Annotated in this window: 59 protein-coding genes (2 of these 59 cut by a window edge); 35 read left to right on the forward strand and 24 right to left on the reverse strand. The window is 60.6% G+C overall.

What is annotated here, in order from left to right; genetic code table 11:
- On the forward strand, window positions 1–1427 hold the 3' portion of the coding sequence (locus ABC383_RS20150; RefSeq protein ID WP_413016591.1) for a xanthine dehydrogenase family protein molybdopterin-binding subunit. It extends 811 nt beyond the left edge of the window; 1427 of the gene's 2238 nt are visible here — the last part of the coding sequence; the start codon falls outside the window, past its left edge; its stop codon occupies window positions 1425–1427.
- Window positions 1428–1479: 52 nt separating this feature from the next.
- On the opposite strand, the gene ABC383_RS20155 is transcribed toward ABC383_RS20150, so the two are convergent.
- Window positions 1480–1644 carry a hypothetical protein gene (locus ABC383_RS20155; RefSeq protein ID WP_413016593.1) on the reverse strand — a complete coding sequence of 55 codons (165 nt, stop codon included), beginning with the start codon at window positions 1642–1644 and terminating at the stop codon, window positions 1480–1482.
- Window positions 1645–1915: 271 nt separating this feature from the next.
- Between ABC383_RS20155 and ABC383_RS20160 the strand changes: the two genes are divergently transcribed.
- Complete coding sequence (locus ABC383_RS20160; RefSeq protein ID WP_194711786.1) at window positions 1916–2104, forward strand: CsbD family protein; 189 nt, start codon at window positions 1916–1918, stop codon at window positions 2102–2104.
- Window positions 2105–2166: 62 nt separating this feature from the next.
- On the opposite strand, the gene ABC383_RS20165 is transcribed toward ABC383_RS20160, so the two are convergent.
- From ABC383_RS20165 to ABC383_RS20200, 8 genes are read right to left on the reverse strand one after another with little or no spacing between them, the layout of a single operon-like run.
- Window positions 2167–3441 (reverse strand): FCSD flavin-binding domain-containing protein, encoded by a 1275-nt coding sequence (locus ABC383_RS20165; protein WP_413016595.1) that lies wholly within the window; start codon window positions 3439–3441, stop codon window positions 2167–2169.
- A gap of 13 nt (window positions 3442–3454) precedes the next feature.
- On the reverse strand, window positions 3455–3787 hold the full coding sequence (locus tag ABC383_RS20170; RefSeq protein WP_413016597.1) for a c-type cytochrome: 333 nt from the start codon (window positions 3785–3787) through the stop codon (window positions 3455–3457).
- 56 nt (window positions 3788–3843) lie between these two features.
- A complete protein-coding gene (gene soxA / locus ABC383_RS20175) occupies window positions 3844–4596 on the reverse strand; it encodes a sulfur oxidation c-type cytochrome SoxA (RefSeq protein ID WP_413016599.1) in 753 nt (250 codons plus the stop codon).
- 7 nt (window positions 4597–4603) lie between these two features.
- The gene (locus tag ABC383_RS20180; protein ID WP_413016601.1) at window positions 4604–4927 is read right to left on the reverse strand and encodes a thiosulfate oxidation carrier complex protein SoxZ; all 324 of its coding nucleotides are present in this window, start codon (window positions 4925–4927) and stop codon (window positions 4604–4606) included.
- Between the two features lie 2 nt (window positions 4928–4929).
- A complete protein-coding gene (locus ABC383_RS20185; RefSeq protein WP_413016602.1) occupies window positions 4930–5400 on the reverse strand; it encodes a SoxY-related AACIE arm protein in 471 nt (156 codons plus the stop codon).
- Window positions 5400–5882, reverse strand: a complete 483-nt coding sequence (gene soxX / locus ABC383_RS20190) for a sulfur oxidation c-type cytochrome SoxX (RefSeq protein ID WP_413016604.1) — start codon at window positions 5880–5882, stop codon at window positions 5400–5402. The genes ABC383_RS20185 and soxX overlap by 1 nt, the downstream gene beginning before the upstream one ends.
- 12 nt (window positions 5883–5894) lie before the next feature.
- Window positions 5895–8102: a xanthine dehydrogenase family protein molybdopterin-binding subunit gene (locus ABC383_RS20195; RefSeq protein WP_413016605.1), complete on the reverse strand. Its 2208-nt coding sequence runs from the start codon at window positions 8100–8102 to the stop codon at window positions 5895–5897.
- The gene (locus ABC383_RS20200; protein ID WP_413016606.1) at window positions 8099–8602 is read right to left on the reverse strand and encodes a (2Fe-2S)-binding protein; all 504 of its coding nucleotides are present in this window, start codon (window positions 8600–8602) and stop codon (window positions 8099–8101) included. Before ABC383_RS20200 ends, ABC383_RS20195 begins: the two co-directional genes overlap by 4 nt.
- Window positions 8603–8675: 73 nt before the next feature.
- On the opposite strand from ABC383_RS20200, the gene ABC383_RS20205 reads away from it, so the two are divergent.
- Together ABC383_RS20205 and ABC383_RS20210 are read left to right on the forward strand one after the other, a co-directional pair.
- The gene (locus ABC383_RS20205; protein WP_413016608.1) at window positions 8676–9299 is read left to right on the forward strand and encodes a hypothetical protein; all 624 of its coding nucleotides are present in this window, start codon (window positions 8676–8678) and stop codon (window positions 9297–9299) included.
- A 1320-nt stretch (window positions 9300–10619) separates the two neighbouring features.
- Window positions 10620–12077 carry a replication initiation protein gene (locus ABC383_RS20210; RefSeq protein WP_413016610.1) on the forward strand — a complete coding sequence of 486 codons (1458 nt, stop codon included), beginning with the start codon at window positions 10620–10622 and terminating at the stop codon, window positions 12075–12077.
- A 115-nt stretch (window positions 12078–12192) separates the two neighbouring features.
- On the opposite strand, the gene ABC383_RS20215 is transcribed toward ABC383_RS20210, so the two are convergent.
- The 6 genes from ABC383_RS20215 to ABC383_RS20240 form a co-directional block, all read right to left on the reverse strand.
- Window positions 12193–13296, reverse strand: coding sequence for a ParB/RepB/Spo0J family partition protein (locus tag ABC383_RS20215; protein WP_413016612.1), 1104 nt, complete (start codon window positions 13294–13296; stop codon window positions 12193–12195).
- Window positions 13293–13985 carry an AAA family ATPase gene (locus ABC383_RS20220; protein ID WP_413016614.1) on the reverse strand — a complete coding sequence of 231 codons (693 nt, stop codon included), beginning with the start codon at window positions 13983–13985 and terminating at the stop codon, window positions 13293–13295. Before ABC383_RS20220 ends, ABC383_RS20215 begins: the two co-directional genes overlap by 4 nt.
- Window positions 13986–15002: 1017 nt before the next feature.
- Window positions 15003–16814 carry a phage integrase family protein gene (locus tag ABC383_RS20225; RefSeq protein ID WP_413016616.1) on the reverse strand — a complete coding sequence of 604 codons (1812 nt, stop codon included), beginning with the start codon at window positions 16812–16814 and terminating at the stop codon, window positions 15003–15005.
- A gap of 751 nt (window positions 16815–17565) precedes the next feature.
- Window positions 17566–18495 carry a Bug family tripartite tricarboxylate transporter substrate binding protein gene (locus ABC383_RS20230; RefSeq protein ID WP_413017379.1) on the reverse strand — a complete coding sequence of 310 codons (930 nt, stop codon included), beginning with the start codon at window positions 18493–18495 and terminating at the stop codon, window positions 17566–17568.
- A gap of 107 nt (window positions 18496–18602) precedes the next feature.
- On the reverse strand, window positions 18603–18950 hold the full coding sequence (locus ABC383_RS20235) for an AtuA-related protein (RefSeq protein ID WP_413016618.1): 348 nt from the start codon (window positions 18948–18950) through the stop codon (window positions 18603–18605).
- Window position 18951: 1 nt separating this feature from the next.
- A complete protein-coding gene (locus tag ABC383_RS20240; RefSeq protein WP_413016619.1) occupies window positions 18952–20289 on the reverse strand; it encodes an acyclic terpene utilization AtuA family protein in 1338 nt (445 codons plus the stop codon).
- A 125-nt stretch (window positions 20290–20414) separates the two neighbouring features.
- On the opposite strand from ABC383_RS20240, the gene ABC383_RS20245 reads away from it, so the two are divergent.
- Together ABC383_RS20245 and ABC383_RS20250 are read left to right on the forward strand one after the other, a co-directional pair.
- Complete coding sequence (locus ABC383_RS20245; RefSeq protein ID WP_413016621.1) at window positions 20415–21338, forward strand: LysR family transcriptional regulator; 924 nt, start codon at window positions 20415–20417, stop codon at window positions 21336–21338.
- A gap of 136 nt (window positions 21339–21474) precedes the next feature.
- Window positions 21475–22596, forward strand: a complete 1122-nt coding sequence (locus ABC383_RS20250) for a hypothetical protein (protein ID WP_413016623.1) — start codon at window positions 21475–21477, stop codon at window positions 22594–22596.
- Here the strand turns inward: ABC383_RS20250 and ABC383_RS20255 are convergent.
- Window positions 22593–23468: a LysR family transcriptional regulator gene (locus tag ABC383_RS20255; RefSeq protein ID WP_413016624.1), complete on the reverse strand. Its 876-nt coding sequence runs from the start codon at window positions 23466–23468 to the stop codon at window positions 22593–22595. The genes ABC383_RS20250 and ABC383_RS20255 overlap by 4 nt on opposite strands.
- A gap of 138 nt (window positions 23469–23606) precedes the next feature.
- Here ABC383_RS20255 and ABC383_RS20260 point away from each other — a divergent pair, with 138 nt between their 5' ends.
- From ABC383_RS20260 to ABC383_RS20270, 3 genes are read left to right on the forward strand one after another with little or no spacing between them, the layout of a single operon-like run.
- The gene (locus ABC383_RS20260; protein ID WP_413016626.1) at window positions 23607–24029 is read left to right on the forward strand and encodes a VOC family protein; all 423 of its coding nucleotides are present in this window, start codon (window positions 23607–23609) and stop codon (window positions 24027–24029) included.
- A 40-nt stretch (window positions 24030–24069) separates the two neighbouring features.
- A complete protein-coding gene (locus tag ABC383_RS20265) occupies window positions 24070–25005 on the forward strand; it encodes a dihydrodipicolinate synthase family protein (protein WP_413016628.1) in 936 nt (311 codons plus the stop codon).
- A 16-nt stretch (window positions 25006–25021) separates the two neighbouring features.
- Window positions 25022–25813: a 2-keto-4-pentenoate hydratase gene (locus ABC383_RS20270; RefSeq protein WP_413016629.1), complete on the forward strand. Its 792-nt coding sequence runs from the start codon at window positions 25022–25024 to the stop codon at window positions 25811–25813.
- Here ABC383_RS20270 and ABC383_RS20275 read toward each other — a convergent pair.
- The 8 genes from ABC383_RS20275 to fliQ all read right to left on the reverse strand — a co-directional run bounded on the left by ABC383_RS20275 (window position 25810) and on the right by fliQ (window position 34643).
- Complete coding sequence (locus ABC383_RS20275) at window positions 25810–27231, reverse strand: alanine/glycine:cation symporter family protein (RefSeq protein WP_413016631.1); 1422 nt, start codon at window positions 27229–27231, stop codon at window positions 25810–25812. The genes ABC383_RS20270 and ABC383_RS20275 overlap by 4 nt on opposite strands.
- 505 nt (window positions 27232–27736) lie before the next feature.
- Complete coding sequence (locus ABC383_RS20280) at window positions 27737–28684, reverse strand: Bug family tripartite tricarboxylate transporter substrate binding protein (protein ID WP_413016632.1); 948 nt, start codon at window positions 28682–28684, stop codon at window positions 27737–27739.
- A gap of 275 nt (window positions 28685–28959) precedes the next feature.
- Complete coding sequence (locus ABC383_RS20285) at window positions 28960–29277, reverse strand: hypothetical protein (protein ID WP_413016634.1); 318 nt, start codon at window positions 29275–29277, stop codon at window positions 28960–28962.
- Window position 29278: 1 nt separating this feature from the next.
- On the reverse strand, window positions 29279–30454 hold the full coding sequence (gene fliK / locus ABC383_RS20290) for a flagellar hook-length control protein FliK (protein WP_413016636.1): 1176 nt from the start codon (window positions 30452–30454) through the stop codon (window positions 29279–29281).
- Between the two features lie 35 nt (window positions 30455–30489).
- Window positions 30490–32532 (reverse strand): flagellar biosynthesis protein FlhA, encoded by a 2043-nt coding sequence (locus ABC383_RS20295; RefSeq protein WP_413016638.1) that lies wholly within the window; start codon window positions 32530–32532, stop codon window positions 30490–30492.
- Window positions 32529–33608: an EscU/YscU/HrcU family type III secretion system export apparatus switch protein gene (locus ABC383_RS20300; RefSeq protein ID WP_413016639.1), complete on the reverse strand. Its 1080-nt coding sequence runs from the start codon at window positions 33606–33608 to the stop codon at window positions 32529–32531. Before ABC383_RS20300 ends, ABC383_RS20295 begins: the two co-directional genes overlap by 4 nt.
- A gap of 1 nt (window position 33609) precedes the next feature.
- Window positions 33610–34380: a flagellar biosynthetic protein FliR gene (locus tag ABC383_RS20305; protein WP_413016641.1), complete on the reverse strand. Its 771-nt coding sequence runs from the start codon at window positions 34378–34380 to the stop codon at window positions 33610–33612.
- Entirely contained in the window at window positions 34377–34643 is a 267-nt protein-coding gene (fliQ, locus tag ABC383_RS20310) for a flagellar biosynthesis protein FliQ (protein ID WP_413016643.1), read from the reverse strand. Before fliQ ends, ABC383_RS20305 begins: the two co-directional genes overlap by 4 nt.
- A 357-nt stretch (window positions 34644–35000) precedes the next feature.
- On the opposite strand from fliQ, the gene ABC383_RS20315 reads away from it, so the two are divergent.
- From ABC383_RS20315 to ABC383_RS20440, 26 genes are all read left to right on the forward strand, one after another.
- On the forward strand, window positions 35001–36179 hold the full coding sequence (locus tag ABC383_RS20315) for a tetratricopeptide repeat protein (protein ID WP_413016645.1): 1179 nt from the start codon (window positions 35001–35003) through the stop codon (window positions 36177–36179).
- Window positions 36176–36730, forward strand: a complete 555-nt coding sequence (locus ABC383_RS20320) for a tetratricopeptide repeat protein (protein ID WP_413016646.1) — start codon at window positions 36176–36178, stop codon at window positions 36728–36730. The genes ABC383_RS20315 and ABC383_RS20320 overlap by 4 nt, the downstream gene beginning before the upstream one ends.
- 156 nt (window positions 36731–36886) lie before the next feature.
- Window positions 36887–37129 (forward strand): hypothetical protein, encoded by a 243-nt coding sequence (locus tag ABC383_RS20325; protein ID WP_413016648.1) that lies wholly within the window; start codon window positions 36887–36889, stop codon window positions 37127–37129.
- An 82-nt stretch (window positions 37130–37211) separates the two neighbouring features.
- On the forward strand, window positions 37212–37760 hold the full coding sequence (locus tag ABC383_RS20330; protein WP_413016650.1) for a hypothetical protein: 549 nt from the start codon (window positions 37212–37214) through the stop codon (window positions 37758–37760).
- Window positions 37761–38002: 242 nt separating this feature from the next.
- Entirely contained in the window at window positions 38003–38500 is a 498-nt protein-coding gene (locus tag ABC383_RS20335; protein ID WP_413016652.1) for a tetratricopeptide repeat protein, read from the forward strand.
- A gap of 72 nt (window positions 38501–38572) precedes the next feature.
- Window positions 38573–39532, forward strand: a complete 960-nt coding sequence (locus tag ABC383_RS20340) for a flagellar hook-basal body protein (protein ID WP_413016653.1) — start codon at window positions 38573–38575, stop codon at window positions 39530–39532.
- Between the two features lie 586 nt (window positions 39533–40118).
- Window positions 40119–40895, forward strand: a complete 777-nt coding sequence (locus ABC383_RS20345) for a flagellar hook-basal body protein (protein ID WP_413016654.1) — start codon at window positions 40119–40121, stop codon at window positions 40893–40895.
- A gap of 2 nt (window positions 40896–40897) precedes the next feature.
- Window positions 40898–41860, forward strand: a complete 963-nt coding sequence (locus tag ABC383_RS20350; protein WP_413016656.1) for a flagella basal body P-ring formation protein FlgA — start codon at window positions 40898–40900, stop codon at window positions 41858–41860.
- Window positions 41861–41870: 10 nt separating this feature from the next.
- Window positions 41871–42512, forward strand: coding sequence for a flagellar basal body L-ring protein FlgH (locus ABC383_RS20355; protein WP_413016657.1), 642 nt, complete (start codon window positions 41871–41873; stop codon window positions 42510–42512).
- Between the two features lie 38 nt (window positions 42513–42550).
- Window positions 42551–43648 carry a flagellar basal body P-ring protein FlgI gene (locus ABC383_RS20360; RefSeq protein ID WP_413016659.1) on the forward strand — a complete coding sequence of 366 codons (1098 nt, stop codon included), beginning with the start codon at window positions 42551–42553 and terminating at the stop codon, window positions 43646–43648.
- A gap of 167 nt (window positions 43649–43815) precedes the next feature.
- Complete coding sequence (locus tag ABC383_RS20365) at window positions 43816–44181, forward strand: flagellar basal body rod protein FlgB (RefSeq protein ID WP_413016660.1); 366 nt, start codon at window positions 43816–43818, stop codon at window positions 44179–44181.
- 2 nt (window positions 44182–44183) lie between these two features.
- Entirely contained in the window at window positions 44184–44627 is a 444-nt protein-coding gene (gene flgC / locus ABC383_RS20370; protein ID WP_413016661.1) for a flagellar basal body rod protein FlgC, read from the forward strand.
- Complete coding sequence (fliE, locus tag ABC383_RS20375) at window positions 44624–44932, forward strand: flagellar hook-basal body complex protein FliE (protein ID WP_413016663.1); 309 nt, start codon at window positions 44624–44626, stop codon at window positions 44930–44932. The genes flgC and fliE overlap by 4 nt, the downstream gene beginning before the upstream one ends.
- Window positions 44933–44942: 10 nt before the next feature.
- The gene (gene fliF, locus ABC383_RS20380; RefSeq protein ID WP_413016665.1) at window positions 44943–46511 is read left to right on the forward strand and encodes a flagellar basal-body MS-ring/collar protein FliF; all 1569 of its coding nucleotides are present in this window, start codon (window positions 44943–44945) and stop codon (window positions 46509–46511) included.
- A gap of 44 nt (window positions 46512–46555) precedes the next feature.
- Window positions 46556–47014 carry a hypothetical protein gene (locus ABC383_RS20385; RefSeq protein ID WP_413016666.1) on the forward strand — a complete coding sequence of 153 codons (459 nt, stop codon included), beginning with the start codon at window positions 46556–46558 and terminating at the stop codon, window positions 47012–47014.
- Entirely contained in the window at window positions 47011–47898 is an 888-nt protein-coding gene (locus ABC383_RS20390) for a FliH/SctL family protein (RefSeq protein WP_413016667.1), read from the forward strand. The genes ABC383_RS20385 and ABC383_RS20390 overlap by 4 nt, the downstream gene beginning before the upstream one ends.
- Window positions 47895–49223 (forward strand): FliI/YscN family ATPase, encoded by a 1329-nt coding sequence (locus ABC383_RS20395; RefSeq protein ID WP_413016668.1) that lies wholly within the window; start codon window positions 47895–47897, stop codon window positions 49221–49223. Before ABC383_RS20390 ends, ABC383_RS20395 begins: the two co-directional genes overlap by 4 nt.
- A gap of 1 nt (window position 49224) precedes the next feature.
- Window positions 49225–49683, forward strand: coding sequence for a hypothetical protein (locus ABC383_RS20400; protein WP_413016670.1), 459 nt, complete (start codon window positions 49225–49227; stop codon window positions 49681–49683).
- A complete protein-coding gene (locus ABC383_RS20405; protein WP_413016672.1) occupies window positions 49680–50360 on the forward strand; it encodes a hypothetical protein in 681 nt (226 codons plus the stop codon). Before ABC383_RS20400 ends, ABC383_RS20405 begins: the two co-directional genes overlap by 4 nt.
- 12 nt (window positions 50361–50372) lie before the next feature.
- Window positions 50373–50783: a flagellar hook capping FlgD N-terminal domain-containing protein gene (locus tag ABC383_RS20410; protein ID WP_413016674.1), complete on the forward strand. Its 411-nt coding sequence runs from the start codon at window positions 50373–50375 to the stop codon at window positions 50781–50783.
- Window positions 50784–50795: 12 nt separating this feature from the next.
- On the forward strand, window positions 50796–51998 hold the full coding sequence (locus tag ABC383_RS20415; protein ID WP_413016675.1) for a flagellar hook-basal body complex protein: 1203 nt from the start codon (window positions 50796–50798) through the stop codon (window positions 51996–51998).
- A complete protein-coding gene (locus tag ABC383_RS20420; protein WP_413016676.1) occupies window positions 51995–52750 on the forward strand; it encodes a FliM/FliN family flagellar motor switch protein in 756 nt (251 codons plus the stop codon). Before ABC383_RS20415 ends, ABC383_RS20420 begins: the two co-directional genes overlap by 4 nt.
- 18 nt (window positions 52751–52768) lie before the next feature.
- The gene (locus ABC383_RS20425) at window positions 52769–53137 is read left to right on the forward strand and encodes a FliM/FliN family flagellar motor switch protein (protein WP_413016678.1); all 369 of its coding nucleotides are present in this window, start codon (window positions 52769–52771) and stop codon (window positions 53135–53137) included.
- Between the two features lie 55 nt (window positions 53138–53192).
- Window positions 53193–53531: a hypothetical protein gene (locus tag ABC383_RS20430; protein ID WP_413016680.1), complete on the forward strand. Its 339-nt coding sequence runs from the start codon at window positions 53193–53195 to the stop codon at window positions 53529–53531.
- Window positions 53531–54319 carry a flagellar type III secretion system pore protein FliP gene (gene fliP, locus ABC383_RS20435; RefSeq protein WP_413016682.1) on the forward strand — a complete coding sequence of 263 codons (789 nt, stop codon included), beginning with the start codon at window positions 53531–53533 and terminating at the stop codon, window positions 54317–54319. Before ABC383_RS20430 ends, fliP begins: the two co-directional genes overlap by 1 nt.
- 8 nt (window positions 54320–54327) lie before the next feature.
- Window positions 54328–54935, forward strand: the 5' portion of a protein-coding gene (locus ABC383_RS20440) for a sigma-70 family RNA polymerase sigma factor (RefSeq protein ID WP_413016683.1). Its footprint extends 115 nt past the window's final position; the window shows 608 of its 723 coding nt (coding positions 1–608); it begins with the start codon at window positions 54328–54330; its stop codon lies beyond the right edge, outside the window.

The following is a 54935-nucleotide window of genomic DNA, read 5'->3' on the forward strand; positions in this document are numbered from 1 at the left end:
CGGTCAAGGGCGTGCGCCAGGTGCTCAAGCTCGACAATGCGGTGGCGGTGGTGGGCGAACACATGTGGGCCGCCAAGCAGGGCCTGGCCGCGGCGAAGCCGCAATGGTCGGACGGCGCGCATGCCGGGATGACCACCGCGTCCATCGTTGCCGACATGAAGGCCGCGGCCGAAAGCGGCAAGGGCGCGGCGGTGGCGCGCAAGGACGGCGATGTCGGCAAGGAGCCGCCCAAGGGCGGACAGGTGCTGGAAGCGGTGTACGAGATGCCTTTCCTTGCCCATGCGACGATGGAGCCGATGAACTGCACGGTCGACCTGCGGGAAGACGGCTGCGACCTCTACGTCGGCACCCAGGTGCCGACTTTCGCGCAGGGCGCCGCCGCCAAGATCACCGGTCTGCCGCCGGAGAAGGTGAAGGTCCACAATCATTTCCTGGGCGGCGGCTTCGGACGGCGGCTGGAGGTGGACTTCATTGCGCAGGCGGTCGCTTTCGCCAAGCAGATGAAGCAGCCGGTCAAGTTCGTCTGGACCCGCGAGGAAGACGTTCAGCACGACATGTACCGTCCCTACTACTACGACCGCCTGGCCGCCACGCTGGATGACAAGGGCAAGCCGCTGTCCTGGTCGCACCGGATCACCGGCTCGTCCATCATGGCGCGCTTTGCGCCGCCGGCGGTGAAGAACGGCGTCGATCCGGACGCGGTGGAAGGCGCCAAGGATATGCCCTACGCGATTCCCAACGTGCTGGTCGACTATGTGCGGCATGAGCCGCCGGTGCCGACCGCATTCTGGCGCGGCGTCGGCCCAACCCACAATATCTTCGTCGTGGAAAGCTTCATCGACGAGCTGGCGGCCGCGGCCAAGCAGGATCCGCTGGTCTATCGGCGCGACCTGCTGGATAAATCGCCGCGCATGCGGGCGGTGCTGAACCTGGCCGCCGAAAAAGCCGGATGGAGCCAGCCGCTGGCGCCGGTCGCCGGGCGTCGCGTCGGACGCGGCCTGTCGACCCAGTTCGCCTTCGGCAGCTACATGGCGCAGGTGGCTGAAATCTCGGTGGGCGCGGATGGCGAAGTGCGGGTGCACCGGGTGGTGTGCGCGGTCGATTGCGGACAGGTGGTCAATCCCGACACCGTGGTGGCGCAGATCGAGAGCGGGGTGATCTTCGGCTTGACGGCGGCGCTGTGGAACGAGATCACGTTCGACAAGGGCCGGGTGCAGCAGTCCAACTTCCATGACTACCGGATGATGCGCATCAACGAGGCGCCGCGCATCGAGGTGTTCATCGCGCAGAGCAGCGACGCCCCGGGCGGCATCGGCGAGCCGGGCACCTCGGCCACCGCGCCCGCCCTGGCCAATGCGATCTTCGCCGCCACAGGCAAGCGGCTGCGCAAGCTGCCGGTGGCAAGCGACGCGCTCAAGACAGCGTAAAAAAGCCCCGGCCTGACGGCCGGGGCTTTCGGGATGCAGATGGACAGCCTGGTCAGGCGCTTGCGGTCAGCGGCTGGCCCTTCACCGCATTGCGGTACTTGGCGCGTGCTTCTGCGCGCTTGGTCGCTTCGCGGGCACGGTTGGCTTCCTTGGTTTCCTTGCGTTCCTGCTTGCCGCGCAGCTGGGCGACGTTCTTGTTTCCTATGCGGTTGGTCATTGCCTATTCCTCCTGCTTGTTGATGTCGCGTTTATCGTAGAGCCATTTGGCGGAGCGACCTATAGGACGGCAGGAGAAAACCATGTAGGAATCGACGCACTGCGTCGCAGGGCAACTGCCGAGAGCCCTGGCGAGCATGGCCACTGCAACTGCCGACATAGTCCTACCGCATCATCAGCGCTTGTCCTACCTTGCCAAATCCCTCTTTCGGTCTATGCTCCAAGCACAAGCCGCATGGGCGGTTTGATATTTCAAGATAAAGGAGATCGCCATGAACAAGGACCAGGTAAAGGGCGCAGTCAAGGACGCCGCCGGCAAGGTGCAGCGCAAGGCAGGCGAGGCCATGGGCAGCAACAAGCAGCAGGCCAAGGGCATGGCGAAACAGGCCGAGGGCAAGATGCAGAAGGCTGCCGGCGACATGAAGGATAGCGCCGTCAAGAGCAGCAGCAAAAACCGCTAGGCGGCGCTGCTGCAAACGGAAACGGCGGCTTCAGGCCGCCGTTCTTGCGTCCCGGGCGGCAATCACGACAGCGTGTCAGCCCAGATATTGCGGGCCCAGTCCATCGCATAGCGTCCTTCCAGCGCATTGGGCGCCGCCGACAGTCCGCCGCTGCCCGGCACGGCGATCAGGGTCTTGCGTTGCGCGTCATAGCTGTGCACCGACGCTACATGGATCACGTCCTGGTCGGAGACGAAGCTGTAGCAGGTATTGGTCAGCAGCGGATGGGCCGGCGGCGGACGGTCGGCAAGCAGTTCGATGATGGCTGCCGCGCAGACCTTGGCATGCTGGTTGGCCATGTGGGCCGACTTGGGCATCAGCGGCGCGACCTGGATCGCATCGCCCAGCACGTGGACATGGCTGGCCTGGGTCGACTCGAAGCTCAGGAAGTCAACCTTGCACCAGCGCCGGTTTGCATTGGCCAGGCCGGCGCCGGCGGCAATAGCGCCGGCAGCCTGCGGCGGCAGCAGATTGACTACCGCGCCGCTGACTTCCTCGCCCAGTTCGGACACCACGGTCAGCGTCTTCGCATCCACGTCCACCGTATTGAAGCTGGGCCGGTAATCCACGATGCCGGGATAGCGTTCGGCCCACACCTTCTTGAACAGCGCGCCCTTCGATACCACGTCCTCGTTGCCATCGAGCAGGATGACGCGCGATTTCGGCTTGGCCTGCCTGAAGTAGTGCGCCACCTGGCAGGCGCGTTCATAGGGGCCAGGCGGACAGCGGTAAGGCGCCTGCGGAATCGATATCAGGAAGGACTGGCCGTCTTCCATCGCCTCCAGTTGCCTGCGCAGCGCCGCCGTCTGCTCGCCTGCCTTCCAAGCATGCAGGACGCGTTCCCTGGCGCCGGGCTGGCGCATGCCGGGCAGCCTGTCATACAGGAAGTCGACGCCGGGCGACAGGATCAGGCGGTCGTAGCGCAAGGTCTTGCCATTGCCCAGCGTGACCGTGCGCTTGTCCGGATCGATGCCGGTGGCAAGCTCTCGCACCATGGTGATACCGCTGCGGCTGGCCAGGCGGTCGTAGCTGGTTGTCAGGTCTTCCAGGCGGCGCGAGCCGCCCAGCACCAGGTTGGACAGCGGACACGAGATGAAGGCCGGATTCGGCTCGACCAGGGTGATGTCGATGCTGCCTTCGCTCCACAGCGACAGATAGCGGGCAGCGGTGGCGCCGCCGTAACCGGCGCCGACCACCACTACTTTTGGCCGCGCCTGGCTGGCGCCGCTGGCGCGGGTGGCAATGGCGCCGAGCGCTGCCCCCATGCCCAGCGCCTGGAGAAACTGGCGACGTTTCATGGTCTTGCCTCCCCTATTTCTTCCGCTGCGCCAGATAGGCCGCGATCAGGTCGATCTGCTCGCTGGTATAGCCTTTGGCCAGTTGCTGCATGATGGTCGAGGGCCGGCTGCCTTCCTGGAAGGCCTTCATGCTGGCCACCAGCGCATCCTGGCTCTGTCCTGCCAGCGGCGGCAGGCTGCTGCCGGGTGCGGGCTTCCCCTCGGTGCCGTGGCAGCCGGCGCAGCTGGCGTAGAGCCTGCGGCCGGCGTCGTCCGCCGTCTTGGGTTGGGCCGCGGCCGGGCACTGCGCTGCGATCGCGGCAAGCCCGATCGCAAGGCATGCATTTGCAAGGCGCGTTGATGGCATTGTTCTCCTTCCATGAACCATTGAATTTCCGGTAACCGGCCCCGCCATGGCGCCGCCTACGGCCGCACCGCCGGCGCTTCCATCTCCATTCCCCTGTCACGCTGAGCCAGGTAGAGCTCCAGCTCCACCAGCTCCAGCGAACCCGCCGGGTACAGCGCCGCCCGCACGCCGCTCAGGCAGTTGCGCAGACGCCGCTGCAGCGATCCCATCGCCTGCCATTCGAGCCGGTAGATCGGATAGCCGGTGGCATGCGCCTGCGGAATGATGCTGCTGCCCAGGCGCTGCCCCCAGCGCTGGTCGTGGCACTGCGCGCAGGACAGATTGAGTTGGCCCATGCGCTGCTGCCAGCGCGCCTGGCCACGTTCCAGGAATGGCTGCAGCCGCGCATCGTCCGGCGCTGCCGCCGGCATGCCGCGCGACTGCAGCGCCACATAGCTTTCCAGGCCAAGCAGCGCATCGCTCTCGGCCGGCAGCGCCGCGGCGGACTGCTGGCGGACGCGGCACTGGTTGATGCGCTGTCCCAGGTTGACCGGACGTCCTGCCTGCGCATCGAAGGCCGGATAGCGGGCCGCCACGCCGCGCATCGCGCTTTCTGCGTCGCCGTGGCAGGAAGCACAGGACTTGCCATTGCCCTCGTCGCTGCGGCGCCAGGCGGTTTCGCCTTCCTTGACCCACAGCATGGCCGGATTCAGGCTGTCGTCGCGCTGCATCGCCTGGGTTGACGGGCCCATGAATGCCGTGCCCGACATCCGTTGCGCCGCCGCCGCGAGACTCAGCAGCGCGCACAGCATGAAGAGGACGATGCGCATGGCGTTCTCAGCCAGTCACCGTGATCTCGGCCGATTCGGTCTGGCTGAAGTTGTTGTCGCCTTCCCAGGTAAAGGTCAGCTTGCCGCTTTCGGTGGCCACGGTAAAAAAAATCAGGTTGGGATTGGCGGCGATCGCCGGGAACAGCTCGGCGCTGAAGACGATCTCGCCGTTGTAGCGGCAACTGAAGCGGCGGATGATGTTGCGCGGCAAAACCTGGCCGTCCGCGCCGGGCCGGTAGCCGGTTTCCATCGGATGGCTGATCAGGGTGCGGATCTCGATTACCTCGCCGCGCCTGGCCGTGGCCGGCAGCTTGATCAGTGTGCGTGCCATGGCTAGCTCTCCCCTTCTATGCAGGCGGCCAGCGTCACCACCACATCCACCGTATCCGACCAGTAACTGCCATCGGACATCTTCGCCACGGCGGTCAGCTTTTGCGAGGTGGCCAAGCGTATACGGGTCGATACTTTGGCCCGGCCGGCGCGCGGACCGAGCGCAAACCGGGCAACGTCGCGCTGCGGATTGCGTTCATTGAAAATGGCAATGGCTGCCACGTGGTCCGCCGCGGTCATGGCGCTGTCGACGCTGACCGTGATGGGCACGGCATTGCCGTTGTCGACCAGGCTGGCAATGTCGAACTTGACGCGGCCCGGCGTCGGCTTGATGCCGCCGGTCCAGGCCTGTACCGCTGCCGCCAGTTCGTCGGGCGCAGCGGCGGCGGGCCGCACCAGGATCGTCGCGCCCAACGCGGCACTGCCTGCCAGCAGGCGGCGCCGTTTCAGGTTGGGGCCGGTTTTTGCAAGCATCACTCGCCTTCCTTTTCCTTCAGGGACCGCAGATAGGCCACCACGTCCTCGACCTGCTGCGCATCCAGTATCGGTTTGCCGCGCACTGCCGGCGCGACATTGTTCAAGCCGTCGATCCGATAGTAAGCCGGCATGATGGTGTCCGGATTGATGCGGCCGGCGTCGACGATGCGCAGCCGCAGCTGCGCCTGGCTCCAGCGCGCGCCGCTGCCCGCCAGGTCCGGCGCCAGGTTGCCCTGGAACCGTTCCTCCGGCAGCGGCCCGGCATGGCACAGCAGGCATAAGCCGACCTGGCGGTTGGCGACGATGGCCCGGCCACGGGCAATGTCTCCCGCTACCGTTGTCAGCGGCTGCGGTATGCCATCGCCTTCTACCCTGTACGGCACCAGTCGTGCTTCCTGCTGCGCCGCCTGCGCCAGGCCGGGCCAGGGCAATGCCCACAGTAGTGCCCATATTGCGATCCAGCCCGGCCCGCCACGCATTGCCGCCTCCGGTCAAGCCCGCTTCAGGCTGTGGTTCTTTAGCGGCAGGTCGCGTATGCGCTTGCCGGTGGCGGCGAAGATCGCATTGAGCACCGCCGGCGCGGCCACCGCGATGGTCGGCTCGCCCACCCCGCCCCAGAAGCCGCCGGACGGCACGATGACGGTTTCCACCGCCGGCATTTCGTCCATGCGCATCACCTGGTAGGTGTTGAAGTTCTCCTGCTCCATGCGGCCTTCCTTGACGGTGCATTCGCCATACAGCGCGGCCGACAGGCCATAGACGAAGGAGCCTTCCACCTGGGCTTCGATCTGCTGCGGATTGAGCGCATGGCCGGGGTCGGTTGCGGCAACGATGCGGTGGATCTTCAGGGCGCCCTCATCGCTGACCGAGACCTCGGCCACCGCCGCCACATAGCTGCCGAAGCCCATGGTCTGCGCCACGCCGCGATACACCCCCTTGGGCAGCGGCTTGTCCCAGCCGGCGCGTTCTGCTGCTGCGTTCAGTACGGCAAGGTGCTTCGGGTGGTCGGCCATGAGCTTGCGCCGCAGCGCCAGCGGATCCTGCTGGGTCGCATGCGCGACTTCATCCAGGAAACACTCAAGATAGATCGTATTCTGGTTGAGGTTGACGCCGCGCCAGAAGCCGGGCGGCACCGGCGGATTGCGCATCGCATGGTCAATCAGCAGGTTCGGAAAGCTGTAGCCGATCGACGCTTCCGGGCCGGGCGGGTTCAGGCCCTGGAACACGACCGGGTCCTTGCCGTCCTTGATGTTCTGCGGGAAGACCCCGGCGATGATGGACTGCCCGGAAATGCGCATTTGCAAGGCAGTGATGTTGCCCTTGTCATCCAGCCCCGCCGCCAGCTTGCACTGGGTAATCGGATGATAGCGGCCATGCAGCATGTCTTCCTCGCGCGACCAGATCAGCTTGATGGGCGTGCCCGGCATTTCCCGCGCGATCGCCACTGCCTGCCGCACCCAGTCGTGCACCGCGCCGCGACGGCCGAAGCCGCCGCCCAGATGCAGCTTGTAGACCTCGCATTTGGACGGCGGCAGCTCGGCCGCCTCGGCCGCCGCGGCGAGCGCCGCCTCGCCGTTCTGGGTGGGCGTCCAGACCTCGCAGCGCTCCGGCGTCCAGCGTGCCGTCGCATTCATGGTTTCCATCGTCGCGTGGTTCTGGTACGGATAGGAATAGACCGCTTCCACCTTGCGCGCGGCTGTGGCCAGCGCCGCTGCGGCGTCGCCATTGCGGTTCCCCACCGCCGCATCCCTGGCGTCCAGCCCTGCCTTGAGCGTCTCGGCAATGCTGGCGCTGGACACCTTGGCATTCGGGCCATCGTCCCATTCGACCTTGAGCGCCTCCAGCGCGGTCTTGGCCCGCCACCAGGTATCGGCCACCACCGCCACTGCGCTGTCGCCGACCTGTATCACCTTCTTCACCCCGGGACGTTTCTCTATTTCGGCGGCGTTGAAGGTTTTCACCTTGCCGCCAAACACCGGGCAATCCCGGATGGCGGCATTGAGCATGCCGGGCAGCTTCAGGTCCATGCCATAGACCTGGGCGCCGGTGGTCTTGTCCACCGTATCGAGCCGCGCCAGGCGCTTGCCCGCGATTTTCCAGTCCTTCGGGTCTTTCAGTTGCACCGATTCCGGCGGCGTCAGGCTGGCCGCGGCTGCTGCTACCTTGCCATAGGTGGTCTTGCGCCCGGAAGGCTGGTGGGTGATGGCACTGGCTGCCGCCCGGCATTCCGCTACCGGCACCTTCCATTCATTGGCCGCAGCCTGCACCAGCATCATGCGCGCCGCCGCACCGCCCTTGCGGACATAGTCATGGGATTCGCGGATGCCGCGGCTGCCCCCGGTGGAAAAATTGCCCCAGGCGCGGTTGCGCGCCAGGTTCTGTCCCGGTGTCGGATATTCGGTCGTGACCCTGGCCCAGTCGCAGTCCAGTTCCTCGGCGACGAGCTGCGCCAGCCCGGTCAGCGAGCCCTGCCCCATCTCCGACCGTGCGATACGGATCACCACCGTGTCGTCGGGCTTGATGACGACCCAGGCATTGACTTCCGGCGTTGCTGCGGCCGAGGCGCCCCCATCAGCCGCATGCGCGTAGGGGATGTGGAAACCCACCATCAGGCCGCCGAACGCGGCTGCGGTGGTGCCGAGAAAGCGGCGTCGCGACGCATCCACTTTTCTGGTTTCTTCCGTCACGGCGCGGCTCATGTGGTGCTCCCGTCGGCATGCTGGATCGCCAGGCCCGCGTTTCGGGTATTGCCGCCCTGCGCCGCTGCCTTGATGGCCGCGCGTACCCGGTTATAGGTGCCGCAACGGCAGATGTTGGTGATCGACTGGTTGATGTCGGCATCCGTCGGTTGAGGCTTTTCCTTCAGCAGGGCTGCCGCCGCCATGATCATGCCGCTCTGGCAAAAGCCGCATTGCGGCACGTCCAGCGCAACCCAGGCTTTCTGCAGCGGATGGGAGCCGTTGCCGGACAAGCCCTCGATCGTGACGATTTTCTGCTCTGCAGTGACGGTCGATACCGGCCGCACGCAGGTCCGCACCGTTTCACCATCGATATGCACGGTGCAGGCGCCGCACTGGGCAATGCCGCAGCCGTATTTGGTGCCGGTCAGGCCAAGCTGCTCCCGCAGCACCCATAACAGCGGCGTATCTGGCTCAGCCTCGAATTCACGGACTGTCCCGTTAACGTTCAGTGTTGCCATGTCTCCAGCTCCATTTTTTGTTGATGAGGAAGTCAAACAGATGCGAATAGGCGGTTTATATTAAGCGTTCCCGATGCGGTTTGCAGAATCATCTCGCTACCGTATCGGCAGCCATGTGGCCTCCTTCAACGTTCAGTCCATGACCGCTACCGATCCGCCCGTCGTCGTCGCCTATCAATCCGCCGTGATACAGCAGGCGCGCGGCCGGCCCGGAATTGGTCTGACGTTGCAGTTGCTCCTGAATGACTCGGCCGGCGAATCGATTTTTTTCCTGCAGCTGGAGCCGGCATCGGTCTGGAAGGTGCGGGATGCCTGTGCAGACCTGGCGGCGCCGCATGTCGATCACTATCAAAATTTCCTGGCGAAGAAACGTGCATCGCATCAGCTGAATTACGGTGACAAGTTCCTGAAGACCTTGGCGGCCAAGGATGCCTACGGCCTTTTCCATCGCAGGAAGACTGAATTGTCGGTTCCGCTGGCTTTTCGTACTATCTTTCACCAGGAGAACGCGGCCATCTTCGTGGAATCGACCCCGACGCCACTCGGCCTCATCCTCCGATTTTCTCTGGTCTCATCCAAGGCTTTCGCCTGTCGTTTGCCCCATGACCTGGCATTCTTGCTGGCGGACAGCATCGATGAAGCGATCTGGGCGGCGGAATGGGAACGTGGCGGTTTGTCCGACGCTGCCGGGCGCTGATGGGGCTTTGTCATGGCCTGACAGGGTGCAAAGGTGAGCAATTCTGTGAACATTGCCAGCTAGGTCGGGCCTCATGCTCCTTCGCGCACCGTTCTGCATCATCTTCTCGCGCTACTCATGGTTCATCGCCGAAGGTGAGCTTTTTTGTGAAGCGTTTGCTGCTCCCGTCCGGTTTGGCGATGTTTTAGCGAGTGATTAACGCTGCTACCTGGCCAAAGGTGAGAATTTTTGTGATCCTGGGCTTTCAAAACATGTCTACCCGATTCAAAGGTGAGAAGGTTTGTGATCAGTTGCGGCATGTTGTGGGATCAAAAACGCTCAGCTTGGCTGGCAACACCGATAGGTGAGTAAATCTGTGAACCTCATGCCTGACCTCGCTGGTAGCCTGGGTTGCCGACCGTGGTATCGCTCTTATGGTGAGAAAGTCTGTGAAGAAGTGAACGATGAAAGCCTTCTGAAGAGATATGCAAAGGTGAGTAAATCTGTGAAGTCCGCGCGGCCTGGCGACTATTTTATAATTAGCCTTTATAAACAATGACTTGCAATATAAAGTAACGCGCCTCCAATGAAAGGTGAGAACTTTTGTGAAGTCCTGATCCTAGTCAGGTCCACCACTAAGGTGAGATATGTTGTGAACGTGAAGGTGCTGACAGTAAAAGGTGAGGGGTTTTGTGAACATGGCTATTGGTAGTCGCATCATCATTGCCAGTTCGGTTTGACAGGCCAGGGTTACGTAAAAATGTCGGTGGTATGCTGCCGTTCAGGTGAGAACTTCTGTGAAGGTCAGGTCAGCTTTCCGTTGATGAAACTGCTTTTGCCGCTCAATAGGGGCTTGAGGTGAGAGTTTCTGTGAAGCTTGTTCGTTAGTTTGTCGATTCTTCGTGTTTCTAGCGTCAATTTAGTTTCCTGAAAGCTATTTTTATGATCAGTCGAAGTCCTTTTAGCGAAAAGCCGCTGTATCTGCACCCAGGAAAGTCTGCCAGGTGTCATTGAAAAGAGAAGATGGCTTGCCGTAACAGCCATTCCTGCATTCCGTGCTTGCCAAGAACTGCGGGTGATTCGCATTGAGAGTTATTAGTAGTAAACCCTTGTAAACCTTAACTACATTAAGGAGGGGCGCAAACCCTTGCCAGATAAGGCTCTCCTGCGATTGTGGTGAGCATTGGTGTGAACACTGGTGAGTATTTCAGTGAACACGCGTGAGCGTTGAAGTGAAGTGACCCATCCAATGGTGAGTGGCTCTGTGAACGTAGGTGAGTGGACAAGTGAAGCGCGGACGGTTGAGGTGAGAAGGTTTGTGAAGCCTCTGATTTTTAACGTATGGTGACTCCACAACGAAGTTCATTCACCGGTGAAAAAATATTTGCCGAACGCTCACCTTATAGGCATCATGGCAAATTCCGCGTTCCGCTCAACACCCGTATGGCCACATCAAAAAAGCCGAAGAAGGCAACAAACTCCACTGCGTTTGCCTTATCAAGCCCCGAGCAGCCCGAGTTGCTTGCATCCGAGTTCAGGAAGGCCAACGATGCCATCGGTTTCCGTGTCGTGGAAGGCAAGTTCTCGCTGCTGTCGCGTCGCATTTACAACGCCTTCATTTTCAGGGCCCAGGAGGTTGGCAGGACCGGTGTCGACGCGCCCGCCGATGTGCCTGGCTTCGAGGAGTACTACTGGATAAGGATGGCTGACCTGTGCGCCAATACCGAGTACACCAGCCGGGACTATGAATTTTTCAAGGAGCATGCCGAAGCGCTGCAGAACATCAAGGTGGAAGCCACTTCCGACAAGATGTGGGCCAGTGAACGTTTGCTGGCGGGTCTGACCATCTTTAATACATCCGGACTGCGCAACAAGGGTGGCACCGTCTTTATCGGTTTTGCTTTCCCCCCGCAGGTCAAGGAAAAGGTGCTCAAGCCCGACACTTACACCAAGCTGAGCCTCTACTACCAGGCAGTGCTGCGCAGCGCGCATAGCTTGGCGCTATATGAAGTGTGCCGTCGGTATGCCACCAGCCCTTCCCATCTGACCAACCGTGACACCTGGCAGGAGTGGTATCACGTGCTGTCCGGGAATTCGATCAAAGATGTCGTTCTTCCTGAATACAAGTACTTCAAGCGCGACATGATCGTCAAGGCGTTGTCCGAGATTAATAGCGTGACGGACATCGATGTCGAACTGATCGAAACGAAGCGGGGCCGCAAGGTAGAGGAAATCCAGTTCCGGGTCCAGTTGAAGGCGCAAGCCTCGCTGCTGGAACCGGGTGCTGCAATCGTCATTGACTCATCCGTAATCGAACGCATGCTGCGCCTGGGGGTCAGCGAAGCGGATGCGAAGGAATACTATTCGAACTACGAAGAGAAACTGCTGCTGGCTACGATCGATTTCGTCGAGAAGCGGATCAAGAAGGGCCCGAATGTCGACGCCCCTGCCGGCTACTTCCGTACGGCACTGCAAAAGGGCTTCGCGACCGTTGCGCCGGTAGCGCAGCCATTGGGCAAAACCAAAGCGGCGTCCAAGCCCAGGAAAGGCTATCGCGAACGATTCATCGCAGCGCGCAACCAGGAGGCACTGCGCTATTACGGCGAACTGTCGGCGCAGGAACAGACCAGCCTGTTCAGCGAATTTTCCGCCCAGGCTGATCGCAGCATCAAGCCGCATCTTAAGAAGGGTTTGAACTCCCCGGTACTCAGCGCTGCATTCGCAGACTGGCTGGCTACCCGCACCTGGGGTGAGGTGACCGATGCTGCGGTGCTGGATTTTGCCGAGCTGGACGGCTGATCCGTTCGTGACCTGGCACTTGTGCGTGCGATCGGCAAAGGGATTAGCCCTGCCCGAATGCTGGCAGCCCGTTCGAACGATGCTGCCAGCTCTACTTGTCACTCCTTGTCTGGCTTCAGGACGATGTACTGCTCCTGCCGCCTTTTTTTTCCTCTGCCTGTGCGGCCACGTCCAGACCTGACTGGGATACGGGCCCTTCCGCCAGCGTTTTCTTGACTGCACTGATGATCTCGGCTCTCAGGCTTTCCGGTGCGTTGGACAGGTCGATCTTGAGCCGTCCATCTTCAAACTCGCGAATGGAACCCAGTCGCACAGTTCCCCATTGCAGCGGATAGGCGCGTGAACGCTCCCGGGTAAGAGGCTCCTGTGTCTTGCGGTCTCGCAAGCGTTCGAGGTCCCTGACTGACAGTTTCTCTTCAATCACCTGTTCTGCCACCGATTCAAGCGCCGGTTCGTCAACCAGCTTGGAAAGCTGGCGCAGCTCCTGCGCGATGCGTATGCCGAAACTGGCTGGCCGGGTCTTGATGATGCTGAGCACGCCAGCAGGCAGGTCGAGCAGCGCCAGAGTCTTCGACACGGTGCCCTGCTTGATATTTAGATGCTCGGCGATATGGTCCTGGCTACGGTAGGTGCCGTCATCGAGCATGGCTCTCCACGACAGCGCATTGTCCAGTATGGTCTGGTCGTTGCGCTCCTCGTTGAGCAAGAGAGATAGCCGATAGGCTTCCAGGTCCGGCAGCGGCTCGACAATGGAGGCCAGCAGCGTGCCGCGTCCCAGGCTTTGAAGCGCACGCTTTCGGTAACGGCCCTCAATCAGCAGATAGCTGCCTGGCTCCGCGGGGTCTGGCATGACCACCGCCGGCACACGCTGACCGTCGCGCGCAATGCTGGTTGCCATTTCATCGATACGCGCCGGGTCGTATACCTGGCGCGCGTTGCGCGGATGATCCTTTACATTGGCGATTGGTATTGACCGCACCACATAGCCATCGGATGCCGCATCGCTCGTGTCGGGCGACGGCTCCCCGGCTGGCTGGGCCTGCGTGGCCGCCGTCGCAGCTGCTTGTGGCGCTTCGATGGCTGTTTGCTCGGGCCGCTCTTGCTTGAGCCGGCTCATGGCCACGACAAGATCGGCATTGTCAAACTTGTCCCTTGCCTGACTGCTCTGGTCAGCAACGCTGGTATTGAGCCTGTCGTACAAACTCTTTTTCTTACTCATTTTCTGGCCCTCGCCTTTGGCGCCTGCAAGTTCAGCGCTAGCATTATTTCGTCAAATAAGGCTTCTATTTCATTTACTGCTGCTTTGGCACTGCTGCCAAAATAATGGACCGAATCGCCTGTCAGCATGGCTTCCACATACGCAGTGCGTTGGTGAAGCCTGGTTTTGAAAAGCGGAGCATTTTCGCGCATCGTCGCCATGCTGCTTAATGAATGCTTCGACATCGCGAGGTTGGCGATCACATTGGAACCTAACAGTCTCACTTTCAGATCGGGGTTTATCGTGCTTGCGCGCTCGGCCAATTCGAGAAGATCTGTTGAAGCCCAGAGATCGCCCGGTTTCGGAACGATGGGAACGATGGCCAGGTCTGCAATCATCAGCATCACTTGTGGAATGGGAGAGTCCACCGATGGCGGGCAGTCAACAATAATGAGCTCATAGTCGTCGACATACTGTTTTACTTCTTGGGCTATCTTGGCCTCAGCCATCGCCAGGCCCATTACACGGATCTTGTGTTTCTGGCCCTCCTCGGCCTGGGCAACCCACTTTGTTGCGGTTCCCTGCTTGTCGGCGTCGATCAACAAGGTCTTGAAATGCCTGCGCACCGCAGTGCCGGCAAGGTGGACGGCTGCATTGGTTTTGCCTGCGCCGCCTTTCTGATTGGTGATGATAATAATTTTAGCCGGCATGACTATCCCGATGATGAGTAAGGGTCTCTTATACTAAATGTAATTTTTTAATTCAACTATTAATTTTAGTAGGTCGCTTGTTGTGATGGCTGCGATCCGAGGCGCCTATGACACCCTGCGCTATCGACTTATTCCCCGGGGAATAAAGGTGGAAATGAAATTGGATAGAGCCCTCGCGTTTGGGCATCTTAGAGTCGGGCTGCTCAACATCAAACAATAGTTTTAGTTTCGCCTGCCCGTTTCGATTGTGCCTGCTAAATCCATCGGTAAGTGATTGCGGCGCTCGAACTACTGCCTGGGGCTATGCCGGCAAAGAGACTTGAGGACTACGCATAAACAGATGCCAATGCCAGGCAAATCCGGTGCCATTCAGGGTTAAGGGCAGCAAGTGGCTCGCTAATCTTTAGTTCTATAACGAAGGCGCGTTGGTTTCGGCCGGTTTCTAGATATAGGCTGTCTTGTCGCGCCATTACCTTCCGTCTTGTCACGGACCTAAAATGATTAGGTTAACCGTCTTAGTTAGCTGGACTTTTCAGCCGAAGAATGACGAAAAAATTGCATGCCTTGTTCAAGGTTATGCAGTACACCGCCTAGCCGCCAAGTAGGGCTTCGAATCAACCTGTTTGATAAGAAAACATGGCCCTCACGGCACTTCCTTTCAACTTTTTTCACAAAAAACGGCACCTCCTCCGACACAGGGTTGTGATGTTTCTCCTGCCGTGCTCATGTCTACCGCAAGTTTTAGGACAGTGATGGCAAGGCGGTAATGAAAATGCGCGGAGCGCCAGAGATGACTTAAAAAACGATATTCCCCGGGGAATATCGAAGTCAGGAACTGAGATCGATATTCTCTTGCGCACCGCTTAGCCCTTTTCTCCTCGGCTTCATGCAACGGGAGTTAAGCGCTGAAACTCACCGTGTAATTCGTTTCTACCGTTGTCCAACTCGTCCCATTTCGCGCCAAGCTACCGATCAAACCACAACAAGTTTATTTGCCTCCCACTCAGCCAACCCACTTCACTCGCGATGAATGAAGGAATCCACAGAAACCTGACGCAACCGGGCCGCAAGGCTAGGATCGGTGTTGTCAACCTCGGCTGCCACCTTATTAAAGAAATCTTTGACAATTCGGTAGATTCTCGAACCCGATAAAGCATGCACTATTGGGTTTCTCCGGAGGTCAGTCGTTATCGCCGAAATAAGCGGGGTAGAGGGAGGTACGCTGTCGAGATCATTGAAACCGTGATAGCCAAAGATCTCGACAAGCGCGTCATGCAAGTCTTTACTCACAACGACTGTTCCACTTGGCGACTCGTCAGCGCCGAGGCGAAGGCGCCATTGGCTCCCATTGCAGGAAAGCCCACCACGCTGCATGCGAGCCAGTTGCTGCAGCCTGCAGCCTGTTTCAACCATCAGAAGAAGGATCACTTTTATACGTAGCGACTGTGCCGACCGGGGCTGGCTTTCCAGATAGGACCATGCCGCAGTCCACTCATCCTGCAGGACTGCCTTGCGGTGACCATCTTTGTCGTCCGATTCCAATGCAGGGCCAGCCACGATTTTTGCGCCAGCAGACGGATCGCTCTGGAGGTAACCTGTAGCGTGCAGGAAGCGCATCAGGCCCTTCAACAAGGACAGGGCGGCTCGCTGCGATGCGGTCGATAACGGTCCCTCAAACGGCCGCCACCGCACCGACCACCGATCTACGCCGCGCGGTCCCAGCCAATTTTTCTGAGGCGTTCGGTGATGTAGTTTCCACGCCTCAGGCGATTGCCTGCCCAGTTGGCTCAAAAAATGCAAATAAGCCCGGACTTCGGTAGCGTCAGCCGAGCTCAATGGTTTTTGCGCTTCGAGTACAGACCAAAGTAGGAAACGCTCGGCTTCCTTGCGGCAGGCACGTGCGGTATGGCTGCCTGCCTGCATCTGCGACAACCAGGCCTGGATAGCTTCGATGTCGTTCGTTGCAGCAATCGATGCACTACTGCCGCGATTGCTGCCTGTCACTCCGCTCAAGCGGTCGGGTAAGGACAAGCGTTCCAAGGGCAGGATGTCCAGACCTTTTGCCGCCGGGTTAACCTGTTCGATTTGTATCTGCCGCGGCGGCGTAATGCCACGCGTGGAAAGGGCTACACCCAGCGCATCCCGTGTGGCGGGTAGCAGCAGCCAGCCAGTGATATGACGTGCTGCCTTGACGCCGATCCGCGGCACTTTCCGGTACCAGTGAAAGCCGTACGCCTCGATCGTCGCATGCAAGTCACCTAAGGTGACTATGTGCGCTTTCAACAGATAAGCTGCCAGCCTGGGATCTATCCATGCCACAACCGGATCATCCAGGCCGGGTTCCAGTCGGATACGGCTTTCAATAAGCTGTAGCATCGCTTCCTGCCGCCGCCGCAACCGGCGATTACGCTGCGCAAGGCGCTCTGCATTGCCTGTCCTGTCCGGGTATTCCAGTTCAAACAGCTCAAGCAGTTCGATCTCCGAGTACATATGGTACGGATCGCGCTCCTCCTGAAACTCGGCTAGCGTCGGCAGGTCAGCGTCCCGTTTCTTCGCTGCTGTCTGTTCCGGCCGCAGCCGAAGCAGCCGCGCTGCCGAGCGTTGGCCGCATCGTTCGGCTTCCATCAGGAGCTGCTGCGTAATCCAATCGAGCAAGCCTTTCGCGGAGGCAGTGCCAGCCTCTTTGCCAGGCACAGCCGCATCGCCTCCCGGATAACGTTCTGCCAGCAGACGCAGATCCAGTCCGTCCAGGTAACCGCGATAAAACGCAAAATGCTGCCGCGCCAAACGAATGAGAACGCTTCCGCGGCTTGTCCAGCTGGCAGGCATGAAAATTCCTAAGCGATTGAAAACAAAGGGAAAGCAGGGCGTTTCAGAAGCTGTCTCAAGGACAGCAGTCTGAAGCGTGCAGAATTATGCCCCATAAATCGCTATATTGATAATGCCAGGGCGAAGCTTGAGATCTGCATTCACGATTCTTGCATGCGACCAACTGCCAGCGCGCCGTCCGACTCATTGAAGCAGCCCGTTTGCCAGGACGACGGTCGCATGAAAACCAGTTGCATAGGGATTGGGGATGGAAGCGACTCGTGAACAACCGGTCTACGCGCCAGGAAAGTTTCGTTGGGACTCGCCGGGTATCTGCCCTTTCGGGGAACTGTCCACTGCGCCCTTATCAGCACCAGTGGTCTTGAAGCGGGTAGCAGCAAGCGAGCAGGCATCTCGGTCGCTCACTGTCCAGACCAAGCTACATCGACGCATGGAGTGACAATGCTGCTCGCGCAAAAGCGATTTGGCAACGCAAGACTTGCCAATGAGCCTGCGAGTCAGGCTGAGTATGAAGCCCCCTTCCAACGTGATGCCGCGCTTTCAACCGCCCGCCATTGTCGGATGCGAAGGTTTGGCGGCTCGCCAACATTATCCGCCCGCGGCGCCGACATTGCCGAACGGCGTCGCGGAGAATGCCGCCAGCACCGGATGGTTCCCAATGTCCGCCACCATCAGCTGACTGCGCCAACGCCTCTCTGACCCGCAGGCTGTGCCCGCAGCCACTAAAACCGTGCCCAGCCGTCAGCCTGGCTCACTCCTTCTCGATGCCGGCCTTGCGTATGATCTCGCCCCATTTCTGCGATTCCGCCGCCTGGAATTTCGCAAGTTCCTCTGGAGACGTGACGAATACCTCGGTGCCACTCGCGGCATAGAAGGCGCTGCCGGCCGCAGGGCTTTTCGCGGCACGCGACAGCAGTTCGTTCAGCCGGGAGACGACCGGCTGCGGCGTCTTGGCCGGTGCGTAGGCAGCAAACCAGTAGCCTATGTCATAGCCCTTGACCCCTGCTTCCTCGATGGTGGGAACATCCGGCGCCAGCGCAGACCTGGTCTTGGCCGAATAACCAAGCGGCCGCAGCTTGCCGCTGCGGATGTGGGGCATGCCGGTCGCGGTGTCGGTGATCATCATCTGGATCTGGCCGCCCAGCAGGTCGGTAATGGCAAAGGTGTTGCTCTTGTAAGGCACATGCAGCAATTCCACGCCCGCCAGCTGCTGGAACAGCTCGCCGGCGATCCGGCTGGACGAGCTGCCGCTGCCGAAGGTGATCTTGCCCGGCGTCTTCTTCGCCTGGGCAATGAACTCCTTCACGCTGGTCGCCGGAAAATCCGTGCTGACCACCATCATCTGTCCGCCCTTGCCCAAGGCCGTGATCGGGGCGAAATCCTTGACCGGGTCGTAGGGCAGTTTCTTGAACAGATGCTCCGCCGCCGCGTGGGTGGTGTTGGTCGTGATGAACACGGTGTAGCCGTCCGGCGCCGCGCGTGCCGCCTCGGTGGCGCCGATGAAACCGTTGGCGCCCGGCTTGTTGTCCACAATGACCTGCTGCTTGGTTTCCACGCTGACGGCCTGGCCGATCGCGCGCGCCAGCTGATCGGTTGCGGTACCGGCGGCAAAGGGCACCACGAAGCGGATCGGCTTTTCCGGAAAGGCGCCTTGTGCACAGGCGCCAGCGGCCGTCAGCATGCAACTCGCGGACAGGATGAAGCGCTGCAGATGGGTGATGGTCATGTCTTGTCTCCTTTTTGTATGGGAATGTGGGGCAATAGGGATGGCAGCCTGAACAGGCGCCTTTATGTCGCGGTGTCGGCCGGATCGGGACTGGTGCGCCGTTCCGCTTCCGGAATGTCCAGTGTCAGCAGCGCCGAGCTCAGGGTTTTGCCATGAGCGTCCAGGGCCAGCGAGCGGGTCACGCCGCCGGCCAGCGCCTCATGCAGCACGAAGTTCAGCGCGCCCAGGCCGGGCAGGGTGTAGCGCAGCACTTCGCCATGCACCACGGCGCGCAGGTGCTGTCGCACCCGGTCGGCAGTGAGCCAGCGCTCCAGCAGCGGATAGTCCGCCGGATCATAGGCAATCACCGAGATATTGGAAATATTGCCCTTGTCCCCCGCCCGGGCATGGGCAATGTCGCGCAGCAGCATCTCAGCTTTCCTCCATATGGACGGTGGTGACCACGGCCTCGCGCGGCAGCAGGGTGGACAGCACCGCGACCACGTCGCGCGCCGACTTCGCCGCGCCGCCGCCTGCCGCCGGGCCGCAGGTGTACAGGCTTTCCACTTCATTGGCGATGCGCATTGCCTCGCGCATGCTGTCGGTGCGGCCGGCGACGCGGATGCGCACTTCATAGGGCTCCACCGCCGCCATGCCGGACCGGCCGCCATGCATCGCATTCACGCCCAGCAGTTCGTAGCGCATTTCGCTGGCCTGCACGCCGGTCAGCTCCAGTCGTTCCTTCACGATCGCCAGCGCCAGTTCCGCCCGTGCCAGCGCGCCCGGGCCGGCATAGGACATCTGCCCTTCGCCGATATAGCTGTCGACATAGCCGACCGATACCTTCAACGTCGGCGGACGAGGGCGACCGGTCGCGCCGCTGATGCGCACCTGGTCGACGCCGATCTCTTCCATGCGCACATTGGAAAAGTCGGCGACCACGTCCGGCGTCAGGTAAGCGGCCGGATCATGGATCTCGTACAGCATCTGTTCCTTGCAGGTCGCCGCGCTGACCCGCCCGCCGCTGCCTGCCACCTTGCTGATGACGACATTGCCTTCGTGGTCGACTTCGCCGATCGGAAAGCCCAGGCGTGCCAGTCCGGGCACATCCTTGTAGCCGGGGTCGGCGAAATAGCCGCCGGTAATCTGGCCGGCACATTCCAGCAGATGGCCGACCAGCGTGCCCTGTCCCAGCCGCTGCCAGTCGTCCATGGCCCAGCCGAACTCATGAATCAGCGGCGCCAGCACCAGCGCGGGATCGGCGGCGCGGCCGGTGACGACGATGTCGGCGCCTTGCGCCAGCGCCTCCACCAGCGGCTGCGCCCCGAGATAGGCATTGGCCGACAGCAGCCGCTTTCCCAGCCGGTCCAGCGGCAGGCCGGCCTCATCCAGGTAACTGCCGCGACGCAGGATGTCGGTGACGTCGTCGCCCTGCACCGCCGCGACCTGGATGCCCGGCAGCTGTAATGACCGGGCAATCTCGCGGATGCGGGCGGCGGCGGCCAGCGGGTTGGCCGCGCCCATATTGGTGATGATGCGTATGCGTTTGGCCGCGCACAGCGGCAGCACGGCCCGCATGCGCTCTTCCAGCAGCGGATCGTAACCGGCAGCGGGGTCAGCCAGCCTGGCGCGCTGGGCCAGCGCAATCGTGCGTTCGGCCAGGCATTCGAAGACCAGGTAATCGATGTCGCCCTTTTCCGCCAGTTCAACGGCGGGTTCGATGCGGTCTCCCGAATAACCGGCGCCGCCGCCTATCCTGATGCGTTTCATCTCGCTCCCGAATCGCGCCAGCGACCGCCGACGACTGTATTGAACATGGCGCAGATTGTGGCGCCTGTTTTTCATTGAGTAAAATGGAAAAATGCGATCAATTCATCGTATTTCGAGATCAATCAATGAAGGCCAATATTTCCACCCGCCTGCTGCAGGCATTCGTCGCGCTGGACGAACTGAAGCATTTCACCCGCGCCGCCGAGCGCTGCCATACGTCCCAGTCGGCATTCAGCGTGATGATCAAAAAGCTCGAACACGCGGTCGGCGCCAGGCTGTTCGAACGCAGTACCCGCAAGGTGACGTTGACGCCGGAAGGCGAGCTGTTCGCACAGGTGGCGCGCAACCTGATCGGGGAAATCGATGCGGCCTTTGACGACATGGCCGAATACGTGGCGCGCCGTCGCGGACGGGTGTCCATCGCCGCGCTGCCGTCGCTGGCCGCCAAGGGTCTGCCAGCGGTCATTGCGCAGTACAGGACGCTTTACCCGGGCGTCACAGTGACCCTGCAGGACGCCTTGTCCGACCAGTGCCTGGCGCTGCTGCGGCAGGGCAAGGTGGATCTGGTGCTGACCGCGCCCGGCGCCAGCTTCGCCGAGTTCGAGACCAGCATGCTTTGCAGCGATCCCTTCTATCTAGTCTGTCGGGCCGACCATGCGCTGGCAAGGAAGCGCAAGGTCCGGGTCGCCGATCTCGCCGGGCATCCCGTCATCCATCTTGCCAAGTCGTCCAGCGTGCGCCAGCATGTCGACCTGCTGCTGCGCGGCGTCGACACCGCGCATGCGGGCTTCGAGGTCGAGCATCTGGCCACCGTGGCCGGCCTGGTGGAACAGGGACTGGGCATCAGCCTGGTGCCGGAACTGACCCTGTTCCAGTTCCGGCAGATGGGGCTGGTCGCTGTTCCGCTGGAGGCGGGCGAACCGATGCGCCCCATCCTGATCGTGAAGCGGCGCGATCAGGCCTTGTCGCTGGCTGCGCAGGCGATGCTGGCGCTGATCGAGAAGCACATACGGCCAGCCAGTTCGCTGCGCCGCCAGGAACTGGTCTGAAACACCGCTGTCGATGGCATCATGGGCATGTTGCAAGTCCGGCGAGAAGATTTCCTGTATGAACTTTTTGGCGCGGGCAATCCAAGTTTCTTTGCATATAACAAAACAAGCCATCGGCCCGGCGAGAATAAACACAATGCCGAATTCATCCTGCCTCCTGTCTACACTCACCCGTCCGGTCGCCAGCGCGGCACTGCGTTCGCATGTCGCCGGCCGCGCATGGCGCGGGGTCGCGCTGATGCTCCTGCCCGTGCTGTGCCACGCCGGCCAGGACAGGCTGATCATGGGCGGCGCGGACATGGCGGCCGAACTGCCGTCGCTGCCTGGCGAAGCACGGGCCGAGCAGGCCGACGCGCTCCACGTGGCGCCTGAAAGCATCGCTCTGCGCGACGGCGCCGCCGATAGCATGGTAGCCATGCGCCTGGATAACTACCGGGACGATCTGCCTTCGCTCTCTCTGGAAAAGGGCTGGCTGGTATCGAACCGTCTGGCCATGGGTGGCGCCTATACCGTGCGCAGCAAGGCATCCGAGCTGGTGCTCAATGCGGTGTATGCGACACGTCCCGATGCGCGCATCCTGCTGTCGATGTCGCAGCTGCGTGCCTCCGACGCGGCCTATGCGCAGAACGGCGACGCCAGGACCGTGCTCCAGACCAGCTATCTGTCGAGCTTCCGCAAGCAGTGGGGCAAGAGCAGGATGCTGCCCGAAGCCGGCGTGACGGTCTTCGTCTCACGCACGGCAGGCGCGGATCGCCGCAGCACGGCATCCGACGGGCTGGAAATGGGCACGCTGGCCGGTACCATGCTGAAACTGGCCGCGCGCCCGATGCTTCGCACCCGGGTCGAGCTGAGCTACCAGACAGAAAGCACGGCCTATGACAATCCGCTGACAGCCTATGCTCACGACAGGCAGGCGTCGGGCAGCCTGGATTATTCCCATACCTTCAATGACTGCAGCCGGCTGCACGGCCGCTATACCGGCGGCCACGGCCTGAGCAAGACCGATCTGGCCTACGAGAAGGGCGCATTCCGGCTGGGTTTCCTGCAGATCCGCGGCGCCGAGTACAGCGACAACCGGGTGCAGCTGCGCTACTCCCTGCCTCTGGGCCGCGCGCGCCATGCCAGCACTGTTTGCGATGGCGCGCCGGATGCGCCATCAGTCTTTCGCACCATGGTGGACGCCGCAACCACGCGCTCGCCCTATCTGCCCAGTTCGCCGGTCACCAGAACCGTGTCGGCCACGGAAGCGCCCGGCTAACCCGATAGCTGGTCGGCGCGTTCCCGCAGGCACGTCACCAGCATGGCAATCGCCGGCCGCTGCAGTGCCGATCGCCGTACCAGCACGCCAACCTCGCGCAGCAGCGCACGCCCCGGCAAGTCAAAGCGGCTGACGCTGCCGTCGCTCGTCGCCTGGATCAGGTCGCCTGGCACCACTGCCCAGCCCAGGCCTTCACGCACCATCTGCAGGATGACCGCCGGCTCATCCAGCTCCATGCCTTCCGTGACCCAGATCCGCTGCGTCCGCAGGAACTGGTCCACCAGCTGGCCGCCGTGGGAATGCCGGTTATAGCGGATGAAAGGCAGGCGCGCCGGCAGGGTTTTCAGGTCGCCCGGCACGCCGGGCGGCGCGATGCCGATATAGCGCTCGCGCATCACCGTCAGCCATTTCAGGTCGGCCGGTATGCCCAGCCGCGGACGGATCATCACCGCCAGGTCGAGTGCCTGGGTGTCGACCTGCGACAGCAGCTGCACCGACATGCCCGGCACGATGTTGATATGGACCGCCGGATGATGCCTGCGGAACTGCTGCAGCGCCCTGGGCAGCAGGGTTGCCTGGGCGGTCGATATGGCGCCCACCTCCAGCCGCGCCGGTTCGGCAGCGCCGCCGGGCTGTCCGCGCATGCCTTCGTAGAGCTCCAGCATGCGGGCCGCGTCCGCCATGATGCGGCGGCCTTCCGGCCCCAGTTTCACCGACTTGCCGGTGCGTTCGAACAGCTGGCAGCCGAGGTCTTCCTCCAGCTTGCGCATTTGCAGGCTGACGGCGGACTGCGTCAGGCCCAGGCGCTCGCCGGCTGCCGAAAAAGAGGCGGTTTCGGCGGCAACCAGGAACGTACGCAGGTAACGCAGCATGGGGCACTCTTTGGAGTAATTGGACCGAGCATGAGAATAACGCATGCTCAGCCTTGGCAAGACTCATTTCTGTTTCCCGCGCTGCCTTTATATAATCGTCTTCACTTCGAAATGCCCCGCCAACCATAAAGGATCATCATGCAAGCCACGCCGCTCTTCCATCTTGCCTTCCCCGTACATGACCTCGCCGCGGCGCGCAGCTTCTACGGCGAACTGCTGGGCTGCCCGGAAGGCCGCAGCTCGGACGCCTGGGTCGACTTCGATTTCTATGGCCACCAGGTAGTCGCCCATCTGGCGCCGGAAGAAACCGGCGCCAGCACGCGCAATGCGGTGGATGGCGACGACGTGCCGGTGCGCCATTTCGGCGCCATCCTGTCCATGGACCAATGGCAGTCGCTGGCCGACCGTCTCAAGGCCGCCGGCATACGCTTCATCATCGAGCCGCATATCCGCTTCAAGGGCCAGACTGGCGAACAGGCCACCATGTTCTTCCTTGACCCGTCGGGCAATGCGCTGGAATTCAAGGCGTTTGGCGACATGAGCCAGGTATTCGCCAAATAAGCCAGTCCATCCCGACGACATAACGACTCAAGGAGCAGCCATGCCCGTGTTTGATGAATCCGCCAAAGGCGTCTATCTGATCACCGTCACGCCGTTCTCGGATAACGGCGCGCTCGACCTCGACAGCACCGACCGCATGGTCGACTTCTGCCTGGAGAGCGGCGTCGACGGCCTGACCATCCTCGGCATCATGGGCGAGGCCACCAAGCTGACCGCCGAGGAATCGCGGATATTCGCCAGGCGGGTGCTGGACCGGGTCCGGGGCCGCGTGCCGGTGATCGTCGGCGCTTCCGCGCCTGGTTTTGCGCCCATGGGCGAACTGGCGAAAAGCGTGATGGACATGGGCGCGGCCGGCGTCATGGTGGCGCCGGCATCGACCCTGCGTACCGACGACCAGATCATTGCCTATTTCGACATGGTGACCGAGACCTTGGGCGACAAGGTGCCCTGGGTATTGCAGGACCATCCGGTCTCGACGGGCGTGCAGATGGCCACGCCGGTGGTGCTGCGCATCATGAAGAATGCGCCGAGCTGCGTGATGCTCAAGCACGAGGACAGTCCGGGCCTGGCCAAGCTGAGCGCGATTCGCGCCGCCAGCGACCGCGGCGAAGTACGCCGCCTGTCCATCCTGGCCGGCAATGGCGGCGGCCTGTTCCTGCCGGAAGAACTGAGCCGCGGCGCGGACGGCGCCATGACCGGCTTCGCCTACCTGGAAATGATGGTGGAAGTTTGCCGCGCCCATGCCGCCGGCAATGTCGAGCAGGCGCATGACATTTTTGACGCTTACCTGCCACTGGCGCGCTATGAACAGCAGACCGGCGTCGGGCTGGCCGTGCGCAAGTACATCCTGGCCCAGCGCGGCGTGATTGCCTCGTCGGCAGTACGCAAGCCCGGCCCGAAACTGTCCGCCCAGGACATTGCCGACATCGAACTGCTGACCCGCCGGCAGGAAAAGCGCCTGCGCGAGATTCAATAAGCCCCACAGGATGAACATGACACCAGAACAGATAGCCGCCGCCTTCCGCCAAGCCAGGCAGGCAGGCACCGCGCTCGACGCTTATCCGGCAGACGAACTGCCGGCCAGCCTGGAGAGCGCCTACGCCATCCAGGAAACCGCAATAGACGCTTGGGACGACCGGGTCGCCGGATGGAAGGTGGCCGCGGTCCAGCCTGCCTTTCGCGAGAAATACCCGGCCGAGCGTCTTGCCGGCCCCGTGTTTTCGCGCACCGTCAGGCAAGGCGGGGAAACTGCCGCGGAAGTGCCGGTGATCGAGAATGGTTATGCGGCGGTGGAGGCGGAATTCGCGGTCCGTATCGCCAGGACCATCCCGCCACTGCCGGCTGACGCCGATCCGGCCAGCCTGCTGCCGTATGTGGAAGGGGTGTACGCCGCATTCGAAATCGCCGCCAGCCCCCTGGCGACCCTGAGCGCGCTCGGGCCCGGCGCCGTGATCAGCGACTTCGGCAACAACAGCGGGCTGGTGCTCGGCCCGCGTTTGCCGATGACCGTGCTGACCGAGCCTTCATCCGCCACTGCAGTCACCGAGATCAATGGCGCCAAGGCAGGCGAGGGCGGTGCCGCCAGGGTGCCGGGTGGCCCGCTGGCGGCGGTGCTGTTCCTGGCCCGGCATCTAGCCGCGCGCGGGCGCAGCCTGAACGAAGGCGACTGGGTGTCCACCGGAGCCGCCACCGGCATTCATCCTGTCAGGCCAGGCGACGCGGCCCGCGCAGTGTTCAATGACACGCATGTCGTCTCGGCGGTGATCGTCAGGGCAGTCTCCTAGACTTTCGGTTCGGCAGGGCGTGACCAGATGGTGCTATCGACCTTGCTTGCCAGTTCCGGAAAACGGGCAATGTCGAACACCGGTTTCGCGCCTGCCTTGCGCTGCCGCCGGTAGTCGTGCGTCAGCTTGGCCACGGTGCCCGACAGCAGCACGATGGCAATCATATTGACCGTGGCCATCAGGCCCATCGACGCATCGGCCGCGTTGAACACCGTGGTCACGCTTTCCAGCGCACCCCAGACCACCATGGCCAGCACGGCCAGTCGCAACAGCGTAATGCCGGTGCGACCACCGGCACGCAGGAAGGTCATGGCATTCTCGGCATAGCTGTAATTGCCGATGATGGAAGTGAAGGCGAAGAAAAAGATCGCGATAGCGACAAAATCGTCGCCGGCGCCGCCAATGTGCATGCGCATGGCGGCCTGGGTCAGCGGCGTGCCGGTCAGGCCGGAGCCTGGCACCAGTGCTCCCGAGAGCAGGATCAGAAAGGCCGTGGCGCTGCAGATCAGCAGCGTGTCGATGAATACGCCTAGGGCCTGCACCAGTCCCTGGGCGGAAGGATGATGCGGGTCCGGCGTGGCCACCGCGGCGATATTGGGCGCCGAGCCCATGCCGGCCTCGTTGGAGAACAGGCCGCGCTTCACACCGTTGAGCATCGCGCCGGCAACGCCGCCTGCCGCCGCATCCAGGCCAAAAGCGCTGCCGATGATCATGCCGAATATCCGGGGCACTTCGGTGATGTGGACCACAATCACGTACAGCGTCACCAGCAGATAGGCCAGCGCCATGAAGGGCACCACCACCTCCGACACCCGCGCCACCTGGCGGATGCCGCCAAAGATCACGAACCCGGTTGCCAGCGCCAGCCCGATGCCCACCCACAAACGGGAAAAGCCGAAAGCGCCTTCCATGGATTCGGCAATCGAATTGGCCTGCACCGCGTTGAACACCAGGCCGAACGCCAGGATAAGGCAGACCGAAAAAAGCGCGCCGGCCCACGGCGCCTTGAGCCCATGGGCCATGTAGAAGGCTGGTCCGCCACGATAGTCGCCATCCTCGTTTCTGGTCTTGTAGAGCTGGGCCAGCGTCGACTCCGCATAGGCGGTCGCCATGCCGAGCGTGGCAACCATCCACATCCAGAAGATCGCACCCGGCCCGCCGAGATAGAGGGCTACCGCGACGCCGGCGATGTTGCCGGTGCCAACGCGCGATGCCAGGCTGGTGCAAAGTGCCTGGAACGGCGTGATGCCGGCGCTGTCCTTCCCCTTCTTGCCGATCACGTTGCGCAGCATCTCCGGAAACAGCGCGAATTGGACGAAGACAAGGCGAATCGTGAAATACAGGCCCAGCGCAAGCAGGCCGTAGATCAGGAGGTAGCTCCAGAAGATCTTGTTGACGACGTCGATGATGGTGTCCATTACGCTTCATTCCCCGGTGAAGGTTCGGCGTTGCGAACCGAATAGATTCAGTAGCGCAGAGCATGAACTTGTTCGGTGTCCGATCAGGCACCGTTGCCGCACTGCGTGGAGCGCTTCCGGCATCATGCCAAATCGGGCACCGGGTAACCCGACATTGCGCAACTGTCCAGTATGGTTTCGCGGAGCCAGGATGCATTCATGGGGAAACCCGGTCGGAAGGGCTGGCCTTTGCCGCTCCATACGCAGCAAACCGGCAAGCCGGGACGCATGCCAATGCCTGCGCGCCGATGTTGCGTGGAGCCGAGACGGCAGGCTTGCCGCGCCTTGGGCTCGCCGCAACGCATTCATGGCGCGACAACGCCCAGGCTCCGTTGCCCGTCGCCGTCAGGAGATCAAGCGACCAGGGAATGAATGCACGCGGCACCGCCATGAATGGCAGTTCGCATGGACAACAGCGAGAGCACGGCGCCTGCGCTGCTGGCGCCGTGCTGCATTGCATCGCAGGCTATTTCAGCAGGCCCGCATTCCTTGCATCTTCCAGATATTGCCTGCTGCGCTTGGCAAGGAAGTCGGGCATCTCTTCCAGGCCGACATCGACCAGGTCATAGCCGCCGTCCACCAGCTTCTTGCGGCTTTCCGGGTCGCGGTTGAGTTCGCCCATCATGTTCGATACCTGTTGCTGCACTTCACGCGGCGTGCCCTTGGGCACGGCAATGCCGCGGTAAGCGCCATCGACCCAGTTCAGGCCCAGTTCCTTGAAGGTCGGCACATCCGGGAAGGCCGGATGACGCTTTTCCGACGCCACTGCAAGCAGGCGCATATTGCCCTTCTGCTGCACCGCCATGGGCAGATAGGTCATCGCGGCGTTCACATGGCCGCCCATCACCGAGGCAATCAGGTCGCCAGTACCCTTGAAAGGCACGTAGGTCGTCTTGATGCCGGCCAGCTTGTCGAGCCGTTCATGCGCCATGTGGTTGGCCGACATGCTGCCCGAGCCGGCAAAACTCACCATGCCCGGCTTGTCCCTGGCTGCCTGGATCAGGTCTTCATAGGATTTGATCGGGCTGCTGGCCGGCACCACGATGGCATCCGGCGTGAAATGGTAAAAGTAGACCGGTGTGATGTCCTCGGTCTTGTAGTTCACAGATCCCTCCAGCGGCTGCAGCACGATATGCGGCAGGTTGACGCCGGCAATCGTATAACCGTCGGCCGGCAGGCTGTTGAGCTGCGCCCACACCAGGCCCCCGCCAGCGCCGGGACGATTGACCACGACCATGGACTGCTTGTACTTGCTCCTGAAGACTTCCGATTGCAGCCGCGCCACATAGTCGGATTCACCGCCGGGCGTGAACGGGATGATGTATTGCACCTGTTTATCGGGATAGGCAGCATGGGCACTCAGGCTCATGACGAGCGCCGCCAGACCTGCGCCAGCGAATTTGGCAAGTTTCATGATTGTCTCCGTAATGGTTGTAAGCGCCAGTCCGCCCTGGCCATATTGTCAGCCTGCTATCAGCGGTGCGCCTGGCAATTGTACGTCGCAAGCCGTGACTTGCATTGCCGTTTTGATCATTGATGGAATCAGGACAAAGCAGCGGGAGTGCGGATGATTTCGTGTCGGCGAAGGCCCGGGTTCAGGCGATGTGGCTGGAAACATGTTGCATATGCCGCTGCTGATCACAGCCCGGGCTGTAGGGGCAGGGCGGCATACGGCGATGCAATTGTGCGTCAGTCCATGGCCCGGTCCTGCGCCCGGCCAGCATGGCCAGCGGCACCACGGATATGTTCATTCACAGCCAGTACGTGTGACAGCAACACCGCCACAAGCTGGAACAGCGCCGGATCGATCGCCGCGTCCACCGGCAATCTGTAAAGCTGTTCCAGCAGGGCGGCATCACGCACAAGGCGCGGACCGCTGGCATGCAGGGTCGCGGACAGCAATGCGTCAGTCGCCGGCCCGGCAGCCTTCAACACCACCGTGGGTAGCTGCTGGGCTGACTCGTCATAAGACAAGCCAACCACACGCGGCAATGAAGGATTCGTCATCTCACGCCACCATCCTGAAGCTGCCGCCTGCCACCACCCGCTCCATCACGCTGCGCACTACCGGGTCATTCTCCCCATGCGGCGCAACACCGTAGCGGACGCCATCCACTGTCCAGCCCAGCGCTGCCAGGGCACTGCCGAGCTGTCCGTGGTGACTGCCCAGCATTTCGGCGCCGTCCGCCGAGCCTGCCAGAAGATCAATGGCGATGTGGCGGTCAACCGCCCGTGCGGTCAGCTCGACCTTGCCCAGGCTGTCGAGATCGAGGGCGATACGCAGCGTGCGCTGCTTCAGCTCGGGCTGCAGCTCAGCCTGATCGGACTCGTCGAACAGCGCAATCCTGAATTCCACCAACCTGCCGTCAATGCACAGCGGAAGACTCATCATCCTGTGCGCCATCGCGCCGGGCGGCTGCACGTTCAGCAAATGTCTGGCAAGCGCCGCCCACCACGAACCAGCCTGCCGGTCTGCCTCGCCATTGTGATCCTGCGCCGGATCGCCGGCTGGCTCGCCGAACAGCGCCTCCCTGTTGGCGCCGAGTTCATGTTCAACGGCTTTAGCCAGAAACGACGCATCGGTGTCGACAAGCTGGTTTCGTGGACCAGGAACAGCCCCGGGCATGGCCACGGTTGCCGTCAAACCTTGCTGACTCTGACCCAGCAAAGGCTTGCCCGCCAGTGCATGGGTTAGCGCCTGCAGCGCGACCGCGTGTAGTGGCAGGCCAATGTGATGAATTGTCAGCGCGCTGAGAATGGCGCGTTCCGCGCCGTGACTGCTTGCCAGCTGCGCCAGCGAGCGCCATTGCGCAGGGTCCAGGGCATCCGCATGCCGCTGATAAAGGCGCAAAGCCTGTGGGTCATCCTGGCGCATCAGCCATGCCGGTATCGCTGCATCGGCTGCTTCCTGCCGCGTCTGCCCTTGCGGCGCGGTTACCATTTTTTCCAGAACGACCTGTTCTCCGAGCGCCACTACCCGGCCGCGCAACACATCGCCTTGCTGAAGCGGTACCGCACTGTCGACGACCCGCTCCTGGCCATTGAACTCCATCAGGTAACGACCGCCCTGAAAGGCCCGCGTAACGCGGCCTTCAAGCATCTGGCCCAGGGTCAGGCTGCGTTCCAGCGCCCCGCCGCCCTGAAAGCGCAGCAGCGGCGCAATGCCGGATAGCCAGGCGGGCACTGCACTGGCTGGCGCAAGGCCCGCGGGATCAATGCTCACAGCGTCACCATGCCAAAGGAGCGCAGTGCCACATGGGACGGCACTTCCGTCATTGCCACGACTGAAAGCTGCGGTATCACGCGCTCGGTCAGGCTGCGCAGGTGGCGGCGCAACTCAGGCGCGCAGATCAGCACAGGCATCAGGTTGCTCTTGACCATGCGTTCAACCTGACCGGAAAGCCGGGTCAGCACCTGCTCGGCAAACCGCGGTTCCAACACCAGCCCTGCCTGCTCGCCCGGGTTGCGCAGGCTGCCGGCAATGGTTTGCTCAATCGCGGGATCGAGCGTCAGAACCGCCAGCTCGCTGCCTTTGCCAAGAAGGCTTTGGCATATGGTGGCGCCGAGGCGAGAACGCACCAGTTCCGTCAGTTGATCCGGGTCCCGTACCTGGCGGCCGCTGTCGGCAAGGACTTCCAGTATCAAAGCCAGATTTCGGATGGATACCTTTTCACGCAGGAGATTCTGCAGTACCCGTTGCACCTCGGACAGGGTCAGGGTGGCCGGAATCAGCTCTTCCACCAGGCTGGCATTGGACTTGCGCACATTGCCAATGAGCCGCTCGACTTCCGCGCGGGATAGCAGCAACGCCGCATGCTTGCGCAGCACTTCGCCAAGATGCGTGATGAAAACCGTAGCCGGGTCAACCAATGTGTAGCCAGCATGGCGGGCCTCTGCCCGCTGCTCTTCCAGCAACCACACTGCGGGCAGGCCGTAACTCGGATCCCGTATTTCAATACCATGCAGCGCATGCGCGCCACCGCTCGGGTGCAAGCCCAGAATCCGATCGGGAACCAGTTCGCCTTCGGCAAGGCGATTGCCGTAAAGCTGGATGTCGTACATCGCAGGAGGCAGCCGCCGTTCATCACGAATGCGCACTGTAGGCAACACGAAGCCGGCTTCGAGCGCATAGTTTTTACGAAAGGCCGCAACACGCTCCATCAGCGCCGCGTTGCCGTCGCCCAGCAAGGGCACCAGCTCCTGACCGACGCGCACTTCGATCGGGTCCACCGGGAGCAGGTCATACAGGGCTTCCGGCGTGTTCGCGGGCGGCGCATCCGGCGGCTCCATGCCTGCCTGTTCCGGCGGCTGCCGGCTGCGCGCCAAGTACCATGCAGCGCCGAACAACAGCATCAGGGCAAGCACCGGGAACACAGGCAGGCCGGGAAGCAGCAGCAGCAAGGTCAGTGCCACGAGGACGATGCCCAGCGTCTTCGGAAACAGCGACAGTTGCCGGTACACCTCGCTGCTGAGCTTGTCATCCGCGGCTGAACGGGTGACGATGATGCCGGTTCCCAAAGCAATGACCAGCGCCGGAACCTGCGTAACGATTCCATCCCCGATGGTCAGCAGCGTGAAGGTGCGTAATGCCTCGTCCCACTTCATGCCCATCTGGAGCACGCCGATAGCCCAGCCCCCGATGATATCGATAGCCAGGATGATGATGCCGGCAATGGCATCGCCCTTGACGAACTTGCTGGCGCCATCCATCGCCCCGTAAAAGTTCGCCTCCTTTTCAATATTCTTTCGCCGCCGCTGCGCCTCGGCCTGGTCGATGAAACCCATATTGAGGTCGGCGTCGATGCTCATCTGCTGGCCAGGCATGCTGTCGAGCGTAAAGCGTGCTGCCACTTCAGCCACGCGCTGCGCGCCGTTGGTAATGACGACATACTGCACCACCACCAGGATCAGAAAGACGATCAGGCCAATCACATAGTTGCCGCCGACGACATAAGTGCCGATTGCGCCGATCACCCGACCGCCGTCGGCGCTGGAGAGGATCAGGCGGGTCGCCGCCACATTCAGCGAAAGCCGCAGCAGCGTGGCAATCAGCAGCAGCGAAGGAAAGGTCGAGAACTGTGCGGGCGACTCGGTGTAGAACGTCAGCATCAGCAACAGCAGCGCCAGGCAGAAATTGGCAAGAATCAGAAAGTCCAGAAGCCTTGACGGGATGGGGGTGAAAAGCACCACCAGAATGCCGATGGTGAAAAACACGAGAAGCAGGTCGGCTTGCCGGCCCATCAGTCGACGCAGCGCAATCATGGCCGCACCTCGGAAAGACGCATTACCGTGCGGCCCCGCAGCCAGATCAGTATGCGCGCTACGTCGAGGTAGAAAGATGTCGCTATCGGCTGGCCCAGCGCACTCGCGCGAAACAGCGACGCGGCCAGCCTGCGGTTCTGAACAATCGGCACCTTGTGGCGCCATGCCATTTCCCGCATCAGCCCGGCGAGCTGGCCCGCTCCTTTGGCCAGAACGACCGGTGCCGGCATCGTGCCATCGTCATACTTCAAGGCGATGGCAAGGCGTGTTGGATTGGTGATCAGCACATCGGCTTCCTTCACCTTGCGCAGCGATCCGCTGCGCTGCCGCGCCTCCTTTTGCAAGGCCCTCTGACGCGCGCGTATCCGTGGGTCGCCTTCGCGCTGCTTGTGTTCGTCGAGCATCTCGCGCCGGCTCATCATCATGCGTTTCATGTAATCGCGGCGCGACAGCATGATGTCCAGCAGCACCACCGGCACGAGCGCCAGCAGGCACCACAACAGCATTTGCACGACAAGCTTGAGCAGTACGGCGGGGAAGATGCGGACATCGCCTTGCAGCAGGCCGAGCAGCGCAGGAAGCGCATGCTTGATGAAAAGCCAGATCACCGCAGATAGGATGATGGCCTTCAGCACCGCGCGGACGCTGTCGAAGACCAGCTTCATGTTAAAGAAGCGCTTGAATCCTTCTGCAAAATTGAGGCGCTTGAAATCAGGTTTGACGGGAGTGAAGCTCAGCACGGGGCCGGTCTGAACCATCGTTGCCAGCACGCCTGCTGCCATCAAGGCCGCGAACGTCGCTGCCCACAACCTGAGGTTCGCTACGAGCATAGCCGTGGCGAGAGGGCCCAGGCCGGCAGCTGCGGTGGCCCGGCCTGCCTGAGACAAGCCAGCGGCAAACAGGCGTTGCAGACCGGTGAATATCTCCCGGCCCGAGAAATACAGCATGGCAGCAAGCACCGCCAGCGACATGAACGAATTGAAATCCATTCCCTTGGGCACCGAGCCTTTCCTTCGTGCCTGCTGTAATTTCCAGGGAGTCGCTTTCTCATTACGCTGCTGGTCTTGTTCGGCCACTCTATCTCCTCGGGAGCGCTTCCCAGTAAATGAACATCGATTCGAAAATTCTTGACAGCACGGGGCCCGTGAAAGGCGCCGACAACGCTAGGACCGACAGTCCTGCAAAGATCTTTACCGGAATTGACAGCAAAAAGACATTTGCCTGCGGCAGCAAACGTGCCACCACGCTCATGCCGATATCAACCAGAAATACAGCGGCGACCGCGGCGCCAACCAATGTCATACCGAGGCTGAACATGACGCCGAACTGGGCCAGGATGACTGTCACGGGAACCTCTGATGGACTGGTTCCAAGCGGCGCCGTCGAAATCGATGCCGCGAGCGCCCGTAGCACCATGTGGTGTCCATTGATCGACAGGAAGGCCGCAATGCCGGTCAGTTCGAGCAGCAGGCCCAGAAGGGGCGTTTGCATCCGCGTCGCCGGGTCCAACAGCGTTGCCACCCCAAAACCCATCTGCAGATCGAGCACGCGACCGCCAAGCAGGAAAGCGGCAAATGCCGTGCTGACCCCAAAGCCCAACATGCCACCCCAGATCACCTCATTGATCAGGGCCATCAGCAGCCCAGCGGTGTTCAGTGCGGCCGCATACATTGGTGGATGCATGCCAAGGACAAGGCAGGATGACAGCGCAATCAGCGCCAGCACGCGTATGCGCGCGGGTATCCCGCTAGCCCCGATAAGCGGGGTCATGAACAGCACCATGCCAATGCGCACGGACAACAGCAGCCCTGTGACCAGCGGCGTAATGTCGATCGTGAAGCTGTTCATAAATAGGAGGGAATGGAAGCAACCATCGCCGTGGCAAAGGAAACCACCCGACGCAACATCCATGGTCCGGCTATCACCATCACCGCCACCACAGCGAGCAACTTTGGAACAAAGCTTAAAGACATTTCCTGAATTTGCGTAACCACCTGAAAAATGCTGACCAGCAAGCCAACCACCAGCGCAGTAAGGAGCACTGGCCCTGACACCAGCACGGCGGCCCATAGGGTTCTGGATGTCAGCATGATTGCCAGGTCGACGGACATGTAAGCGCCACTCCTTAAAAGTTAATTCTCCGAACCATGCGTTAGCCTTGGTCGAGCGGCTGATTGCGGTCGGCTTATGTAGCGGCAGTGGAATTGGGGTTCAGCTATCTCATTACAAATAAAGCGGAAAATCCTTTCGACACAGACGAATTTCCCGGACCGTGATATCAACCTGTTCGATTTTTCTGCGCGCATTACTTCCATCGGACATGCATGAAAAATTATCGGAAACCTGCTTTCCATTCCAGGAATTCGTCTGATATGCTGGCCCCCTTTTCCCGGTAAGCCACCGTTTTCTCACCAGGAACTCTCCGAAATGCAAGCGCCCGTTTGCCGATTTTCTGCAAGGTGAAGAGCATGGATACAGCAGCCCCCCCGTCCCGCCTCGCTAGACTGCTGGGCTTCCTGGGCCAGGACCCTCAAAATCTGATGCTGCTGCGAGATGCAGCTGACGAAGCCATTAAAGGCGGCGAGTGGCAGCAGGCCAGCGACCTGATCAATCGGGCGCTGGTCATGGCGCCGCAGGATGCCTCGAGCCGCTATCGCATGGCCGTAGTGCTTTGCCAGCAAGGCGAAGCATTATCCGCTCTGGCATTCACCAAAGGTCTGATCGATGAAGGCGAGTCGAACGAAGTCGTGCTGTATCAGCATGCGAAGGCGCTGGTTCTAGCCGGCCGGCATGGCGAGGCCGAGCCTCTGCTTGACGGCTTGCAGGACCATGCCACGCACCTGCCCGAGTTCGACTACTTCCATATTCGTGCCCTGCACGCCGTGGGAAAGCTGGACGAGGCGATTGCCAAAGCCGGTTCCATGGAGGGCGACCCAATCGCGCAGGGTATGCTGAGTCTGCTTTACGTCGATGCCGACCGGCTGGACGAAGGGCAGGCGCTGGCGCAGCAGATTCTTGCACGCGATCCGCATAACGTCGACGCACTGCTTGCTGCCGGCACCGGACTTTTGGCCTTGGAGAAATCGGATGTAGCCCTGCCGGCTTTCAACGAGGTCGTCAGGCAGCATCCCGACAGCGGAAGGGCCTGGATGGGGATCGGCCTTGCACGGCTGTCGGCTGGCGACCTTGCCGGCGCGCGGGAAGCACTGACAAAAACCGTGGCATTGCTGCCATCCCACCTTGGTTCATGGAATGCGCTTGCCTGGGTACAAATGATTCAGCGCGATCATGCCGGTGCGAGCCAGACGCTGGCTACTGCGCTTGATATAAATCGGAACTTCGGCGAAACGCATGGCACGCTCGCAGTGCTGAAGGCTGCGCAACAGGAATGGTCGGAGGCCGAACATCATGCAGAAGTCGCAGTGCGGCTGCAGCCCGAATCGTTTGCAGGACGTTTCGCGCAGACGCTGGTGCTTGAACATCGTGGCCGTCCTGAGCAGGCTGCGCTATTGCTTGAAAATATGATGCGCAACTACAGTGCACCGGCCGGCGGTAATCTTATCGACCTGGTGCATCGGTATGCAGCACGAGGTGTTCCAGGAAAATCTGGAGCCAATATCAAAGCCACCGGGAAGAGACAGTCATGAGCAACGACATCGATCTTGATGCGGACGAATTGAAGTTTCTGGCGATACAAGCCAGTCGTAATAATCAGACTAAGCACGCGCTGATGTATCTCAAGCACGCGATACAGCAACAACCAGCAGATGGCGAGTTGCTCTATCTGATGGCTGCCGAACATGCCCAACTCGGAATGTATGACCGTGCCGCCGAGGAAATGACAGCCGCACTTGACTTGAATCCTCAGATGCACACGGCGCGACTGCAACTTGGCTTGCTTCATTTAACGGCGGGAAGGGTTGATGCGGCGCGGTCGATGCTACAGCGGCTTGCCAGCCTTGGCCCCGACAGCTATTTCAGTTACTTCGCAACAGGACTTGAGTACCTGATCCAAGATCAGTTCTCTGCCTGTCGAGCGGCATTGGAACGCGGTATTTTAATGAATGTCGAGAACCCGGCCTTGAACGGCGATATGCAAAAGATCATCGACGCCCTGCCAGTTCCCAGTCAGCCCGAATCAGGCGATACAAGCAGTGTATGGCTGTCTGCCTACGAGCGAAACAGCGATACACACTGATCCTCAAACCGGCAGGGTACAAGCGCGATGAACACCATAGGCGGATTGACTAGCATCATTCACCGGTTGCGTACCAGGCGGAGCGACGGCCGAAAAAAGGCAAATAGTCAAGGCGCATCTCATCCACGACCGGCAGTCTGCACTGGCGAAGGGGAAATGCGTCCGTTGCTCGCTGCCGGACTGGCGGCGCTTGATCTGAGTAAGCCGGACATGCAGGAGCGCGCAGTGGACCTGTTTATTGAAACCGCACTGTATCGGGAATTCGGGACCGAGATGCTGAAGCGCGAGTCCATGCAAGATCTGCTTGCCCAGGTGCGCGAAGCCATGATGTGCACCCCGGCAGGTCGGAACGCGGTTCTGGAAATGTTGCAGGCAGTGCGGCAATCATCGAAGCAATGAGGCAACCTGAACTGGGGTTACCGTTTGCTGTTGTGAGCTGGAGGCGCGCGATCGATTGCCTTGTCTGTCGGAATACTAGTAAGTGAAGCATGTGGTCAAGCTTGCCTCGTCGCATGACCGGCGCGAGTATGATGTGGCTGTACGCATGCGTGTTATTGGGTTCGCGCATCAGGCTGTCAGTCCGGAAGTCGTCGTGGCGGCAATTCGTCACGTGCCTAATTTTCATTTGGCAGGATTGAATGAGATTGCATTTGATCGGAGTAATGCTGGCTTTCACAAGCCTTCGGTGCAAGCTTATTATTGTCAGATAGACCGGCGCATCTGCTTTCTGTACCTGCCAAAGCCGAACCTGTTTCGCCATATCCTTTACCATGAAATAGGGCACCATGTTTTTGCACTTGTAATAAGCAGCAAAGTCAAGACACTGTGGGTCAATCGGATCGCGTTACAAACGCCTTCGGTATCGGCATACGGCGCTACTAATCCTCAGGAAGATTTTGCTGAAGCATATGCAATGTATTTGGCCCCTGATTGTGAACGAAGCGCAGCCGCGGTGCTCAAGCTCAGCTTCCTGCGCGAACTCGTATTTTCAGGCGACCCCTGGACACTGAAAGAAAAGAGGATGCTCTAGCAGCAGACACATCGGCATTCACGCGTGCGTGCGAGATGAATGATCCCATCTGTCTTGCAAGTACGCCATGACTGGCTCGTCATTACCGTACCAAGGCAGGAAGTTTTGGCCCGATCGCGAGAAATTTTTTAGGTTGTCGGAGTGTGGCGTTGTAAGTTCGGTAGCAGCGAATGGCACAGCCTACGTTGTCCTGTTGCTGCGCTAGTCTCCATATTGCAATTGTCTTAACCATGGGAGCTGATATGCAATTTGATAAGGAAGAAACCCTAGCCCTGGCGCGAGAGCATTTTGAACAAAACCGCATTGAGGAGGCATTGGGCCGGGTCAAGCAGTTGTTGGAAGGCGATATTGCCGTGCCGGGTGCGCGGGAACTGGCGGCGCGGATCTATATCCGGCTTCGGCTCTATGACAGAGCTATCGCATTGTTGCAGCGATGTCTCGAGCTAGATCCGGAATCGCTTGAGCGGCAACTTGAACTCGCCATGGTTTACCAGGACAGCGGCGACCTCGATACCGCGTTGAATCGCTGGGATGCGCTGCTGGAGCGACATCCCCTCATGCCGCCGGCACTCTTCAATGCTGCTTGGTTACTGGCACAAAGAAAGCAGTTCGCCGATGCCAATCGCCATATCGAAGTGTTGTTGCAAACCGCAGCCGAAGACAATCTATACATCGGTAGAGCACGCGAACTTCAACGCACATTATCCGGGAACGCGTCGTCTCCCATAAGATTATCCTGACAGGGATCGTTTTCCCGCTTAACCGGTACTTCGGCTGACTTGGAAGCAATGTTTCGACAATAGGTGCCGGCGTTGAACAATGTATGGAGTTCGGCATCGGTACGCTCGTTTGCAACGGGCCATGCTGATGAGATTTACGCCGGGCACATTCTGCATAGTATTAGACATACATTGTTAACCGTCTTTAATAAGTCACAATTGCAGTTGATTCATTTAACAAAACGCGGTGTAATGTGCCTTGAGCTTTATCAAGGCATTTTGCAAAAAGTGTCAGAACGTTGTGATCTTGGGGGGCAATTGGCCATGCCAGATGGAGCAGCAATCGCCGCGGCCAGCATGGCCGTCGAAATGCAAAGAATTAATGTGGTCAGTCATAATCTTGCCAATACCTTGACGCCCGCTTATAAACGAATATGGCCTGTAACTACTACTTTCAATGACGTGTTCAGTGTGGCGTCAGCTGACCGTAGCGACCTTCCGGCAGAAGGTATGGCCATTGATCAGGCGGTTGACTTTCGCTCCGTACCTCTAAGGCAGACAGGTAACTCGCTTGACCTAGCCATCGAGGGCAAGGGCTATTTCGAGATTCATGATGGAGAAAGTATTTATTTCAGCCGGCAGGGAAATTTCACGCTGGATGCTACGGGGCGGCTCACCACGGCTGATGGAATGGCAGTTGCTGGCTTGGGTGGCGACATCAGGCTTCAAAGCGCTCAGGTAAGAATCGATAGTCTTGGCCGTATCTATGAAAAAGATCAGCAGGTGGCGCAACTCAAGTTAATCGCTTTCCAGGATTCAGCCAGGCTGACACCGGCCGGTGGAGGTCGCTACACCGCAGCTAATGCGTCAATGCAGCTAGCTGATGGAAACGTCAGCGTCCGCCAGGGATATACCGAGTCTTCGAACGTGGTGGCGGCAGACGAAATGGTACGTCTGATTGAGGCAATGCGGCGTTTCGAAGCCGGGCAGAAGATCATTCAGTCGTACGATGCGATGCTGGAGAAAGCGCTGTCTCGACTTGGAGAGTTTTAATTCTCTGGGAAGAACGGCTTAAGAGCCAATTTGCGCTCGTGGATTACCTCATTGGTAGCGCTGCATCCTGCATTAAAGCTTTGTAATAGGTCAAGAATAGCCGGATAGCACTCAAGTGAGCGGGTCCAGCGCAGACTGCATAGCCGTGAGGCCTGTCGTTATGAAGACGCCGAAGTAATTTGATTAATGAACTTTAGGTTCCAAAGTGAAGCATGGTTCGCGATGCGGAAAAGTGTTTGGTATAGAACTGTATGCCTAGACCCGCCTCTCTGAGCGAGTTGAAATGGCTTATAGCAATGAGGGAACAGCCAGGCTTTCTACCTTTTTGCGTACCGCACTTGCAAACATGAGCATGTTCCGTATTGAAGTGCTAATCATCGTTGCAGGACTGGCCCTAGTCGAGGCGAAATGGCAAACACGAAAGCAGCGTTAAAGGCGCTGTTCTCGCGACAAGCCTAGCTTGAGTAGCGTCCGACTTGGCAAGCGCATACCTGTTGTCAACCGTATTCACCCACTCGAAGCTGCTGTGGTAAAGGCAACTGCCGGGTCCAGACAGCCGCGAACGTATTCTGCTGAAGGAATGACCATGCTCGATTCACTGTTCATCGGCGCAGTTGGAATGGCTGCACAGCAGGCATTCATCGACTCCACCGCTAATAACCTGGTTAATTTATCTACACCAAGTTTTAAAAAAAATCGCGTTAGTTTTAAGGACATGGTTTATCACGGTCTTGAACGTGCCGACGCACCGATAGCGGGTGATGCGCAGCAGTGGACGGGCACTGGGAGTACTGCGCTTTTGCTGGGAAAGATGTTCAGCCAAGGAAAATTGGACAAAACTGGCGTACCCAACGATGTCGCCATCAATGGCGAAGGCATGGTGGAACTTGTCTTGCCGGACGGGGCAAGTGCTTACACGCGCACTCTTACGCTGCAAGTCTCCCGCGATGGACTCCTATCCACAGCAGATGGCTATCCCTTACATCAGCAAATCAGCTTGCCGCCGGACGCGGGAGCGATACAGATTGACCGCACCGGCCGTGTCACCGTCGATGTGCCGAATGAGCGCAACCCGGTAGAAGTTGGGCAAATTGAACTAACCCGGTTCGTTAATCCAGCTGGTCTCATTCCACTCGGCGACAATTTGTATGGTTCAAGCGAAAAAGCCGGAGACCCCATTTCCGGGAAACCGGGAGAAGCTGGTTTTGGCGTCTTCATGCAGGGTTATTCCGAGGCATCGAATGTCCAGCTTGTAGAAGAGATGATCAGCCTTACCCTGGCACAGCGGGCTTACGAGGCCAGTGCCAAGGTGGTGCAAGCGTCCGATGAAATGCTCGGCATTGTGAACAACCTGCGGCGATAACCATGGCACATTCAAGCTTGCTTGTATGGCCATTCCTGCTGATCACAAGCGCCTACGCAGCCCCGGCAAAGGTGATCTTGCGTGAAAACGCGGTGCTTGACCGCCATATCGTTACGCTCGCGGATGTAGCCATCATCGAGTCAGAAGATGCCGCGCTGCACCAAGCTCTGTCGAGCACACGGCTTGCAACACTAAGTGCGCCAGGCAAGCCTCGCAAGCTAAGACGTTCCAGAATTGAACATATTCTGAGCAGATACCATCCTGCCTGGCAAGGTAGCTATAACATCGCAGGCGCTGAATTTGTGCTGGCGACCAGGGCAGAATCGCAATCCCTGAATGCCAGCGCATTGCAGACATGGGCGGCAAATACCCTGTCTGCCAGCCTCCACGCGCATATTCCAGGGGCACGCCTCGATGTCGCCGCTTACCCGCTGTCGTCTGCATCTGTTTATCATCTCCCAGGCACTGTGAGCTACGCCGTGCGGCATGTGCAGATGGTGCCGTCGCAGCGCATGGCAATGGTCGTGGACGTGTTGGTAGATGGGGCCAAGACGGTTTCTGTCCCCGTCTGGCTTCGAGTAGAAGGCAGCCTTCCCGTCATGCGATTGAAGGCGACGACCGCAGCGGGCGCGCGCCTTAGCAGCAGCATGGTGGACATCATCGATGTGCCGGTGAGCGGCAAGCGATTGGCCAGCTTTCCGATAACCGAAATCGATTCCTTCCGATTGCGGCATTCCATGTCAGCGGGATCGCTTTTGTCCCCGGATGATCTGCTCGTGCGCAAGCCTGTGGAGCGCGGCAGCGAAATCACGGTGAAGGTGGCTCGAAGCGGCATTTTGCTTGAGGACCGCGCAGTGGCGATCACCGAGGGGCCAAGCGGCGCAGCGGTCCGATTAATGAATCCCCGTACGCACTCGGACTATTTTGCGACCGTATTAAGCGACGGCTTGGCAGAAGCCAGATGAAAGATACTCAATGACATCGTGTTTCAAATTGACGCTTCCGCCGCGCAGCGCGTGGGCCTTTCCTGCCATCTCCCATGCAGTCTGGTGCCTGTTGGGCATGTTGAGCTTCGGGTTGTCGACATCCCTTTTCGCAGCCGGCTTGTATCAGGGTGAAAGCCATTTCCGTCCGCTAACTTCCGACAAGCGGGCCTATCGGGTGGGTGACATGCTTACCGTACTGGTCATGGAAAATTCCAGTGCGAGCGCTAACGCCAATACCAGTGCAGAAAAGCGGGGCGGCTTGCTGTTCGGCTGGAAAGCGACCAACCGATCTGAAAACAGCAGTTTGCAACTCGGCGATACATTCGGCGGCAAAGGTCAGATACAGCGGTCCGGCAAGCTGCTAGCCCAGTTGACAGTCACTGTGCGTGAAGTCGATCCCATCACGGGACTGCTTCACGTATCCGGCGAACAGCAAATTTTCGTTAATGATGAAAAGCAGGAAATCACTCTTCACGGAAAGGTTCGACCAATCGACGTCCTCGATAACAACACGGTACTGTCGACCCGGCTGGCCGATGCGCGTATCAGCTATATTGGTGATGGCATCCTGAGCGAAAAGCAGCATGCCGGCCTGATTACACGGTTTCTCACGTGGCTGGGGCTGCTATGAGACTTGCGCTAGCCCGACAATGGGGCCTTCGAGGCCTGATGGCGATGGCCTTGCTACCGGCTTGCGTTGCAGCGGCCGCGGTTTCAGATACCGTCCGCATCAAGGACATAGGCCGCTTCGGTGGCTGGCGTGACAACATGCTGGTTGGATATGGTGTCGCCACTGGTCTGGCGGGCACCGGTGATTCGGCACGGAGCCGTTCCACGCGGCAATCGATTGCGAATGTGCTGAGCCAGTTTGACGTCGTGATACCACCTGATCAGGTGCAGAGCCGGAACGTTGCGGTTGTGATGATCACGGCCACCTTGCCGCCATTTGCCCGCAACGGCGATCGACTGGATGTCACCGTCACTTCAATGGGCGACGCGCGCAGCCTGTTGGGCGGTGTCCTGCTGATGACACCGCTGAAAGGGCCGGATGGTCGTATTTATGCCCTTGCACAAGGCGCTTTATCGGTCGGCGGGTATAAATATGACGTCAATGGCAACGTCGTACAAAAGAATCATCCGACTGTCGGTGTGGTTCCCGGCGGCGCCTCGGTAGAGGTAGCAGTGGGAACCGACTTGATGCAAGGCGGGCAACTGGAATTTGTGCTGACCGACCCGGATTACACGACCGCCAACCGGATTGCGGCATCTGTCAACGCTACTTTAAGCGGCGGACTCGCCGTGGCAAGCGATGCCGCGACTGTCAAGATAACTGTGCCTGAAGAATATCGCCAGAACATGGTGAGCTTCATCACGCGCGTTGAGAGCCTGAATGTTCAACCGGATCGTCGTGCTCGTGTGGTTGTCAACGAGCGAACCGGTACTGTAGTCGCAGGCGGCGATGTAACGATTTCCCGGGTGACGGTGAGCCACGGGGATCTGCGCGTGTCGGTGGTCACTGACTATCTGGTCTCGCAGCCCTTGCTGGTGCGCGGGACCGGGGCGGGAGTGCGCACTGAAGTAGTGCCTCAAACGAGGGTCGGCGTGACCGAGTCCGGCGGTGAGGCGGTGCAGCTTGGCGTGGGCAGTACGGTCGCGGATCTGGTACAGGCATTAAACCGCATCAAGGTCAGTCCGCGCGACATGATAGCCATCCTGCAGGGGATCAAGGCGGCAGGGGCATTGCGCGCCGAACTGATTATTCAGTAAACGAAATTAGAGATCGGTGGCGGCGTGCAGCGATGTGCATTCTTGCCACATCCGTTTCTGTGCTACCGGCCAAAAGTGATCGTTCATTCGTCGTAACTGTTCAAACGTCCACTGGTCCCCATTGAGACCATGTTGGAAGTGTGCTCTAAATTATTGCAAAGGTTCGCATGCCTTCAATCGACTTCACGCAGTCCGCCGTCATGCAGGTCACACCTAAAGCCCTAGATGCCGCCAGCTTGCGGCACCTCGCAACTATGTCCAACATTGCCAATGCCGGCAATCCGCTGCATGTGGCGCAGCGTGTTCAATTTGAAGAGGTGTTGCGGTCGGTACTGGAGCAAGAAGGGGCAGCTGAGCGGGTTGCAGCAACAGCCCAGTTGTTGCCGCGTATCGTTTCAGATCCCAGGCCTGTAGCGATTGATCAGGAGGTTGCTGCGCTTGCGCGAAACACCCTTCACTATCAGGCGCTATTGAAAACACTTAATGCGGAACTCGAATTGCTGGGCTTGGCCGCAAACGATGGAAGGAGGTAACAGTGGACTATCAAGCGGCCTCTATCATCGGTGCTGCCGGCATGGCGGTGCAAAAAATGCATGCTGATATTTCAGCCATGAATCTGGCTAATGCTGGCAGCACTCGTCCACCTGGCGCTTTGCCATATCGGGCTGCCAGAGTGGTGGTGCAAACCGTCGCAGTGCCGAGCTTCGGCAGCCTCATGCAGTCCGGCCAGTTATCAGGCAGGCTCATGCTCCCCCAGGTTGCAGGCATTGTCACCGTGGATTCAACACCGCGCATGATGCATGAGCCTGGCCATCCACATGCTGATGAACGAGGCTTCGTTGCCTATGCCAATGTCGACACCTTGTCTGAAATGGTCACCATCATGAATGCCACCCGCGCCTATGAGGCGAACATTGCGGGCATGAGTGCGACGCGGGCAATGGCATTGAAGGCCCTGGAAATTGGAGGGCAGCGATGACGGCGGTGCAATTCCTTGCGCCGGTGATTGACATAGGCGCTGCGATGCAAAGTGCGGCGTCGACCCCCGATCCGCTTCGCTCAGGCATGACATTCACCAGCATTCTTCAAGGCCAGATAGCTGAACTTGACCGTACGCTCAAAGCAGCCGAGGCACAGTCCCTGAAGCTTGCCAGCGGTGAGGCGCCCAGCTTGCATCAGGTGATGATCAGTCTGGAAAAGGCACGCATTGCCTTTCAAATGACGGTACAGGTCCGCAACCGGCTCATGGAAGGCTGGCAGGATTTGCAGCGCATGCAATTGTGAGGAAACAGAGATGCTTGAAAAATTAAGGCAGCGGACATCCGCGCTCGGTAAGCTGGCCCAAATAGTCGTAGGGCTCATGATCGCTCTCGCGTTTATTGGATGCCTGACACTTGCGTGGCGCATTCTGACCCCCGACTACCAGGTCCTGTTTTCCGACCTCGACGCGCAGGATGCCGCCGCGATCGTTGCAGAACTCGAACGGCTGAAAGTGGCGCATCGGCTGCAGGATGATGGCCGAACGATTCTTGTCGATCGCGAGGACGTGCATCGAACCCGGCTCAAATTGATGAGCAAAGGCGTCAATTTGCGTGGCACGGTCGGCTTCGAACTGTTCAGTGATTCCGATTTTGGCATGACCGAATTTGCTCAGAAAATCAATTACCAGCGTGCGATGCAGGGCGAACTTGCTCGTACCATCATGGCATTGGAAGAGGTTCGGGCGGCGCGGGTGCATCTGGTCATACCTGAATCCGGCCTGCTGCGTCGCGGCGACGTGCATGGCAAGGCGTCGGTAACCATCACGACCCGCCCTGGCAAGCAATTGCAGGCTGCCCAGGTGCTGGGCATACAGCGCCTGGTGGCCGCAGCGGTCCCGCAGATCGAACCCAGCGCTGTGACGGTGCTGGACAGTCGCGGGCTGACCTTGAGCTTGAATGAAGCCGACCAGCAGCCCGGCGACATTCCGGGGACGGCGAGCAGCGAGGCAAGGCTGGAATTGAAGCGCCAGATGGAAACTTACCTGACGTCAAAGGCGGCTGCCGTGCTGGACCGCGTTGTCGGGCGTGGCCGTGCCATCGTGTCGGTGGACGCTATCCTGCATCAGGACGCAGTCAGGGTTACCGAGGAAAAAGTGCTGGTCACGCCGGGCGGTAACGGTGAGGGTGCGATAGCGCGCAGCAAGCAGACTACCCAATCGGACGGTCGACCGGGCGGTGCCGCAACCACGCAGGCAGCATCCACCACGCAGTCCTCCGACCATGCCACCAGCCCCCCGCTCCGAAATGAATCAAGTACCAGTGAAGTCGAATTTCAGCATGGCAGGCGCGTCGAACAAATGGTATCTGCGCCAGGGGCGATCAAAAGATTGAGTGTGGGAATCGTCCTTCCTGAAACCCTGCCGGCAGCGCAGCTGCAGAAGCTTACCGAAGTAGTATCCATGGCTGTGGGCCTGAGTGCCGCGCGAGGTGACGGGATTGCGATATACAGTCTCGACGCAATAGCGAGCAGCCCTCAAAACAGTGCGATCGGCCAGGTCTTCGCAGCCAAGGCCATACCAGACACCGATACTGTGGCAACGGCCGCTGGTCAGGCTGTTGATGCCGACAAGACAATCGCCGATCTTGATGCCGAAAGGAAGATTGCCGATCGTGGCGGTGCAGATGCTTCCTGGATTGCTAAGTCTGACAATCCCGTCATTTTTCTGCTGCTTGCGCTTATGCTGGCAGCCATCCTGATCGTGGCGACCTACTTTCTGCGGCGTGGAGCGCGTGGGGATGCGACTGTGCGGCTGAGCGATGCGGAGCGGGCTAAGATGCTCCGCGATATTCAAACCTGGCTGGTTCCCGGAGGCCTGCGATGAGCGCGCCATTGCCGCCAGATCGCTTTCGGTCCGTGGCCCTGACCATGCATACGCTGGACAAGCGCGACCAGGTATGGCTGCTGCGCCGCTTGCTGCCCGGCGTACGATCAACCTTGCGCGACCTGCTTAGCGAATTGCAGGGCCTTGGATTCTCGCGGCACTTTGGCGTTCTCGCGATAGACCTCCCAGCAGCGGTAGAGAACGTCGCGCTGAATCAGGATGACGTGAGAATCATTGAGCTGGCCAGTCCGGTCATCGTGGCTGCCCTTGTCATGCGCCAGCCGGACCTGGTTCAGCGAGCGTTGCTGCATGCACGTCCTTGGCAATGGCGAGCGGTGGTATGGGAACAGATGAGCCCGGTCCGTCGTAGTCTCTTGCTTGATCCCCTCCCGAGTTCCGCAATGCCGGCCTCGAAGCTGGACGCTCTGCTGTTTGGCTTTGCGCGGTTGCTAGAGTCGGAAAAGATGTTGATCGACGGAAGTATGAAGGGCGACAAGTCATGATGCCGGTAATAAAGTCCGGCCAGATCGTGGATCATGCGCGGCCGCCTCGCGCGCTGGGTAATGCCGGCAAAAGCCTGACAGTTGAAACGGCGACTGGAGCAGGTAGGGTGCAACCGTTCGAACAGCATGGCCAGCCAGGCGAAAATCAGAAAACGGATACGTTGCAATCCGGCGATGGGAAGGGCGGAATGCGCATGGCCCAAATCAGCCAGCAGCTTGCCAACGACGCCTCGTCCGTTCCGTCTTTGGTTGAAGACAGCCATGTGCCTGCCATGTCGATCGATTCTGCGGCTGTTGTTTCGGAGACGGAGGACAATCCCGCCGGATTCATGTCGGATAGTCCTTTCGCGGACGCGCGACGTGCGGGGTATGAAGAGGGCACGGAGCAGGGCTGGAATGATGGATTTGAGCAGGGGATACAGGAGGGCCTGCGGCGAGGGCGCGAAGAGGCCGAGGCACTTCGGTCCTGCAGCGAGCGCCTGATGACGGTGTCCGAAGCGATCAGCTCGATGAGCGAGAGCTGGCAGGCAGAACTTGAAGGCGCCGCGATCGAAATTGGCTATGCGGCGCTGTTGCGGATTCTGGGGCAGAAGTGCACTGACAGGACCATGGTCGAAAGCATGGTGCGGGCCGTGCTGGAACAGCTTCCGGAGCGTCGGCTGCTCAATATTCATCTGGCGCCAGCCGATTACGCACTTTTCCATGAAGGGAAGGAAATACCCCCTAACCTGGGCGCCGTATTGCTTGCTGATGAGCGCGTCAGCATGGGTGGATGTATCGTCGACACGGACGCCGGAAGCCTTGATGGGCGGCTTGAAACGCGCCTGGCCGAGTTGAAAGCGGTGCTGGTGGAAGTTCACCATGCAAGAGAGATGCCGCAATGAGTTTAGCGCCGACAATGCACCGCTATACGAGTGCCCTGAACCAGGCGCCGCTGACGCGGCGCATCGGCCGCGTCACTCGCTCTCAGGGTTTGGTGCTGGAAGCCAATGGGCCGGACGCCTTTCTGGGTGAAGTCTGCGCAATCTATTCACGTTCCCAAGGCACACCGGTGCTGGGCGAGGTAGTGGGCATACGCGATGGCCGCGTGCTGCTGATGCCATATGGCGAATTGCACGGCATTGGCCTGGGCAGCGAGGTCATTGCACGTGGGCAGGCGTTGCGGGTGGCGGCCGGGAATGGTTACCTAGGACGGGTGGTGGATGCCTTTGGCAAGCCCATCGATGGCATAGCACCGCCTCCCGTGGATGTCATGGTGCCTCTGCGCAGGGAAGCAATCAACCCGCTGTCACGACCGCCGATACGCAACGTTCTTGAATGCGGTATCCGGGCGATTGACACGCTGCTCACGATAGGTCGCGGCCAGCGCATCGGAATCTTCTCCGGTAGCGGGGTGGGCAAGAGCACTTTGCTCGGCATGCTTGCGCGTAATGTCCGGTCGGATGTCAACGTGGTGGCCATGGTGGGCGAACGTGGGCGCGAGGTAAGGGAATTCATAGAGAACGCGCTGGGTCCGGCGGGCTTGAAGCGTTCAGTGGTTGTCGTGTCCACCTCTGAACAGCCTGCGCTGTTGCGCTGTAACGCAGCCTATACGGCCACCGCGCTCGCTGAATACTTCAGGGACCAGGGCGCCGATGTTGCCCTGATCATGGACTCGGTGTCTCGATTCGCGATGGCACAGCGGGAAATCGGCCTGGCGATCGGCGAGCCGCCGACGGCTCGTGGGTACACGCCATCGGTATTCGCCAGCTTACCCCGCCTCATGGAGCGATGCGGCACGGCGGCGAGCGGGGGATCGATTACCGCGTTCTATACCGTTCTTGCCGAAGGCGACGATTTCTATGGCGATCCTGTTGTCGACGCAACCCGGTCAGTGCTTGATGGTCATCTTGTCTTGACGCGGGAACTGGCAGATCGACGCCATTTTCCCTCCATCGACGTGCTCAAGAGTATCAGCAGACTCATGCCCGTCCTGGCTTCGCCGGCAGACCAGGCCCTTGCACAGCAGGCGGTGCGCCTGCTTGACCGCCTCCACAAGAGCCGCGACCTGATCGATATCGGCGCCTACAAGAGCGGTGTCAACGCCGAGCTCGACCGGGCGATGCGGCTCGCGCCGTGGCTGGAACGCTTTCTATGCCAATCGGGCGATGAGGTCATTCCCCGTGCCGACGCGCTCGCGAGCCTGAGCGCATTGCTGAAGGAAACCTGATATGCGCCACACCTATCGCTATCCCCTGCAAACACTGCAGAATCTCCGTAGTACCGACGTGGATACCGCACAGGCCGCACTGCGTCTGGTGGAACGGGACATTTCCTCCAACGAAGAAGCGATTGGCGCTTGCTGCACAAGCATGCGGCAGCTGGAGCAGGAGGTGCGTGCGGCGCGGTCAGGAGGCCACTTCGACCTCGATCAGCAACGCGCTGCTTATTCCTACCTGTCGCATCTGCGCCTGCGGCTGGCGACGCTGCAGCAAGCGCGTGCAGAACTGCTGCAACAGGAGCAACAGTGCCTGCAGCAGCTCAACCTGGCACGCAGTGCGTTGCGCACGCTGGAAAAACACCATGCGCGCCTGGGCGATGCCTACCTCCTCGATGTCGCCCGCGCCGGACAGCGCGAGGCCGACGACAGCTGGTTGTCACGAGCCGGTGCGCGTGAGGTGGCGCCATGAGCGCGGTGGGTGGAGCGGCAGGCCAGTTCGCTGGCATCGCATCGTCGGTCGGTGCAGACACGGGCGCAGGCGTTGGCAGATCCGTGTCGGCCTGGCGGCGGGTGCTTGAGCGGGAGCAGCTGGCTGCGCTGGCGCAGTTCCGTTCCGTTGCCATGAACGGTGGGCGCCATGCGGGTGCACACGGCATGCCGTCCGCCCAGTCAAGGTACGCCGCGCCTATTGCGAAAGGCACTCTCTTTGCAGCATCGTCAGCGCACACAAGCCAGCCTGGCGGTTTAACCGCTCTTGCCATACAGCCCAGACCTGTACTTCACGGCCATTTTCTCCATGTCCTCAAGCCTTCCACGCTGGAAGTCCCTATCGGGACGGGCGTGTGGGGCAGCCAGGCGGGAGTCCGCGCACCATCGCAGGAAGCGCTTCAGGCGCTTCAAGCGCCGCTTGCGTCAATGTCAGTGCATCAGACGGCGCTCCTGTCTTCAAGCGACTGGCCGTGGCGCAAATTGCACTGCACGGTGGATGCCGAGGGCGTCCACGTCTGGCTACGTGACGCCACCATCGGTGCGGAAGACAACGCGCTGCTTGAATGGATTGGCCAGCTGCGCCAGGCCCTGGCGCAATCCGGCGCCCGGCTTGCCAGTTTTACCCTGAATGGCACTGCGATTTTTCCAATCGCCTAACCGGAGAACACCATGGATGTGCAATCAATCGGCGGATTGACCTCAACGCCGCAATCGACGCAGGTCAATAGCCTGGGTCTGGATGACTTTCTCAAGATCCTGATGACACAGCTTACCTATCAGGACCCGTTGAAGCCGCTGGACAACCAGGAGTTCATCGCTCAGCTTGCCCAGTTCACCTCGCTGCAGCAGAGCAGGGAAGTCAACCAGGGAATACAACAATTGCTCACGATCCAGTCCGCCACCCAGTCGGTGGGACTGCTCGGGCGCACGGTGCAGGTACGCACCGCCAATGACGACAGCGTCATCGGTGTGGCCACCACGCTGCGTTTCAACAGTGGACAACCGTTGCTGACGGTACGCGCGAGCGACGGCAGTTATCTGGCCGACATGCCCTTGTCGCAAATCATGCTGGTTCAATAGACAGGAGGCGCCATGTTTGATGCCATTCTCATTGCCAGTACCGGCTTGTCAGCGTACTCGCGCGGCTTGTCCAACATCAGCAATAACGTCAGCAACCTCAATACGGCGGCATACAAGCGCTCATCGATGCAATTCCAGGATCTGATCTATAACCAGAGTTCCACTCTGGGACGGGAAGGCAATGGCGTCATTGCCGGCAAGCCGCTGCCTGTGTTTACGCAGGGCGAGCTGCGTCGGACCGGAAATGCGCTCGACGTTGCCATCGACGGCGACGGCTATTTCATCCTGAGCAAGGATGGCAAGACCTTCTACACCCGTGACGGCCAGTTTGACTTCGACAGCGACGGTGTCCTGGTTGGCCGCCAGTCGCGGGTGCCGGTAATGAGCCTGTCGGAGACCGGTCAGCTCGCGGCACTGAATATCACGCCATTGCGCAACATGGCTGGAACCCCCACGGCGCTGATCAAGCTTGACGGCACACTTTCCACGACCGATGCCGATCGCAGCCATACGATCAGCGATATCAATGTGGTGAGCGCCGCCGGCGTGGCCAGCAAGGCCAGCCTGGTGTTCAACGATGAGACCGATCCGGCCGTGACAGGCGTGGATCATCGCTGGGGCTTTACGGTCAGGAACGATCGCAGCGAGACGGTCGCTTCCGGGACCCTGATCTTTGGAAGCGACGGTTCTCCCGCAACCGGCGCCGACAAGTTCGCGTTCGACTGGCCTTCGCCTGGCGGCACGCAGAAGGTCACGCTCGACTTCGGTACGCCAGGCGGCTTTGCCGGACTGACCAGTTTCAGCGCAGGTGGCACCTCCACCGCAAGACTGCAATCGGCCGACGGCAAGACCAGTGGTTCCTATACCGCCAGTGCTTACGAGGACGATGGTTCCGTCGTGCTGAATTATTCGAACGGCGAGAAACGCACGGCCGGTCGCCTAGCCCTGGCCTGGTTTGCCGAACAGGACAGGCTTGTGGCGCAAGGCGCGAGCCTGTGGACTGATCCGGACAAGGCGCTGACCGCCGTCGGCGCACCGCAGACATTGCGGCTTGGCCAGCTTTCCGGCGGCGAGATCGAGGCATCCAACGTCGATCTTACCCAGCAGTTCTCCGAACTGATCGTGGTGCAGCGGGCTTACCAGGCGTCGTCGCAGGTCATCAGCACGGCCAACGAAATGATGCAGCAGCTCTTCGACATGCGGGGCCGGCGTTGAGCGCGCCGCGGCCGTGGGTCTGGCTTGGCGAAAGCGACATCGGTGCGCTCCAGCACGGCCTGGAGCCGCTGGCGGCTGCCTGGGCCACGAGCTGGATGCCGGGTGAAAGCATGTCGTTCAGGGTGACGGCCGCCGAGCCGGGCCTGCTCCGAAAAGAAGCGCTGCTGGTCCTGCAGGACGGCGAAGATGCCCGGGCCGGTCCGCGTCAGGCCGTGCTTCATGGCGCGGCCATGCAGAAGCTGCTGCAGCCCGTATTGGCCGATGTCGGGGCCGAGCTGGCGGTCCATATGGCGCAGTACATTGCACGCGACCTGCTGGTGCGCCTGGCCCGGCTCACGCCGGGCAGCGTGCGCAGGGACGCCCTGTTTCCACCGGTTGCCGGCAGCCCGGTGCAAGCCGGAACGGCGGACGGTTCGGCCTTGCTGAGGCTCGGTTTCGGGTGCGGCGAACTGGTGGTATGGATGAGCCACGGGCTGCTCAACCATTGGTGCGAGGGCCGTGGCCGGGTCAAGTCGGCTGCATTGGCATCGCGCCAGGAAGCGCTTGCCGGTCGTCGCCTGCCGTTCCGGCTGTTGGTCGGCAATGCCGACCTGGCGCTCTCCGACCTCGTCCGTCTTGAGCCGGGCGATGTGATCCTGCTCGATGCCGGCATCGACAAGCCGCTGACGCTGGAGAACACGGTTGGCGACCCCATCGCACGCGGCTATCTCGGTTTGCGCCAGGGTGCGGCGGCCGTGCAGATTTGCAAATGAACCGAGAAAGGAAACGCCATGCATGCAAGTAATCCAGACGACGTTGCAGAAGCTGCCGATGCAGCGGACCAGCGCCATACCGAAGTCAGCCTGATAGGGCTGGAAGAACTCCCCGAGTTGCAGCTGCAGGGCTCGGCCCTGCTCAATGGCAAGCTGGACCTGATTGGCTGCTTGAAGGTGCGGCTGCGCGCCGTGCTGGGCCAGGGGGAAATCTCGGTTTCCGAACTCTTCGCCATCAAGGATGGATCGGTGGTGCCCCTGCAATGCGGCGTTCATCCGCTGGTCGATATCGAGCTGGACCAGAAGACGATCGCACGCGGCGAACTGGTGGTGGTGGGGGATACTTTGGGTGTGCGTGTGACGGAGGTGAGTAGTGCGCCGGCCTGATGCGTGTTCCCGTTGCTTGCGCACCGTGCTGGCATGCTGGGCACTGGCGGCCAGCATGCCCGGCCTGGCGCAAGACGCGGCTGCGGCGATTCCTTACCGTGAAGACGGTGCCGGACTGGGCCAGCAGGCGATGACCACGGGAGCCATCACGCTGCTTCTGCTGGCACTTGCCGTGGCTGCCTTGCTGGTAGTGCGCCGCAAGCTGGGAACGCAGCTTGTCCATGCAAACGTTGGCGGCCTGCGCTGCGCGGCCAGCGCCCGTCTATCCGCGCAGACCCGCGTGCACGTCGTGCTCTATCGGGGACGGGAGTATCTGCTTGCGCAGTCGGGCGACAGTCTGCTGCGCATCGCCGAGTTCGATTCCGGTGGTCCGGTTCTGGAGAAGCAGTCGTGATGGCCTGCTGCATGCAGCCTGTGGAGCGGCATGCCAGGCGGACGTCGCGGCGGCTGGCCTGGCTGTGTGCCGGCCTTGCCCTGCTGTTCAGCGCCTGTGCATGGGGGCAGTCGGTGGGGGGCATCGAGTTGCGCATGCTGCCATCGCAGGCGAAGGGGGCCGACCTGGCGCTGCCGATTCGCATGCTGCTGCTGCTGTCCCTGCTCAGTGTGGCGCCCGCCATCCTTGTGACGATGACGGCTTTCACGCGCATCGTGATTGTGCTGGGCATGCTGCGCCATGCGATAGGCATGCAGGAAACGCCGCCAAACCAGGTGCTGGTCAGCCTGGCGCTGTTTCTCTCGCTGTTTGCGATGATGCCGGTGCTCACCCAGATCAACGAGCAGGCATTCCAGCCCTACAGCGCCGGCCGCATCGGGCTGGAGAGGGCGGTCGATATCGGCGCGGTGCAAATGCGCGATTTCATGATCCGCCAGACGCGCGAGGCGGATCTGGCGTTGATGACGGAACTGTCGCATGCCGCCCCGCCCAAAAGCGTGGAAGAGATCAGCCTGGTGCAGCTGACGCCGGCCTTCATGCTCAGCGAACTGCGGGCGGCGTTCCAGATCGGCTTCATGATTTTCCTGCCATTCATCATGATCGACCTGGTGGTGGCCAGCGTACTGATGTCGCTGGGGATGATGATGGTGCCGCCAGTGATGATTTCCCTGCCTCTGAAGCTGCTTACCTTTATCCTGATCGACGGCTGGAACCTGGTTGCCCGGTCTGTGCTGGGAAGCTTTCACTAGGCACGGCGGTGGAATGCCGCGTCGGACTGTCCGAGCAGGAACTCTGGCTGCGCTTCGCGGAAAGCCGCGATGCACTGGTGCGTTTGCAATTGGTGGACCAGTACCTGCCCCTGGCGCGCATGCTGGCCGCGCGCCTGTTCAAGCGGCGGGGGCGATTGCATGGCGAGTTCGGCGATTACATGCAGTCGGCGGTGCTGGGCCTGCTGGAGGCGGTAGACCGGTTCGACCCGGCGCGCAACGTGCCCTTTCGTTACTTTGCCTCACGCCGCATCTGCGGCGCAGTGCTCGATCAGCTCGGGTCCATGAGCGAGCTGCACAGGCAAACCATCGGGCAGGGCAGACTGCACAGACGCGTGGCGGACCTGCTCCCCGCGCAATCCGGGTCGGGTGACGGATTCCAGGCGATGGTGGATCTGGCGCTGAACTTGTCGGTGGGCTTCATGCTGCAGGGCTCGGGCATGTATAGCGTCTCGGAAGAGGAGACCGACCAGCGCAGTTACAACCACACGGCGCGGCGCGAACTGGCGCACGTATTTGCCACATTGCTGAACCTGCTTCCCCCGGCCCAGGCAAACGTGGTGCGCTACCACTATCTTTGCGACATCGACCTTTCCGA

The sequence above is a fragment of the Noviherbaspirillum phoenicis genome (assembly GCF_047237965.1).
Taxonomy (GTDB): domain Bacteria; phylum Pseudomonadota; class Gammaproteobacteria; order Burkholderiales; family Burkholderiaceae_D; genus Noviherbaspirillum_A.

Bases quoted from the DNA above. Each gene is read 5' to 3' on its own strand.
- soxX (WP_413016604.1), bottom strand. From the start codon at position 5,882: ATGCGTGGCGGGCCGGGCTGGATCGCAATATGGGCACTACTGTGGGCA.
- ABC383_RS20315 (WP_413016645.1), top strand. From the start codon at position 35,001: ATGGATACAGCAGCCCCCCCGTCCCGCCTCGCTAGACTGCTGGGCTTC.
- ABC383_RS20410 (WP_413016674.1), top strand. From the start codon at position 50,373: ATGGATGTGCAATCAATCGGCGGATTGACCTCAACGCCGCAATCGACG.
- ABC383_RS20230 (WP_413017379.1), bottom strand. From the start codon at position 18,495: ATGCTGACGGCCGCTGGCGCCTGTGCACAAGGCGCCTTTCCGGAAAAG.
- ABC383_RS20260 (WP_413016626.1), top strand. From the start codon at position 23,607: ATGCAAGCCACGCCGCTCTTCCATCTTGCCTTCCCCGTACATGACCTC.
- fliP (WP_413016682.1), top strand. From the start codon at position 53,531: ATGGCCTGCTGCATGCAGCCTGTGGAGCGGCATGCCAGGCGGACGTCG.
- ABC383_RS20170 (WP_413016597.1), bottom strand. From the start codon at position 3,787: ATGCCATCAACGCGCCTTGCAAATGCATGCCTTGCGATCGGGCTTGCC.
- ABC383_RS20235 (WP_413016618.1), bottom strand. From the start codon at position 18,950: ATGCTGCTGCGCGACATTGCCCATGCCCGGGCGGGGGACAAGGGCAAT.
- ABC383_RS20395 (WP_413016668.1), top strand. From the start codon at position 47,895: ATGAGTTTAGCGCCGACAATGCACCGCTATACGAGTGCCCTGAACCAG.
- ABC383_RS20245 (WP_413016621.1), top strand. From the start codon at position 20,415: ATGAAGGCCAATATTTCCACCCGCCTGCTGCAGGCATTCGTCGCGCTG.
- ABC383_RS20320 (WP_413016646.1), top strand. From the start codon at position 36,176: ATGAGCAACGACATCGATCTTGATGCGGACGAATTGAAGTTTCTGGCG.
- ABC383_RS20155 (WP_413016593.1), bottom strand. From the start codon at position 1,644: ATGACCAACCGCATAGGAAACAAGAACGTCGCCCAGCTGCGCGGCAAG.
- ABC383_RS20220 (WP_413016614.1), bottom strand. From the start codon at position 13,985: ATGCCGGCTAAAATTATTATCATCACCAATCAGAAAGGCGGCGCAGGC.
- ABC383_RS20400 (WP_413016670.1), top strand. From the start codon at position 49,225: ATGCGCCACACCTATCGCTATCCCCTGCAAACACTGCAGAATCTCCGT.
- ABC383_RS20160 (WP_194711786.1), top strand. From the start codon at position 1,916: ATGAACAAGGACCAGGTAAAGGGCGCAGTCAAGGACGCCGCCGGCAAG.
- ABC383_RS20385 (WP_413016666.1), top strand. From the start codon at position 46,556: ATGCATACGCTGGACAAGCGCGACCAGGTATGGCTGCTGCGCCGCTTG.
- ABC383_RS20285 (WP_413016634.1), bottom strand. From the start codon at position 29,277: ATGACGAATCCTTCATTGCCGCGTGTGGTTGGCTTGTCTTATGACGAG.
- ABC383_RS20305 (WP_413016641.1), bottom strand. From the start codon at position 34,380: ATGAACAGCTTCACGATCGACATTACGCCGCTGGTCACAGGGCTGCTG.
- ABC383_RS20345 (WP_413016654.1), top strand. From the start codon at position 40,119: ATGCTCGATTCACTGTTCATCGGCGCAGTTGGAATGGCTGCACAGCAG.
- ABC383_RS20185 (WP_413016602.1), bottom strand. From the start codon at position 5,400: ATGCTTGCAAAAACCGGCCCCAACCTGAAACGGCGCCGCCTGCTGGCA.
- ABC383_RS20275 (WP_413016631.1), bottom strand. From the start codon at position 27,231: ATGGACACCATCATCGACGTCGTCAACAAGATCTTCTGGAGCTACCTC.
- fliF (WP_413016665.1), top strand. From the start codon at position 44,943: ATGCTTGAAAAATTAAGGCAGCGGACATCCGCGCTCGGTAAGCTGGCC.
- ABC383_RS20200 (WP_413016606.1), bottom strand. From the start codon at position 8,602: ATGGCAACACTGAACGTTAACGGGACAGTCCGTGAATTCGAGGCTGAG.
- ABC383_RS20195 (WP_413016605.1), bottom strand. From the start codon at position 8,102: ATGAGCCGCGCCGTGACGGAAGAAACCAGAAAAGTGGATGCGTCGCGA.
- soxA (WP_413016599.1), bottom strand. From the start codon at position 4,596: ATGCGCATCGTCCTCTTCATGCTGTGCGCGCTGCTGAGTCTCGCGGCG.
- fliQ (WP_413016643.1), bottom strand. From the start codon at position 34,643: ATGTCCGTCGACCTGGCAATCATGCTGACATCCAGAACCCTATGGGCC.
- fliE (WP_413016663.1), top strand. From the start codon at position 44,624: ATGACGGCGGTGCAATTCCTTGCGCCGGTGATTGACATAGGCGCTGCG.
- ABC383_RS20415 (WP_413016675.1), top strand. From the start codon at position 50,796: ATGTTTGATGCCATTCTCATTGCCAGTACCGGCTTGTCAGCGTACTCG.
- ABC383_RS20335 (WP_413016652.1), top strand. From the start codon at position 38,003: ATGCAATTTGATAAGGAAGAAACCCTAGCCCTGGCGCGAGAGCATTTT.
- ABC383_RS20240 (WP_413016619.1), bottom strand. From the start codon at position 20,289: ATGAAACGCATCAGGATAGGCGGCGGCGCCGGTTATTCGGGAGACCGC.
- ABC383_RS20425 (WP_413016678.1), top strand. From the start codon at position 52,769: ATGCATGCAAGTAATCCAGACGACGTTGCAGAAGCTGCCGATGCAGCG.
- ABC383_RS20210 (WP_413016610.1), top strand. From the start codon at position 10,620: ATGGTGACTCCACAACGAAGTTCATTCACCGGTGAAAAAATATTTGCC.
- ABC383_RS20270 (WP_413016629.1), top strand. From the start codon at position 25,022: ATGACACCAGAACAGATAGCCGCCGCCTTCCGCCAAGCCAGGCAGGCA.
- ABC383_RS20325 (WP_413016648.1), top strand. From the start codon at position 36,887: ATGCGTCCGTTGCTCGCTGCCGGACTGGCGGCGCTTGATCTGAGTAAG.
- ABC383_RS20430 (WP_413016680.1), top strand. From the start codon at position 53,193: ATGCCCGGCCTGGCGCAAGACGCGGCTGCGGCGATTCCTTACCGTGAA.
- ABC383_RS20265 (WP_413016628.1), top strand. From the start codon at position 24,070: ATGCCCGTGTTTGATGAATCCGCCAAAGGCGTCTATCTGATCACCGTC.
- ABC383_RS20165 (WP_413016595.1), bottom strand. From the start codon at position 3,441: ATGAAACGTCGCCAGTTTCTCCAGGCGCTGGGCATGGGGGCAGCGCTC.
- ABC383_RS20255 (WP_413016624.1), bottom strand. From the start codon at position 23,468: ATGCTGCGTTACCTGCGTACGTTCCTGGTTGCCGCCGAAACCGCCTCT.
- ABC383_RS20205 (WP_413016608.1), top strand. From the start codon at position 8,676: ATGCGGTTTGCAGAATCATCTCGCTACCGTATCGGCAGCCATGTGGCC.
- ABC383_RS20360 (WP_413016659.1), top strand. From the start codon at position 42,551: ATGGCGATGGCCTTGCTACCGGCTTGCGTTGCAGCGGCCGCGGTTTCA.
- ABC383_RS20405 (WP_413016672.1), top strand. From the start codon at position 49,680: ATGAGCGCGGTGGGTGGAGCGGCAGGCCAGTTCGCTGGCATCGCATCG.
- ABC383_RS20215 (WP_413016612.1), bottom strand. From the start codon at position 13,296: ATGAGTAAGAAAAAGAGTTTGTACGACAGGCTCAATACCAGCGTTGCT.
- ABC383_RS20225 (WP_413016616.1), bottom strand. From the start codon at position 16,814: ATGCCTGCCAGCTGGACAAGCCGCGGAAGCGTTCTCATTCGTTTGGCG.
- ABC383_RS20250 (WP_413016623.1), top strand. From the start codon at position 21,475: ATGCCGAATTCATCCTGCCTCCTGTCTACACTCACCCGTCCGGTCGCC.
- ABC383_RS20390 (WP_413016667.1), top strand. From the start codon at position 47,011: ATGATGCCGGTAATAAAGTCCGGCCAGATCGTGGATCATGCGCGGCCG.
- ABC383_RS20180 (WP_413016601.1), bottom strand. From the start codon at position 4,927: ATGGCACGCACACTGATCAAGCTGCCGGCCACGGCCAGGCGCGGCGAG.
- ABC383_RS20365 (WP_413016660.1), top strand. From the start codon at position 43,816: ATGCCTTCAATCGACTTCACGCAGTCCGCCGTCATGCAGGTCACACCT.
- ABC383_RS20355 (WP_413016657.1), top strand. From the start codon at position 41,871: ATGACATCGTGTTTCAAATTGACGCTTCCGCCGCGCAGCGCGTGGGCC.
- ABC383_RS20280 (WP_413016632.1), bottom strand. From the start codon at position 28,684: ATGAAACTTGCCAAATTCGCTGGCGCAGGTCTGGCGGCGCTCGTCATG.
- ABC383_RS20295 (WP_413016638.1), bottom strand. From the start codon at position 32,532: ATGATTGCGCTGCGTCGACTGATGGGCCGGCAAGCCGACCTGCTTCTC.
- ABC383_RS20350 (WP_413016656.1), top strand. From the start codon at position 40,898: ATGGCACATTCAAGCTTGCTTGTATGGCCATTCCTGCTGATCACAAGC.